The following is a 57671-nucleotide window of genomic DNA, read 5'->3' as shown; positions in this document are numbered from 1 at the left end:
TTTTTATTATCGCAGGCACGATTGCACTAGGTACTTTGGTAATATTTATCTATATGTAGGGAATCGTTCTTAATTCTTTTTGCTAAGAATATGTTAAGGTTAGGAATTCTTACCTCAGAATGTATCATGGAGGTGGCTTAGCAAATGAATTTTGATTTATCACAAGAACAGATGATGATCAAAAAAACGATTCGTGAATTTGCACAAGAAGAAGTTGCTCCCGGTGCTGTCGAGCGGGATCGGGACAAAAAGTTTCCACTAGATATCTTTAATCAACTTGCTAACTTAGGAGTAATGGGCTTGCCTTTTCCTGAGCAATATGGAGGGGCGGGTGCAGATACGATAAGCTTCGCGATTGTTACGGAAGAACTAAGCAGGGCATGTGGATCAACTGGAATTACATATTCCGCTCATATTTCCCTTGGGGCTGCTCCAATATATTTGTTTGGAAATGATACACAAAGGATTAAATATTTAATTCCTCTTTGTACGGGAAAATCATTAGGAGCTTTTGGTCTGACCGAACCAAATGCAGGATCAGATGCAGGTGGAACAAATACTTCAGCTTATAAGAAAAAGAATGAATATATCATTAATGGTAATAAATGTTTCATTACGAATGCAAGTTTTGCAAAATTTCTTGCCTTAACAGCAGTAACAGGAAAGAAAAAGGAAAAAAAGGAAATCAGCGCCATTATAGTCCCGACAGATGCAAAAGGATTTACGATCGTCAATCAATATGAAAAAATGGGCCTTAATGCATCAAATACTACTGAACTTATATTAGAAGATGTTGAAGTTCCTCAAGAGAACTTGCTTGGGAAAGAAGGAGAGGGCTTTAAACAGTTCTTACAAACACTGGATGGTGGTAGAATTGGAATAGGCGCCATGGCCGTTGGGATCGCTCAAGCGGCTTTTGAAAAAGCACTTGCATATTCCAAAGAAAGAAAGCAGTTTGGAAAACAACTGGCCAAGTTTCAAATAACACAATTCAAAATCGCCGATATGGCAATGAAAATTGAACTAGCAAGAAATATGGTATATAAAGCAGCTTGGCTTAAAGACCAGGGTAAACCATTTTCTAAAGAAGCATCCATGTGTAAATTATATGCATCGGAAATTTGTATGGAAATCACAAGTCAAGCTATTCAAATTCTCGGTGGATATGGATATATGAGAGAATATGAAGTAGAACGAATGATGAGAGATGCAAAGCTTCTAGAAATTGGTGAAGGTACATCCGAGATACAAAGAATGGTTATTGCACGAGAAGTAGGTTGCATATAAGCAAATGTTTGTCTAAAATTCGAAAAAAGAATGAAACTTAAGCGCTAAGGCTTTCCCTTCTGACTTATTTCGAGTAAAATATAGATGTTTGTTGCATAATTGATATTATACGTAGCTCATACATAAGGAGGGTAAGTCATGAAACGTAATCCGATCGTTCCATATATTTTAATTATGGTTATGGGACTTGTTCTCGTCTTTTTCCTTGGAATTAAGGGACTTGGGGACGCAAAAGAAATCGCAAAAGAAGCTGAAGGCGGAGAAGAAGTAGCTGTAGAATTTGATGCTGAGGCAGCTAGCAAAACATGTATTTCATGTCATGGTGAAAACCTTGAAGGAGCAGGAGGAGCACCTGCACTACGTGGAGCAGGCCTAACGAAAGAACATATTGCAGATGTATTGCAAAATGGTCAAGGTACAATGCCAGCAGGATTAGTTCCAGCAGAAAATATTGATGAAATGGCAGAATGGGTAGCGAATTTAAAGTAATGATATGTTACTTATACTAAATTAGGCATTAATAAAAAGAGTTCTTTGCAATTTGCAAAGAACTCTTTTATCGTAATATAAGAGGTGAAATCGTAATGAATATAGAAAAGCTATCAAAAAGGTTGGAAACAGTAACTTCTTTCATACATAAAGGAATGAGAATTGCCGATATCGGCTCCGATCATGCGTACTTACCGTGCTATTCTATAAACAAAGGAATTGCCTCCTTCGCAATAGCAGGTGAGGTGGTAGAAGGACCATATCAATCTGCTTTACATCAAGTTGCTTCATCAGGTTTAACTGATAGAATTCATGTAAGAAAGGGAGATGGCCTTGAGGTCATCGATCCAAATGAAGTTGACTGCATTATTATAGCGGGTATGGGCGGAACGTTAATATCCGATATTTTAGAAAGAGGCAAAGAAAAGCTTGAAGGTGTGAAGAGATTAATTCTTCAACCTAATATTGGTACCGAAAATGTCCGTAAATGGCTATACGATCATGAGTGGCAGCTTGTGGATGAACAATTGGTTGAAGAAGATGGGAAATTTTATGAGGTGTTGGTAGCGGATGTTGGGGATCCGGCTATTCCTTATAAAGAACTCAAAAAGGAATTACTACTAGGACCATTTTTATTACGGAATAAAAACGAAGCTTTTTTTAAAAAATGGAAGATGGAATTGAATCAGTGGAAAAGAATTTTGAATGAGCTCGATAAAGCAGAGGACAAGGATAAAACAAATGCTAGAAGGGCTGAAATAACTGAAAAAATAGAGATTGTAAAGGAGGTACTGGAATGAAAAAAATAAATGGATATGAATTGATCCAATTATTTGAGGAATTCGCTCCAAAGGAATATGCAATGGAAGGTGATCCGATTGGGCTGCAAATCGGAACTTTAAATAAAACCATTCATAACGTAATGATAGCACTTGATGTATTGGAAGATGTAGTACAAGAAGCGATTGAAAAAAAAGTTGATTTGATAATTGCTCATCACCCACTTATTTATCGTCCATTAAAAAATATAAAGACGGATAATGCCAGTGGGAAAATAATTGAAATGCTTATTAAACACGATATTACGGTTTATGCAGCCCATACAAATCTAGATGTTGCCGAGGACGGCGTTAATGACATGCTTGCAAAAGCATTGGGTCTTAAAAATACATCGGTATTAGTACCAACATATCATGAGACATTGAAAAAGCTTGCAGTATATGTACCAAAGAAAAATGAATCTGAGCTTCTTACTGCATTAGGCGATGCCGGAGCGGGAGCAATCGGGGCATATAGTCATTGTTCTTTTTCTTCAGAAGGGACCGGTAGATTTTTACCAGGAGAAAACACGAATCCTTACATTGGAGAAAAGGGAAAATTGGAAAACGTTCATGAAGTGAAAATAGAAACTATTTTTCCTGCAAATAAGGAGAAAAAGATTGTTTCATCCATGCTAAAAGCACATCCATATGAAGAACCCGCTTATGATATCTTTGAATTAACACTAAAAGGAAAAGTATATGGTTTAGGAAGAATCGGGGAATTAGAAAATCCAATGGATCTGAAGGAATTTGCCGCATTTGTGAAAGAAGCGCTCGACTCACCAGGTGTGCGAGTAGTGGGCAGCCTCAATAATAAAATCAAAAGGGTAGCTGTCCTTGGGGGCGACGGTAATAAATACTATTCTAGCGCGAAATTCAGTGGTGCCGACGTATATGTGACAGGGGATATGTATTATCATACTGCTCACGATGCAATGAATATCGGGCTCAATATCGTCGATCCAGGGCATAATGTCGAAAAAATCATGAAAAAGGGCACCGTCGAAATTCTTAAGAAGCTAAGTGAAAAACGACATTTTGAGGTAAGTATTTTTCCCTCTGAAGTAGATACAAACCCATTTACTTTTTTATAAAAGAAAAAGGAGCATTTCGCTCCTTCTTGTTATTTTATGTGGTTATTTCACAGCTAGTTTTGGATTTCTAACCTTAGGTAAAATTTTGCTTAGTGGGACATTGTTTTCTCTTACCCAAGTGGATTCATCAAACGGATTAAATTGTTCAATAAATGCAATTACTTCTCTTACGATTGGAGTTGGTGTTGAAGCGCCTGCAGTAACTGCTACCGTTTCTGCATGTCTTATCCAATCAATATCAATTTCTGTGACATCGCCGATACGGTACGCTTTAGTACCGGCAATTTCCTGCGAAACTTGAGCAAGGCGATTAGAGTTATTACTCATAGGGTCACCTACAACTATGAGTACATCCGCTTCACCTGCTTGTTCTGCCACAGCTTCTTGGCGAACTTGAGTAGCAAGGCAAATCTCTTTATGTTTTTCAGCATGAGGATATTTTTCCTTCACTCTATCCATGATTGCCTGAACATCCCATTGGCTCATCGTCGTTTGATTTGTTACAATAATCTTGTCGTTATTAACTTGCAATTCCTCAACATCATCCAAAGTTTCAACTAGATGGACAATGTTAGGAGCAACTCCAACTGCACCTTCTGGCTCGGGATGTCCTTTCTTGCCGATGTAAATAACATCATAGCCTTCTTTTTCTTTTTCTCTTATTAGATCATGGGTTCTCGTTACATCTGGACAAGTTGCATCAAGAGTGACAAGCCCTTTTTTCTTAGCTAGTTCACGAACCTCAGGAGATACTCCATGTGCTGTAAAAATAACTGTTCCACTTTTTACCTTTTCCAATATCTCTTTTCGATTCGGGCCATCTAATGTAATAATGCCATCTTCTTCAAAGGCATCTGTAACATGTTTATTATGAACTATCATGCCCAATATATATATCGGGCGCGGCAATGTTTTATCTAAAGCAGCATTGCGGGCAATAACCATTGCGTCAACTACTCCGTAACAATAACCTCTTGGTGATATTTTAATAAGTTTCATCTATAATCCTCCTAATTAGAGGCAACTGCCTTCATCTATTGAACTTACAACCTTATTATATAGGACATCTGTAAAAAAGCCAATGAATGGAGGATTTAACCAAGATTACGGAATATATAATTTTGGAACAGATTCACCTTTTTTTCTAGTTGTTACAGACCCATTTACACTTTTCTTTTGTTCATCAACTACTTTTGATGCATTTATGGTTGTTTTTTTCGCTGATTGATTTTTAGTTTTTACCGATTCAGTTTTTGTTTCCTCAGACTTTGCTTTAGAATCATCGTCTGAATCTCCAGCTGGTAAATCTTTAAATCCTTTATAGAGACGCCACATAGCTGGTAGATTCCTAACCATAGGACCGTATTGTTGTACTAATGGACCAATTTGCCTAGCTGTATTTAGAACATTTTGTGTATTACTTAAAAAGTTATTGATTGTTCCGGGATTGGTTAAGCCTTGAAGCATTGAAGTTTGGCCGACTCCACGAGAAAACATGTTTGCTGCTTGTGGGGCTCTTGCGGCTATTGATCCAGCGCCTTGCCTTTGAAAAAGTCTTGCCAACATATTTCCTCCTCCTGCATTAGGACCAAACTGCTGTGCCCCTCCGGCTGCTCTGCCAAAAGCACGTGCTCCCATTGAAGGACCTCCGAACATAGGCGGCATGCCTCCTGGCATTCGATTACCGAACATAATTAATCTCACTCCCTTCCTCTATTGATATATTATGCAGGAAAAAAGTAAAAGTTTGGTTATTAGCCGTTATTGATGTGGATTTAACAGGCTTTTATCACTATTAGCTTACTTAAATTGTGCATGCACTCTTTATAGTTTATAATTGTTCGGAGGGATTTCCCTTAATGAAGGAGTTGAAGTAATGAATAAGAATAATTTTACTCAATATAATTTTAAATCATTTATAAATAATGCCATTGAAGAACTAAGATTTAGTGAACCGACGGAAATACAGAAAAAAATCATTCCTTTAGTTTTAAAAGGTGAAAATGCAATTGGCCAATCCCAGACAGGTACTGGAAAAACCCATTCCTATTTATTTCCGTTACTTGAATCAATCAACCCGAATATTCAACAAGTACAGGCTGTAATTACAGCTCCTACTCGTGAACTAGCCAACCAGATATATCAAGAAATATTAAAGATAGTAAAGCATGATGAAGAAAACAAAATATCAGCTAAGTGTTATATTGGGGGAACAGACAAGCAAAGAGATATAGATAAGTTGAAACAACAACCACATGTCGTCGTTGGCACCCCAGGGAGAATAAACGATCTAATTAATGAGCAAGCCTTGTTTGTCCATACTGCTTCACTATTAGTTGTGGATGAAGCGGATTTAATGCTTGATATGGGGTTTTTACATGATGTAGATCAAATTGCAGGGAAAATGCCCAAGAATTTGCAAATGCTCGTCTTTTCTGCAACAATTCCCGAGAAATTAAAACCTTTCCTTAAAAAATATATGGAAAACCCTGTATTTGAACAAGTACAACCACAACAACGCTCAGCAGAAAACATAGAACATATATTGGTACCTTTAAAAAGTAGGGTGAAAATAGATTTATTAACTAATATTTTGAATTCTTATAACCCGTATTTGGCGATCGTATTTACGAATACGAAACAAATGGCTGACCAAGTGACTGATCAACTACTTGAACGTGGTCTAAAGGTAGGAAGACTACACGGAGATATTAGTCCTCGCGAACGTAAAAAAGTAATGAAGCAGATTAGAAATTTAGATTTCCAATATATTGTTGCCACTGATCTTGCAGCAAGAGGGATTGATATTGAAGGAGTCAGTCATATCATTAATTATGAGCTGCCTCGCGACCTTGACTTTTATATTCACCGAACTGGACGGACAGCGAGAGCCGGTAATAAGGGACTAGCTGTTACCATTTATGAGCCATCGGATGAAGATGCATTAATACGATTAGACAAAATGGGTATTGAGTTTTCCTATTTGGATCTTCAACATGGCAACTGGGTTGAAACAACTGAACGTAATCGTAGGAAAAATCGGACTAAAACAGCGACCGATGAAGAAGTGAAAGCAAGGCAACTAGTAAGAAAGCCTCAAAAGGTAAAACCTGGTTATAAAAAGAAGATGGAAGTTCAAAGAGAACAAATTAAAAGACGGGAAAGAAAAATGAAAAACAGAAAAAAATAAGAGAAGTGGAGAGGGAAACATGTTAAAAATAGGTTCGCACGTATCTATGAGTGGAAAAAAAATGCTGCTTGCTGCAAGTGAAGAAGCAATATCTTACGGAGCTAATACCTTCATGGTTTATACAGGTGCTCCGCAAAATACGAGAAGAAAGAAAATAGAGGATTTAAATATTGAAGCAGGACAGCTTCATATGAAGGAAAATGGGATTGATGAAATCATTGTTCATGCCCCGTATATTATTAATATTGGGAATGCGGTTAACCCAGCGACATTTCAACTAGGAGTCGATTTCCTTCGCTCTGAAATTGAAAGAACGGCTGCCATCGGATCTAGGCAAATTGTGCTTCATCCCGGCGCGCATGTAGGGGAAGGTGCAGAAAAGGGCATTCGAAAAATCATTGAGGGATTAAACGAGGTATTAACAGAAGAACAGGAAGTACAAATTGCCCTCGAGACTATGGCTGGAAAAGGATCGGAATGTGGAAGAACCTTCGAGGAACTAGCTGAAATCATTAACGGAGTTCATCATAATGATAAACTATCAATTTGTTTTGATACTTGTCATACACATGATTCAGGGTATGATATCGTAAATGATTTTGATGGAGTTCTTGGGCAATTTGATAAGATCATTGGAATTGACCGCATCAAAGTCCTTCATATTAATGACAGTAAAAATGAATGTGGAGCGAAAAAAGACAGGCATGAAAATATTGGTTTTGGCCATATCGGTTTTCCTGCTTTAAGCTATATTATCAATCACCCTCAATTAATGCATGTACCAAAAATATTGGAAACACCATATGTTGGCGAGGACAAAAATAATAAAAAAGCCCCATATAAACATGAGATTGATATGATTAAGAGCGGTTTTTTTAATGAGCAGTTACGTGAAGAAATCATGGAGACATTAGTAAAGTAATAATTAAATGAAAAGGCTGTCTATTGTATATTGTCTATATGTAAGTGTGAGAGACAATTAACCCTATAGACAGCCATTTCACTGTCTAGACCCAGCTCTGGCACATTTTTAGTTTATCTCGTTAGCTGTATAAAAAGTTTATTAATTTCCTTTGCTGTATTTGGTCCGGCTATTTTTGCAACTTCTCTAATAATTTGCGATCTCGATTTGTCATCAAAAACATCAAAATTTTTTCCTCTTAAAAATGCAGCAATTTTCTCTGCTTGCGGTCTTGAAAGTTTAATATTATACTGACCCGCGTATTTCATTAATTCATCCGTTGTCATCACATTTATCTTCATATTAACCATATTTTGTATAAATTTCATTTTGAATTCACCCCTATTCAAAAATGTATGTAGGATAGTTGTCATTCGTGACAGTATTGTGTATAATTTCATTGAACCAAATCGTAATGATTCTTATTTAAAAAGGAAGTTTTTCTATGAACAATGATTCTATTATTCAAATTACAGATTTGAATTTTCGATATGAAAGAGAAAACGTTCTTGAACATATTGATCTTAATGTTCCGAAGGGAGCTTTTTTAGGGCTTGTTGGACCAAATGGGTCTGGTAAATCCACCCTATTAAAAATAATTCTTGGACTTGCAAAACCTCAGAGCGGAAAGGTTTTATTATTTGGGCAGCCACAGGCTAAATTTAAAGAATGGGACCGCATTGGATACGTTTCGCAAAAAGCAAACTCATTTAATAGTGGATTTCCTGCAACGGTTTTTGAGGTAGTCGCGAGTGGCTTAACAGGTAAATTAGGGCTATTCCATTTTATTAGAAAAGATCAGCAAAAAGAAATTAAGGCAGCCATAGAGTCGGTAGGGATGAGCCGTTTTTCCAAAAAAAATATCGGAGAGCTTTCCGGAGGGCAGCAGCAAAGAGTGTTTATTGCTCGTGCCATCGTGTCAAAACCTGATGTATTGATATTAGATGAACCGACAGTAGGTGTAGATGAAGAAAACGTCAAATCGTTTTATAATATGCTGGAAAAGCTGAATAAAGAACGTGGGATTACATTAATACTTGTAACACATGATATCGGGACAATCACGAATAAGGTAACACATGTAGCATGCTTAAATAAGAAATTACACTTCCATGGTGCAGTGGAGGACTTTGAAAAGTTCAATACGGATGATTTATCTTCCATTTACCAACACGATGTCCACCTGATTTCTCATGACCATGCTCATTTAGAAGAAGGTGGTATAACTAGATGATTTCTGCGATTTTTCATTATGAATTTTTACAAAATACATTTTTGACAGGTATACTAATTGGTCTTATAGCTCCATTATTAGGAACATTTATTGTTGTAAGAAGATTATCCTTAATTGCTGACGCGTTAAGCCATGTTACATTAGCAGGTATTGCAGCAAGCCTATTCTTAAGTAAAAAAACAATCATGTTTGCCGGCATGAACCCGCTTTATTTTGGGATGGGATTCTCAGTCATTGGATCAATACTGATTGAAAGATTAAGGATGGTATATAAACATTATCAGGAATTGGCCATCCCCATTATTTTATCGGGCGGGATCGGAATAGGAGTAATTTTCATTTCCCTTGCAGATGGATTTAATACAGACTTATTAAATTATTTATTTGGGAGTGTAAGTGCTGTAAGCAGGATTGATTTGTATGTAATTTTGGGAATAAGCGTGTTTGTCGGTTTAATCATCTTATTCTTATATAAAGAACTTTTCCTCTTATCCTTTGATGAAGAACATGCTAAAGTTTCGGGTATACCCGCAAAAAGCATACATTTATTATTTATGGTTTTGATTGCGTTAGTAATAGCCGCATCCATGCGAATTGTAGGCATATTGCTCGTTTCCGCCCTTATGACATTACCCGTTGCGGCAAGTATGCGGATAGCAAGAGGATTTAAGCAAACGATCTTTTTATCGATACTATTTGGTGAGATTTCAGTTATAGGTGGACTAATCAGTGCCTACTATTTAGATCTTGCACCAGGAGGGACGATTGTTATAATATCAATTCTTATACTTTTAGGGATTATAATTTATAAACGTACTCAGGGGCAGAGGCCAATAAAGGTGAGGTGAGGTTATTGAATATTAATGAAGCAATTCATATAGTTAAAAATAAAGGTTATAAAGTAACGGGAAAGCGTGAAAGAATACTTGAAATATTTTCAAGAAGTGATAAGTATTTAACTGCAAAAGAATTACTTGAGATGATGAATGATGAATATCCTGGACTTAGTTTCGATACAATCTACCGTAATCTCTCTTTATTTAATAAACTAGGTATTCTTGAATCGACTGAACTCTCCGGTGAGAAGAATTTTCGATATAGGTGCTCGTTGCACAATCATCATCATCATTTCATCTGTATGGACTGCGGCAGCACTAAGGCAATTGGCGCTTGCCCTATGGACTTTGTAACGGAAGACTTAAAGGAATATGATGTAGCAGATCATAAATTTGAAATTTATGGGAAGTGTCCTTTGTGTAAGAAAAGCGAAAGTGCATAGGTTTTGAAACTGTGAAGGTACTGGAAAAAGTTCTTATAAATATAGATGCCTAAAACAAGGCTGTTGATATCCGCTCCAGGCGGCTTCGCTTTCCGCGGGCGAGCTGGGGAGCCTCCTCGGCGCTAAAGCGCCTGCGGGGTCTCCCCTACCACGTACTCCCGCAGGAGTCTTCGCCGTCTTCCACTCCAATCAACAGGTTCTTATATTAGTCTACATTTATTAAAAAAGGTATAACTCCTCTTAAATAATCGGATTATACTTTTTTGCTATTATAATAGGTTTTAATATCCAGTGGGTGGGTACCAAAAATCAACAGTCAATGATTTTTAGTCCATATATGGCTATTTACTATTTAGTTGCACCATGGAATAATTTTGTTTCTGGCATTTAAATGATGTGCAAGAAACAACAACAGAGCTGTCACTATGATAGCTTTTCTTTTTTCACTATCGGGTGCCATGACCCAAAAGGATTAACCACACTTTTTGTCGAAATCCTTATTAAACAAACTGGCAGGGAAGTAAAGAGGGGGATTGAATTATATAAAAAGGAGGGGATTTTATGTTAAAATCAAAATTTTTTATTATAACAATATTAATAGTTAGCATATTATCTATCTTTGTATTTCAAAAAAAGGATGTGATTTTCCAAGAAGGAAACCCTATACCGTTAGCTGTAGCTATGTCTAAAATTATGTTTCAAGATAAAGAAATAGCTAAAGTAAAGGGTACAGTAGATGAAGTAGATGGGATTTACGGATATTTGGTGAAACGAGGGAAAATGGAGCCTTTCATTAAAATGATGGAAGAGGATGGGTGGCTGTTTTTGGAAAGTAGAGAGCTGTCAAATGCTTTAGTATTTGAAAAAGGGAATGTGACACAAAGTGTTAGTTATCAATATTTCACAAGGTGATATACAATAATTTATTCTCCTTCAACCTAGTGGAACTAGTGTTCAACGAATTTGTCCAGTTCGCTGAACGAGGTACAATACCTTTTTTATACTGGATGGGTTGAAGGTTGTTTGTAAATTTTTAAACACTGTAGATTGGAGCGGAAGGTGCTGAGACTCCTGCGGGAGTACGGAACAGGGGAGACCCCACAGGCGCTAGCGCCGAAGAGGCTTCCCGTACCCGCCCGCGGAAAGCGAAGCACCTGGAGCGCAAATCAACAACCACGTTTAAGGTAGGACCTTTTTTAGTGCCCTCACCGGCTTAGGCTTCTTTTTTCATTTCCTTTTCCACTTTGATCCAATTTCCCACCCAATTTTCTGCTTCCTCCCAGCTATGGACACGAATGACATTCTCTGGGGAAGGCTTTCTGTTGTATGGAGTATCGAACAAAATGACTGGGATATTTAGTTCTTCAGAAATATCAACAGCATTATCATGCTTGTCTTCAAAAAATAAATCAATATTGTGTTTCTTTGCTGTTCCAACTTTATCGTGTGAACCTATTAATTCAATATGGTGGTATTGGATGTCATGTGTATGAAACCATTTTGTAGTAACATCAAAAAGTGTTTGGCTTCTCGCACTTATAAAAAACAATTCATGTTCTTTTATCCATTTTGATAAAATGGGCTTGGCACCATCTGCAAGAGGGGACTCAGCATAGATAACCGGTTCCGTCTTTATAAACCATTTATAGAACGATTCCTTTTCAATTTGTAAACAATCAGTCAGCTCATATTCGGTTAGATCATCTAATGTAATATTTAACTGGAACTCTTTATTGATATGAGGAATGAGGGACGTAGGACAAGTCACAGTTCCATCAATATCAATTCCAAATCTTTTTTGCATGTAAAAAATCATTCTCCTTTAGTTGTAATAAAGGAGCCGTCCATGGACAGCCCCTTGTAAATTAATTTAATAATTGTTGTTTTTCTTCTTCTTGTTTTTTAAAATATTCCGCAGCCATTAAGTCAATTTCTTTCTTCAATTCTTCGACCATTGTAGCTTCGGGAACCTTTCTTACTGTTTTTCCTTTTTTAAATAGCAACCCTTCACCGCGTGCACCAGCAATACCGATATCTGCTTCACGTGCTTCCCCAGGACCATTTACTGCACAGCCTAATACGGATACCTTAATAGGGGCCTTAATATTTTGGATATATTCTTCTACTTCATTCGCAATACTGATTAAGTCAATTTCAATTCTTCCGCAAGTCGGGCAAGAAACAAGTGTGGCCGCGTTTGAAATCAGTCCGAAAGACTTTAACAGTTCACGTGCTACTTTTACCTCTTCAACTGGGTCCGCACTAAGCGAAATTCTTAAAGTGTTGCCAATTCCCATACTTAGTATCGCACCTAGTCCCGCAGCACTTTTTACTGTACCGGCAAATAATGTACCACTTTCCGTAATCCCTAGATGAAGTGGATAATCAAACGCTCTTGCAGCTTTTTCGTATGCTTCAATTGCTAGGGGTACATCTGATGCCTTCATGGAAACGATAATATCGTGAAAATCCAAGTCTTCTAAGATTTTAATATGATGTAAGGCGCTCTCAACCATACCATCAGCAGTCGGATAACCATACTTTTGAAGAATATGTCTTTCGAGACTTCCCGCATTGACGCCAATCCGGATAGGAATCCCTTTTGCCTTTGCAGCTTTTACGACTTCTTCAACTTTTTCACGTTTACCAATGTTTCCCGGATTAATTCTGATCTTATCTGCTCCGCCTTCGATCGCCTTTAAAGCAAGGCGATAGTCGAAATGTATATCAACCACGAGTGGAATATTGATTCTCTTTTTGATTTCTGAGATCGCATTTGCGGCTCTTTCATCAGGACAGGCAACCCTGACAATTTGACAGCCTGCTTCTTCCAAACGTTCTATTTCACGTACAGTCGCATCGACATCATGCGTCTTTGTTGTTGTCATACTTTGGATAATAACTTGGTCGCTTCCCCCGATTGTTAAGTTACCGACTTTCACCGGGCGCGTTTTGGAACGATGTATAATTTCACCCAACGGTAATTCTCTCCTTTAAAAAGATAAAGATTTACTATCTCTATTGATAATAAACTACATCTATATTGTATCAATCTTTTTGTTAAATTGACAACAGATTGGCTATAATTAACGATTTTGTTGGTTATATGCAGGAAATTTGTAAGTTTTCCCAATTTGAATTTGCTCAGGCTTAGCTCCATTGTTTAATTCTTCAAAATCTGAGACTATTTGAGCGATTGGAACTGGCAATGGGCCTTGCTGCAACCCTTCAATAATAGAAATGACCGTATCTCCTGGTTTAATCTCTACTTCCATAAAAGGATCCTGCTGAACAGGAATGGTTTGGATGTCAACTATTTGTACTGATGATTCGGCAGAACTTCTAGGAATGACTCCAGTCGTTAAATCATAATAAACACTGTATATTAGAATGAGTGTTGCGATTAATGCTGCGATTTTTTTCATCATTACCCCGCCTCTTCATAAGATGTATCAAATATATGAAGAGAATTAGGATATTATGAGATTTTTTTTGGACGAGGTATTTTTTTAATGCTAAACAATATATAAATGATGCTTATCAAAATATCTAAAAATGTACCATATGGGATTGGTTTGCTTAATAATGGCTCTAAACCAAAAAGCAATGTAGGTAATGTAATGCTAAAGGCCGTCAATCTCCAGCTTTGCCGATACGGTAATTTCCTTTTTAAAATTCTTGCAACTATTAAAGCGGCCCCGGCAAAAATAGATATCTTTAAAAAAAGAATTCCAGTATTGAATATGAACATAAAGATGATAAAAATTGGGAGCATGATTGCGATACTGCCAGTATCAAGTTCGGGCAACAAGCTGGATGAATTCCCTTTTAACACTAAAGTGTTATAAAGACTAGGTAAAAAGTACAGTAATACAAGAAAAAAGGTATAGTTAATGGATTTTCCTATACCGAGGAATCTAAATTTGGCAATGTCCTTAAACGAAAACAAGCTTTTATAAAAAATAATAAAAATTGATTTTTTTTGCACCTTGTCACTTCCTTCATAATCTATCATTATCAGTTTAGATGTGAATGGGCATTTGTTTCAAGTGACAAATTAGTTGAAATCGCAAACTTTGTGTATGTTTCCTGAGCAAATTATTTGTATGCGGTTACTGATTTTGGTAATCTATTAGTGTAACCGTCGAATCGTTACGATTCAAAATAATTACATAGGAGGAATTATAAATGGCATTTGAATTACCACAATTACCTTATGGCTATGACGCTCTTGAGCCGCATATCGATAAGGAAACAATGAACATTCACCACACAAAGCATCACAACACATATGTGACAAATTTAAATAACGCTCTTGAGGGGAATGCTGATCTTGCAAGCAAGTCTGTAGAAGATTTAATTGCGGATTTAGATTCTGTTCCTGAAGCGATTCGTACTGCTGTAAGAAATAATGGTGGAGGTCATGCTAACCATTCATTATTCTGGAAGCTTCTTTCTCCTAATGGTGGGGGAGAACCAACAGGTTCTGTTGGCGAAGCAATCAACAGCAAATTTGGAAGCTTTGATAAATTTAAAGAACAATTCCAAGCTGCTGGAGCTGGACGCTTCGGTTCAGGTTGGGCTTGGCTCGTAGTGAATAATGGTGAACTTGAAATTACTAGCACACCTAACCAAGATAGCCCGCTTATGGAAGGTAAAACTCCTTTACTAGGACTTGATGTATGGGAGCATGCATACTATTTGAAATATCAAAACCGTCGTCCTGAATATATGAGTGCATTCTGGAATGTAGTAAATTGGGACGAAGTTCAAAAATTATACGACGCTGCAAAATAAGCAGTTAAACAAAAACGAATTGCGGAATATGCAATTCGTTTTTTTATTTTCCCTTCTAGGGAAAAAGCCCGTTTGTTGCAACTGAACACTGATAGACAAAGCTAGATAACGTTCGAGAGTTTCTCCAAGGCACTTAAGCAGTTATTGAAACTTTAAGCACCGCAATAATTCATGAAGAACAACCTTAATTAGCTTATTAAGACCTTAAACTCCAAAAATCGAGACTGAACTCAGAAAAGGTGAGTGTTTCAGTCTCGATTCCTGCCCAATCGAGACTGAAATCGGAAAAGATGAGTGTTTCAGTCCCGATTCACGCCCAATCGGGACTGAAATCGGAAAAGGTGAGTGTTTCCGTCTCGATTCCTGCCCAATCGAGACTGAAATCGGAAAAGATGAGTGTTTCAGTCCCGATTCACACCCAATCGAGACTGAAGTCGGAAAAGATGAGTGTTTCCGTCTCGATTCACACTTAATCAGAACGAAAACCAAAAAAATTCACGATGAACGACCTCAATCCGGCTTTTCCCCACCTGTTACCTTTTCTTCCTTCAAGAGTTTCGCCTTTCACTCCATAACAAAATATGATTAATACTACACATTTTTAAGATCCAGTATTAAAAGCGCTTAATTATTTAAGTATAAAACTTCCTTGTTCACTAATGATAAAGAAGAGGAAAAAGGGGAGTTTTTATTATGTTGAAATTAAAAAGACTTTTTAAAGATATTGATGTGACACGGGATTTATTGCTGCTTTTGTTAATAGGCGGGCTATATTCATTAAGCATTTCTTTATCAAATACATTTGTAAATGTTTATTTATGGAAGCAGTCCAAAAGTTTTATTGATCTTGCTTTATATAATCTAACCATTGTCATCGTCCAACCAATCATTTTTATCATTGCTGGAAGATGGGCTAAAAAAGTGGATCGGGTTATTGTCCTTAGGTTAGGTGTTATTTTTCTCGCCATTTTTTTTATTGTCGTCCTTCTCTTTGGAGAAAAATCCTCCCAACATTTAGTCCTGCTTGGTGCATTACTTGGAGTCGGATATGGTTTTTATTGGCTTGCATTTAATGTATTAACCTTTGAAATTACAGAACCTGATACAAGGGACTTTTTTAACGGGTTTATGGGAGCCCTCAATTCAACTGGAGGATTAATTGGACCGATATCAGCAGGTTTTATCATTACACGGTTTGTTTCTAATATTGGATATACAATCATTTTTGCTATATCTTTAGGCTTATTTTCCGCTGCGGTCTTAACAAGTTTTTATTTAAACCGGAGGCCCTCATCCGGGCAATATTTATTTGCAAGGATCTATAAGGAAAGAAAGTTAAATCGCAATTGGCGATTAATCACAAATGCGCATCTTCTTCAAGGTTTAAGGGAAGGGACGTTTGTTTTTGTTATTTCCGTCTTTGTTTTTATTGCGACAAACAGCGAGCTGGCACTTGGTACCTTCGGATTAATTCATGCAGGAATCTCCTTTCTAATCTACACCTTTGCAACGAAGCTCATTAAAAAAGATATGAGAAAGAAAATTATGGTTGTGGGCGGTTTGCTTTTATATGGAGCCATTTTTATAATCGTTTTTGACCCTACATATACAAGGCTTCTTATATACGCCGCTTTCATTGGAATTGCATATCCACTTATGCTTGTACCGTATTCTTCCATGACCTACGATGCGATCGGCAAAAGCTGGAAAGCCGCAGATATGAGAATTGAATATATCGTGGTAAGAGAATTGTTTCTAAATATTGGAAGAGTGCTCTCTATCCTTGCATTTATTGCATCCATCTACTATTTTACTCCAACAAAAAGCATTCCAATTTTGCTAATTTTTCTTGGAGCAGGCAATACATTAGCTGCTTTTTTGTTGCTAAAATTAAAAACAGAATAAGTTCAATGCGCAGTCTCTATTTTAAGGTGGAATTGTCCTGTCTTTTCTTTTACAATAAGAATAAGTTGCTAAAAAAGGGGACGGGGTAATTGGAAAAAAGTAAAAAGAAAAAAACTCATGTTCCTTTAAGAATGAACATGTTGTTTTTTGTTGTCTTTGTCATGTTTTCGATGCTTATTCTTCGTTTAGGATATGTTCAGATTGTAAGTGGAGAAGATGCCAAAAGAGAAATTGACCGTACGGAAGATGTAACAGTAAAAACATCTGTTCCTAGAGGATTAATTTATGACCGGAATTTTAATCCTGTTGTCGATAATGAGCCGCAGAAAGCTATTACTTATACAGCTCCAAAACAATTTGATTCGGAAAAGACGTTGGAAACCGCACGAACCCTTGCTAAAATTATACATCAAGATACAGATAAAATTACGCATAGGGATATGGTGGACTTTTGGCTATTGCTCAATCCAGAAGAAGCGAATGCTAAAGTTTCAAAAGAAGAAATAAAAAAATATAAAGGAAAAGAAAGTGAATTATATAAACTTCAAAGGGAACGTGTGACAGATGAAGAACTTGGGACTCTAACAGATGAAGACTTGGAAGTTCTCGCTATTTATCGCGAATTTACAGGCGGCTATGCGCTTGATCCGCAATTTGTTAAAAATAAAGATGTAAGTTTGAAAGAATATGCTGAAGTAAACGAGCATCTAGGCATCTTGCCGGGCGTCGATACAACGACAGACTGGGAAAGGGTTTATTTATATGGGGATACATTAAGATCGATTTTGGGCAATGTTACTCCAGGGCTGCCAGTAGAAAAATTGGATTACTATGAATCCAGAGGTTACAGCAGAAATGACAGGGTTGGAAAAAGTTATATCGAATTACAATACGAAGATGTCCTTCGCGGTCAAAAAGAAAAAGTAAAAAATGTAACAAAGTCAGGCGAAGTTCTTGAAACTGTCCCTATTCATGAAGGAGAACGCGGCAAGGATCTAGTCCTTACAATTGACATGGATTTACAGAAAGCAATAGATAAAATTCTTGAGGAAGAAATTTTAAAAACAAAAGGAAAATCGAGTACTCAGCTTTTGGATCGAGCTTTCGTAACGATGATGGATCCGTACACTGGGGAAATATTAGCATTATCAGGAAAGCAATATTCCTATGATGAGGAAGAAGGGAAATATACGTTTAAAGATTTTGCTTCAGGTAATTTTACGACAGCGTATGAACCGGGGTCCGCAGTAAAAGGAGCTTCAGTGCTGACAGGATATATGTCAGGGGTTATTGGACAAGGCAGTCAGCTTAAGGATGAGGTTATTAAACTTGCAGATACACCGGCCAAAAAATCGTGGGATTATTATAAAGGAGCTAGATGGCTAACAGATGAACAAGCACTTATTCAATCATCAAATGCCTATATGTTTAAACTGGCCATGTTAATGGGAGGAATGACATATACTCATCCCGAGCAAAAGTTATCAATCAATAAATATGAAGTTATCAATGATCAACGAAATTATTTTAGTCAATTTGGTCTAGGTGTTCGGACAGGGCTTGACTTGCCGGGAGAACAAACAGGGTTTAAGGGAGATATTAGTGCTCCTGATGCGGCCGGTAAAACGTTGGACTTTATGATTGGACAATTTGATACTTTTACTCCACTTCAGCTTGCTCAATATGTATCTACGATTGTAAATGGCGGATATCGAATGCAAGCACATATTGTAAAAGAAATTCGTGACCCTATTGATGAAAATGGCAATTTTGGTCCAATTGTACAAGAAATCAAGCCGAAAGTGTTAAATCGGATCAATGCAAGTGATTCTGAAATCGCTAGGGTTCGTAGAGCATTTTGGGGGGTGTTTCATAGTCCAAGTGGTACTGGAACCGCGTTTAACGCCCCTGATTTTCGTCCGTATAATGCTGCAGGGAAAACGGGTACAGCAGAGGCTTTTGATCAGGGAAAGGGTGTATGGAATGTATCACTAGTAGCATATGCCCCTTACGAAAATCCTGAAATTGCCTTTTCCATCCTCGTGCCATCTGCATATTTAAAAGGCGGCACCCAAAACAATATAAATATTGACATTGGAACAAGGGTACTAAAAGCTTATTTTGACTTAAAAGAAAAAAGGGCTAAGCAGGATACATCCGAAGAAGAAAACAATGAAGAAGAAAATGTTGAAGAATAAATAAAAACAAAGCAGGCGTCTCTGTAGACTTGCCTGCTTTGTTTTTATGATTCTTTTGCAATGATACTACTTATATCTTCATATGACATAGAATCATTTAAATCATACGTTCCAATTTGAATATATCGCTGTAAATTTTGATTTGCTAAAAAGTCGTTAAAGTCTTCTGCATTATCAATTAATCCGGCTTCCTCAAGACGGGCACATATTTCTTTTGATGACATCCCTTCAGAAATAACTAATCGATAGTGTTTTTCGCTAGGTTCCGCCTTTTTCTCTATCACTTCTGAATTCTTTTTGGCATTTGTTTCGTATTTTTTCTGCCATTCTTCAGATTCTTGTTTTAACTGTTCATATTCATTTCTTTCAATTTCTATATAGCCTTCTTTAATTGCTCGTACGGGCTCCGGTTTTTTTTCAAAAAAATGAACAAATACGTAAAGAATCAAAGTTGATACTAATATACCTGAAGCAAAGGCTCTAGTTGTTTGTTTGCTCATGCCTTATATTCCTCCAAAAGAGTCCTGTCGCCTTTTGATGATATTTTTCACGGTATCAATAGACAAGGAGGACTGTTTGGAAATTTGTTGAATTTCCAGTCCTTGATTATATAAAGCTAATACGTGATTTTTTAATATTTCATTTGGTTCCTTGTCACGCTTTGGCAATTCATCTATAAAGTTTTGCCCCATCAGTAATTCTTCTTCAAGGACTTTAAGTCTTTTTTTTATAAGGTAATGGTCTTGCAAGACATTCATTGACAATTGCTCTACTTCTTTTTCCAATACTTTTACCTTATCTGTTTGGAAAAATGATAAGACGAATAGTAAGACTGATAAACATAATAATATAATGATGATAGTATCCATTAGCCACCCCAGATCTTGCAGTTCTTACTTTATTTATACCATAATATGCATTTATACTCTATTGATATAAAATTAATTGGTACAATAAATACATACTAGCATTTCTGAAAAAATAGTGCTATTATAAAAAAGTCGTATGTACAGTGAAGAATGCATTGAAGTTTGGAGGGAAAGACATGCGCGTAAACATTACATTAGCTTGCACGGAATGCAGTGAGCGTAATTATATTTCAACAAAAAATAAACGTAATAATACTGACCGTCTTGAGCTTAAAAAATATTGCCCTAGAGAAAAACGAGTTACTTTGCACCGCGAAACAAAGTAACATTACACATTGCTTGATCGAAAAAGCCAGAAACACTTTAATTACAGTGTTTCTGGCTTTTTTGATATTATTTATTAAAGGAGTTGTTTTATTATGGATAAGAAAGCGATTCGTAAAAAATATAAAGATACATTAAAGTCAATCGACCGGATTACGTATGAACATGATTCATACTTGATAGCCAACAACCTCTTTGAATCCAATGAATGGAAAGATGCCGATATTATTGGAATCACGATCTCGCATTTTCCGGAGGTCGATACGTGGCAACTTATTAGAAAAGCATGGAAGGAAGGAAAAAAGATTGTCATACCGAAATGCTATCCTACCGAGAAAAAAATGGAATTTAGACAAATCACATCATTTAAACAGCTGGAAACAGTTTTCTTTGGGTTATTTGAACCAATTGAAGCTGAAACAACTAAGTTTAATCATCGCGATATTGAATTATTAATTGTTCCGGGTTTAGTTTTTAATCGAAAAGGATATCGCATTGGGTTTGGCGGGGGATATTATGATCGTTTTTTAACTGATTTTAGCGGAGCTACCGTCTCACTTTGTTTTTCTATACAACTCCTTGACAACATCCCGATGGAAAATCATGATATTCCCGTTAAGAAAATCATAACAGAGAATGAGATAATTACGTGTAATGCATAAAAAAATGCAGATAAGTAAATATAAGACTAGGAGGGATACTACATGATCAAATTAATGGTAAAAATGCTATCAGCCCTTGCTGTCTTAGGAACTGCTTATCGCTATCGCTACAAACTTTTAAATATTTTGCTCGGCATTGGTTTTCTTCGGAAAGTAAGTGTTAATACAATGATGAACATACCTGGTATCCGCGCAAAATTGATGAGTACAGCTTTTCGAAAATAAATGATTAAAGAAAAAATTGCTGGATCATTAGCCAGCTTTTTTTATTTTTGCCATAGTCAGTATTCTTCGATATAGTAAAACGTATGGAGAAGGTAAGGTTGGGGGTATTATGAATTGTGGAAAGAGAACATTTTTTGTTTTGGCGTCTTGCGTATTTTTTAATGGAAGAATGCGGATATCGATTAATGAATTTAAATGATGCACAAAGTGGAATGTGGCTCGAGAATAGAAAAAATAAAAATGCCACAATCATTCGCATGATTAGGGCTGATTTGGCATGGGCAAATCCGGTTATAAGGGATCAACAAAATGCTGCTAATCAGGCCGAAGAATTAAGAAAACATTTATTTTATCGATCATTGAACGTTTTAAACATTTACGTCTCGCCAAACACTCCGATTGATGAAGATCATATTTTACGTGAAATTAAAGTGGGTAAAACGAACATTTCCACCGTCATCTTAACGAGTGAAAATTATAAAAGTATTGGTGAAGCCCTTAATACTCATATTGATTTTATGCTAAAAGAAGAGTATGAAGATGCGGAAGTTTTTATAGTTCGTCAAGGTGTTTTAAAAAAAGCAGCAGCCTCGGATGGAGAAGAAGAACGTAAGCTGTTCGAATTCACTAAACCCCGTTTGACCTATTTTTTTATGATTTTTCAAGTGCTTATTTTTTTGATGATGGAAGCGAACGGAGGCACCACCAATTCGGAAACACTTATTAAATATGGTGCGAAATTTAATCCGCTTATATTAAATGGAGAATGGTGGCGTTTTTTCACACCGATTTTCATCCATATTGGTATACTCCATATTGCAATGAATACGCTTGCCCTATATTATTTAGGTACAGCTGTAGAAAAAATGTTTGGTCATTTTCGTTTTATTTGGATATATCTTTTTTCGGGATTTATGGGAACACTTGCAAGCTTTGTATTTAGCCCTTCAATATCTGCAGGTGCGAGCGGTGCTATTTTTGGTTGTTTCGGAGCTCTTTTATATCTTGGCTTTGCTTATCCTCAATTGTTTTTTCGAACGATTGGTATGAATGTGATTGTTGTCATAATCATTAATTTAATTTTTGGCTTTACCATATCTGGGATAGATAATGCTGGACATATCGGTGGATTGATCGGTGGATTTTTGGCTACTGGAGCAGTTCATTTCCCTAAAAAACGAAACAATATGACACAGGCGTTTTTCTTGCTGTCTGCAATCATTATAGTAAGTGGATTATTGTACTTTGGCTTTCATAATATTTAGTCTTGCTCTATAGTAAGGAAGAAGATATTCTTATATTTAGAGAGTATTTGACATGCAAATCGAACGTTAATGTGGTGAAGTTATGAACAATGTATATGATGTTCAACAATTACTAAAAAAATTTGGGATTTTTGTATATATCGGAGAAAGAATCTTGGATTTGGAATTAATGGAATCCGAAATCAAAGACCTATATCATTCAAATCTTCTTAGTAAGGACGATTTGCATAAAGCGCTCTCAATATTAAGAAATGAAATATTAATAGAAAAAAATAGGAAGAAAAGTGGGGAAAAGCATGGAAAATGAAAAATGGTTACTAGGCATTGATATTGGTGGAACATCAGTAAAGTTAGCATTTCTATCTGAAGAAGGCGACATCATACATAAGTGGGAAATCCCAACGAATATTGCGAACAATGGAAGCAGTATCATTTCTGATATTGGTAAATCTGTTCATCAAAAATTAGCTGAGTTAAATGTGCCTCACGAAAAATTAAAAGCAGCAGGCGTTGGCGCTCCGGGACCAATTGATCAGGAAAAGGGTGTAATGTTTGAAGCGGTTAATCTCGGCTGGCCAGATAATTATCAGCTTAGAAACTTAATGCAAGAAGCTGTAGGTGTACCAGTAGCTATTGAAAATGATGCCAATTCAGCAGCACTTGGTGAAATGTGGAAAGGCGCAGGTAAAGGAGCAAAAGATTTAATTGCCATTACACTTGGAACTGGTGTCGGTGGTGGTGTAATCGTTAATGGAGACATCGTACATGGTGCAAAAGGTGCAGCTGGTGAGGTCGGCCATATTACTGCGGTTCCCGAAGGCGGATATATGTGTAATTGTGGCAAAACGGGATGCTTGGAGACTGTAGCATCTGCAACTGGTATCGTTCGCACTGCGAAAGCTTTGCTTGCGGAATACGAGGGAGACACAAAGTTAAATAAAAATGGTGATTTCACAGCAAAAGATATTTTTGACGCAGCCCAGGCTGATGATGAACTTGCCTTAATTACCGTCGATTCATTAGCGAACCACTTAGGATTAGCACTTGCCAATATTGGCAGTACGTTTAACCCTGAAAAAATTGTTATAGGCGGCGGAGTGTCAAAAGCTGGTGATTTTTTAATAGGTAAAATTGGGCAATACTTTAAGAAATATGCATTTAAACCTGTTGGCGAATCAACTGATATTGTGTTGGCGCAATTAGGCAATGATGCAGGTATTGCTGGAGCTGCATGGTTGGCTGCGAATAAAAACTAAATCGTAGAAAAGGTGAGAGCAAGCTTCTCACCTTTTTTCAATTCCCGTCTTGCGTAGGCACCCATCTACTTCTTGTCCTTTTTCTTGTCCTATTTTTTTATTTTTCCTCCTACATTTAATAGAGGAATATTTCACTTTTTATTAGTAAAGTTACCCGATCTATATTGAACGAGGTCATAATCTACATACAACGTAAGAGTTAGCCACCGTTGATTTCCGTTCCAGGCGGACGCTTTCCGGGGGGCGTGCGGTGATCCTACAGGAGTCGCCGCCCGGAACGTAGATCAACTAAGATGTTTTTTTGCTAATGGTAAGGCCATGATTATACCATGTTTCAAAATCTCTTCTTTAGAAGCAAGTGAACTTATAATTGCAGTGCTCAATGACTAACGAGATGAACCACTCGCGCAAGTATTCTCAGCCCGATATCAACTTGGGGTGGGACAGCTCACCGGAAAAGTACTTCAACGGATACCATCTATACATGGTATCCACTAGCGACAGTCGATACGATTTACCATAGTATTCAAGACTTCAACCCGCTCCCCAGCATGATTCTGTCATTCTTATTGCCGAATTGGCGGTGTCCTCTAAGCTTGCGGTACAAAAAATACTTGTGATAACCCTTGCTCTGCAGTCAAATATGGAAGAACGTTTCATACGTTTAGGAAGGAAAATCTTCGATTGTTTACCAGCACCCCCCAGAATGTCTGAAAAGTGGCAGCTTATTAATAACCATCGTACATCCGTAGAACATTCAAACAAAAGGGAAAAAGTAGATTATCACTTGGAATCTGTGAGGGATCGATCCACAAAAATGTGGTAGATAAGGACATATGCTATCATGATGTGCCAACACATTGACGCTTGGTATGCTCATCAAAAAGACAAACTATCGTTTTTCTAAGATATTGTTGTTTTAAAACAAAATCTGTTGAAGGTTGATTGGAGCGAAAGTGCGAGACTCCTGCGGGATCAGCGGGATAGGTGAGACCCCACAGGCGTTTACGCCGAGGAGGCTCCTGGAAATGCGTAAGCGCCTTGAGCAGCCCCGACAAGCATAACTCAGATTACGTAGTGGCTTGCCTTTTAGCCACGTAGTAATATGACTTATGACCTCGAAGGGCTAGGCGCTGCAGCTAGACAAACCGCCCGCCCCTAAGGTCCGCGAGCAACTGTAGCGGAAATCAACCAAGCACTATCTTGGTATTTTGAAAAGGTTTTGAAAACGAACACCAAATCTCCAATAAAGCGCAATTCCCAGTATGCTTTTGGAAATTCAGCAAACTTACGCATCGAGAGTATATATGTGTCTAAAGTATGAAATTTGTGTTTAAGGACAACTATTGAAACTTTTTCGGGTTTAACACGTCTATATAAAGGGAATAAAGAATAAGATTCTGTTGTGGCTAATCCATTATACTGAAAAGTCGTGCATTTGATTTTTTGCAAGAAACATATTATGATAGTCGTTAGTTGTTTAGGGCCTTTCCAATTAAATGGAAATACTAACGATTAAGAAGGATATGCAAGGAGGTTAATAATATGAATAGGCTAAAAAAAGCCAATATAGTTCTTCCAGTGATAGCGGTCGTGATGCTATGGATTAAAACGTATATTGTCTATAAAACAAGCTTTAACATCAAAATTGAAAACTTCATGCAAGAGCTTATTTTATTTATTAACCCATTGAGCTTTTTGCTGTTTATTTTCGGATTATCATTATTTTTTAAATCAAGAAAAACTAGAAACAGATATATCATGGTCACCGGATTAATTTTAAGCTTTGTATTATATGCTAATGTAGCATTTTACCGTTTTTTTACAGACTATTTGACTCTTCCCGTACTATTCCAAACAAATAATTTTGCAGATTTGGGAGATAGTGCGGCTACTGAAATCAAATGGTATGACTTCCTCTATTTTATTGATGTCATTCTATTATTCTTGTTAACTAAATTCAAACAAAAAGATGTTGAAATGCAACCGATTAATAAGGTGAATCGTCGCGCCTATTTCCTAGTTGCAGCAGCCATCCTCTTTTTAAATATTGGTCTCGCTGAAACTGAACGTCCGCAATTATTGACCCGTACATTTGATCGTGAAATGCTCGTAAAAAATATCGGAACATATAATTATCATTTATACGATATTTTTCTGCAATCTAAATCATCGGCCCAAAGAGCCATGGCTGATGGAAGTGAGCTAATCGATATTGATAACTATATAAAAGCTAATTATGTAAAACCAAATAAAGACATGTTTGGGATTGCCAAAAATAAGAATTTGATCGTCGTTTCCTTGGAGTCCATGCAAAATTTTGTTATTAATAATGATGTATATGGTCAAGAGGTTACACCGTTCCTTAATGACCTTATAAAAGATAGTTATTATTTCGATGAGTTTTACCACCAAACAGGACAAGGGAAAACATCTGATTCTGAGTTTATACTTGAAAATTCATTATATCCATTAAGTCGTGGAGCCGTATTTTTTACCCATTCTGGTAATGAATATGATGCAATGGCTGAAAAGCTTAATGAAAAGGGATATTTCACATCCACAATGCACGCAAATAATAAAAGTTTCTGGAATCGCGACATTATGTATCAAGCAATAGGATATGACTATTTTTATTCGGCTACTGATTATGAAATTACACCCGAAAATTCTGTTGGATGGGGAATGAAAGACATGCCATTCTTTGAACAATCGGTAGATTTAATGCAAACAATGAAACAGCCTTTTTATACAAAAATGATTACATTGACGAACCATCATCCTTTTAAGCTGGATGAAGAGGATAAATTTATTTCTGAGTACGATTCTAAAAGTGGGACATTAAACCGCTATTTCACTACCGTTAGATATATGGATGAAGCAGTTAAAGAGTTCTTTCAGAAACTGAAAGATGAAGGATTATATGAAAATTCGATTATCGTTATGTACGGCGATCACTACGGTATTTCGGAAAATCATAATGAAGCGATGGCCCAATACTTAGGGAAAGAAGTTACCCCGTTTGTAAGTACCAATCTTCAAAGGGTTCCTTTAATCATTCATATTCCTGGTGTTACTGACAAAGGAAAAGGAAAGACAATTTCAAAAGTTAGTGGCCAAATCGATTTAAAACCGACGATGCTTCACCTTCTAGGTGTAAATACTAAAAATGATATTCAATTTGGTGAAGACTTATTTTCACAGGATCATCATGACTTTGCCGTCTTTAGAGATGGAAGTTTTATAACTAAAGACTATATTTATACTGATAATGCTTGTTATTCAAAAGAAACTGAGGAGCCTGTAGAAGAGTCTTTATGTGAACCTTATAAAGAAAAAGCAAGAGTAGAACTCGATTATTCTGATAAAATAATTTACGGCGATTTACTCAGATTCTATGAAAATAGAGAGGATCAAATTCAATAAACAAAAAAACCCTACAACGAAAGTATTGTTGCAGGGTTTTTTTGAAAGCTGTATTACTTTCGCGTAATATTTTTTAGTATTTGTAAAATAATTGAAACGATATAATCTTTATACTCGTATGAATGTATAGGCAAGGAACTAGAAAGAGGGGTGTAAATGCGTAAAAATGTTTATTTTCGTATAATGATTGTGTTATTTCTATCTCTACTTATATCAGGCTGTTCCATATCTTCAACAGATGCACCCCCTTCCAAAATTCCGCCATTGGATAATCCGAAAGAAGAAATTGAAAAGAGTGAAGATGGATTCAATGATGTACTGAAGCCTCTTACTATCGAGAAAGGAACATTTGAAAAAGTATATGGTTGGCTAGACGATCAAACAATCCTTTATTCGTATGTACATGCGGGGAACTACTTTTTAGAATCATATAATCTTTATACAAAAGAGCAGGAAATAATATTTACTACAGAAGAACCTATCATGAATGTTTTAATCCACAAGCACACTGAAAATCTTTTTATTCACACCTCTCCGCGGGCTCATGCTGGCAAACTTTATTTTATTGATTTTACAGGGAATGTTTATTTTACTACTGAAATAGATTCATATGAACTCGCCTACGAATGGAATGAGACAGAACCTTCGTTAATGCTGGTGACGGCTTTCTTTGAAGACTGGTCATATAAAGTACATCTAATAAATAATGAAACAGGTAAGGTTGAAGAAGTAGAAGACACGCAGCCGTTTTTAAAATGGTATGGCGATAAGTACATTCTTGAACAGGATTGGCAAGAAGACGAACTAGCTTTTTTCGCACCAATAATAAAAAAGTCGCTTTTGAAAACAACGGAGCCAAAACAAGTCTTCGAAAAAGTATTTAGGTTCGATATTTTTGCGCATAACATTATGACAATAAAAGTTGAGGATAAAAATGAAGATGAGATAAAATATTCCTTTTATGACTTGAAACTTAAAGAAAACTTTAGTGTAGCATTCCCTAATCTAACCCAATATTCAGATTGGTTCATTCCTTATTATACATTTAATGAAAAGACAAAAACCTTTCTAACTTTTGCACCAAAGGAACATAATAGCGTAGATCACTACAATGAAGGATATGAATTAGTAGGTGTAGACTTAAATCATCATAAAACAACGGTGCTTTTTAAACATTTAGAGAATAAACCAATTTTATGTTCAAAAGAAGGGGATTTATGTTTGTATGGATACCAGTATGAGCAACTTCTTAATATAAAAACTGGCAAGCAATTTCGATTGGTGAATTCATCAATATAAAAGTAAAAGAGGTTATTCTAGAAAGCGAACTTCTAGAATAACCTCTTTTTCATATCATTTTTATTGAGGGAGCGACTCTGGGAGTTTTATGAGTGTCATAATGGCGAAAAAGCCAAATACTCCAATAGCACCAGCTCCGAATAAAATTCCGAGAATATTTTTGTTTTTTAATGCACTAAAAGTACCGAAAACAGCAAGTATAGCAACTAAAAGGAAAATAATAGCTGTACCCATATTTATAAAAGGCTCCCTTCTGAAAATAATTCAGTATTTCTATGTACCCAAATATTACATGCTCCTTCATATTTTATTACTTTTAATTGAGTTTGTCGAGTTTCAAAAGTGACACTTCTATGAATGTATATTTACTTTGTCCATTTATATGAATACAATACGCAGCTAATGTATAATGAAATTAAAAAGTAAAGTGAGGAAAGTGATATGAAGTGGCTTCAAATTCCGCTTGGGCCGATGCAAACAAACTGTTATCTTCTTTACAATCAGGGAAAGGATTGTATTATTTTCGATCCGGGCGAACAAGGCTTGGATTTAAATAAATTTTTAAAAAATGAAGGATTTAGTCCACTTGCCATTGTGATGACACATGCTCATTTCGATCATATAGGTGCAGTAGATTTGGTAAGGGATGAATGGGAAATTCCCGTATATATTCATACATTAGAATCGGAATGGCTAAAAAGTCCAGAATTGAACGGGTCAGCCCGTTATGGGGCAAATATTGCCGCAAGGACCGCGGATTATTTACTGTCTCAAGAAGAGCCTCTTAAAATCGGCACATTTAAATTACATGTTCTTCATACCCCAGGCCATTCCCCCGGCAGTATTTCATATTATTCAAAAGAGGCAAATGCTCTTTTCGGAGGGGATACACTTTTTGATGGTAGTATCGGAAGGACAGATCTCCCAGGTGGAAATCATGAACAATTGCTTTCAAGCATTAAAACAAAACTGTTTACTTTACCAGAATCGACAGAAGTACTGCCCGGTCATGGTCCCGCAACGACAATCAAAAAGGAAAAAGAAAGTAATCCATTCTTAATATAGGCTCCAAACACAACCATAATTTAATAATAAATGAAAAAAAGCTATACCTTTTATAGAAGGTACAGCTTTTTTAGCCATTATTATCCCAATCCACCGCCTGGAGGCATTAGGAACAATGTATAGTATGTAAATCCAGCAAAGAATACTGATAAATATGCGGCAAACACATACATATACATACGTTCAGTTAATCTTAAATAACTCAGAAGAACAAAGAATCCTGTTTGTCCGAGGAAAAGCAAAGCGGTTTTGTCCATGCCGCCAAGATAAAACATAATTGTAAAAATACCAGTCCAAAAACCTAAAACCCTGTACATACGATCCATATGTATCCCTCCTTTGCAGCCTTAACTCCATCAATACATTATTATATAGGAAGAAGCCGGATAATGTAAATATATGTGCCGCTCATGTTTGTGACGATTGCGTGATATTATCCTATTTCTTTACCCATTTATTATACCTCAAAAAGGGTAAAAATAATAATATGAAAAGTTTTATTTTTTTGCAGGAGAATGAAGATATATGTCGAATATATTGATTAACGAAAAAATAAAGGCGGTGTTATATGAAGAATGAATATAAAAAGAAAGGCAGATCTTCTTCTTACTGAGGCATTGCAGGATAATGCAACAGATGTCCACATCACACCCAACTCCGAAAATTATCTAGTTCAATTTCGGATGAATGGAAAATTAAGTACCATTAAAAACTTTTCATTAGAAGTTGGGGAGAGACTCATTTCACATTTTAAATTTATGGCCTCGATGGACATCGGCGAAACAAGAAAACCACAAAGCGGTTCCCTTCAAACAATTGTCACCAGATTGGAAACTTCCCTTAGAATTTCAACATTACCTTCTGCACATTCAAAAGAAAGCATTGCAATTCGAATTCTCCCCCAACAGTCGTTATTCCTTAATCATTTATCTTTATTTCCATCTAGTATTGATCTTTTAACTTCTAAGATGATCAAAGCATCTGGCATGATGATAGTCACTGGACCGACTGGCTCAGGAAAATCCACTACTATGTATGCTCTTGCCCAATATTGTTCTGGCTATTTAAATCGCCATGTCATTTCACTCGAAGATCCAGTGGAAAAAATTCACGATCATATCCTTCAAGTTCAGGTGAACGAAAAAGCTGGCATAAGCTTCAGTTCCGGATTGAAGGCCATTTTGCGACATGATCCGGACATCATTCTTGTAGGGGAAATACGTGATGCGGAAACAGCGAAGGTTGCAGTAAGAGCGGCGATGACTGGCCATCTAGTATTGACAAGTCTACATTCGAGGGATACGAAGGGAGCCATCACTCGGCTTTTGGAGTTGGGAGTAGGGAAGCATGAACTAGAACAAACGTTATTAGCAATTACAGCTCAAAGGCTTGTTTCGATCAAATGTCCTTATTGTGGAGCAAACTGCTCTAAATATTGCAAAAGTCAATATCGTGGCAAACGTACTGGATTATATGAAATTCTTCAAGGCAAAGCACTGTCTCTTGCTTTAAAGGAAACTAGAGAGGAGGTCGGAAAATATCGTTATGAAACCCTCCAATATTTAATTAGAAAGGGGATTGCGCTTGGCTATTTGGCATCTGAAGAATATGAGCGTTGGATTGTTGAGGAGCAGGCAGAAGCTAACACTTAAAGAGCAAGGTATATTTTTATCAAGGGCAAGTGAAATGCTCAAAAATGGGTTTACCTTATTAGAGGTATTACATTTTTTCGGTAAGTTAGAGGGGAAAAATCACCAATTAATGGACTCAATGATAAATGACTTGAAAAGTGGCCATAAAATACACGAAGTATTTCTTAAGCACCATTTCGATCAAGGTGCATGCGTCCAATTGTTTTTTTCCGAGAAACATGGATTTTTAGCGGACGCATTACTTGAATCTGGAGAATATTTACAAAGGATGGATGAGGAGCGCAAAAAATTATTAAAGCTTATGCAGTATCCACTAATTTTAATATTTATCCTCTTATTTGTAGGAATTCTTCTAAACACATTGTTACTGCCCCGATTTCAAAATCTTTATCAGTCCATGGGCTATGAGCCGACTATAGGGATAAAGCTAGTCCTTCACCTTATGCAAAACATCCCATATTACCTACTACTAATATTCATTGTTTGTTTCGTTCTTTTTTCAATCTTGAAATGGATATTTCAAAAGAAATCCGCATTGGAAATTGCCTCGGTTTTTTCATCTTTTCCACTTATCAATTCCATATACAAACTTTACCAAACCAATTTCATTGCAAGGGAATGGGGCTATTTGCTAAGGAGCGGTTTTTCCATCAATGAAATTATTACAATTATGGAAAGTCAAATGTACAGACCTCTATTGCAAGAATCTGCACAACAATTGAAAAAGATGCTTCTTGTTGGACATTCTTTTGGAGATGCCTTATCCAAATTAAGTTTTATTGAAAAAGAGATGATTTTAATTGTAAACCATGGTGATAAAAACGGGAGAGTCGATAAGGAGCTTCTTTATTACAGCCAACATTGTCTACAAAAACTTCAAGAAAAAACAGAAAATATTTTTTTAATCATCCAGCCCATTATTTTTTCATTCATTGGGTTGGTCGTTATAGCTATTTACATGTCAATTTTTTTCCCAATGTTTCAAATGTTGGATTCTATTTAATGAAGGCCCTTTCCAAAACATAAAAAATATAACAATTAGCCATAAAAAAGGAGATGTTTAGAATGAGAAAAATATTTAAGGAAAATGAAAAAGGCTTCACACTAATTGAAATGATGATCGTCCTATTAGTCATCACAATCATTCTGCTTGTAGCTTTGCCTAATGTTACGAAGCAAAGCTCAAGCATTAACGAAAAAGGGTGCGAAGCAATGGTGCAAATGGTGCAAGGGCAAGTTCAAGCTTATTATATGGAACACAAGGAATATCCCTCATTTGATGATTTAAAAGAAAAGGATTATGTAGGTAATCAGTTTACATTTGAATGTCCGAACGGGAACGCCCTTTTGATAGAAGATGGAAACGTTACACAAGAATAATAAAGGCTTTACACTGCTGGAAGTATTAATAGTCATTTCTGTTATGACCATCATTTTTTCCTTTAGTTTTTTCACTTTGAAATCTTTTTGGGTAATGATGCAAAAAAATATGTTCCTTAATCAGTTGCAGTCTGATATATATTTTGGACACTCTTACGCTCTAAATCAAAAAGAAACAATCATTTTTAGATTCTCTCGTATTAATCAACAATATGAAGCAGTTATGAGAGACACGAATAAAGTGATAATAAAAAGGAAGCTCCCTGCTTCTATTAGGATAGTAGAGACAAATCTTCCGAGTTTTGCTATTACACCTGAGGGGAACGTATCAAATTTTGGGACGATGGTGATAAGTGTCAATGATAAAAGAATGAAAATAACATTTTATATAGGAAGGGGGCGGTTTTTGATTGAGGAGCAATGAGAACGGATTTACACTTGTGGAAGGACTATTGTCACTCAGTATTGCCATTATTATTTGTGTATTATTATTTCCTTTACTCTTTAAGATGCTTCTTCATTTACATGAAGGAAAAAAGGATATGATCGCAAATAGATTATTATACGAACATATTGAACAACATTTGCCTTTAGTCTTTTCATCTGAAGAGATAAGAACAATACGGGAGACTCAATATGACTTATCAATAGCGATATATGGTGATAATCATTGGAGGGCTTGTGTTGAGTATGATGGGCGAAAAAAGTGTTTTGAATAACCAAAAGGGCTTTACATTGCTTGATTCGATTTTCTCTATGTTCATATTGACGATTATCATGTCTGTCATACCATTAATTATTCAATCATTTTCTGCAATAGATCAGGCGATAAGTGTGGAAGAAGATTTTGAATGGAATCTTTTCTTGATTGATTTCCGAAGTGAATTAGTAGAAGCTGAAAAAGTGCGTGTTTATAGTAATCGAATATTAATCGACAAGAATAACTTTTTGACTATTTATGAAACATACGGCGATAGCATTAGAAGAACGTTTAATAATAAAGGGCATGAAATTGTCCTTCAATATGTACCATCCGTAAAATTTTCTCAAATCGATCAGATGTTGCTATTACATGTGGTTTTTAGCAATGGAGTGAAAGAAGAAGCACGCTTTGTCATCCCACCAGAAAAGGAGGAAACGAATGATGAGGGATGAAAATGGAGCCGCTTACCCAGTCGTTTTGATTGTAGCAGTCCTTTCTTTATTTGTGATATTCGAAGTAACGCAAATATATATATCTGAAATAGGCTTTGTAACGGAAATGAAAGATTATTACGAGAAACGGATCATCCAATTGCTTAAAAACGCCATTATAGAAAATTAATATGGCCTAGGCGTCCTCCTATTATATAATGAAAGAAGAAATATATAGAGGTGGATGAATATGTTGAAAAAATCAATCTATCTAATCGGTTTTATGGGAGCTGGGAAAACGTCGATTGGACATGCTCTAGGTGAAAAAAGCGGGTTTCCGGTAATTGATACTGATGAACGTTTTGAAGTATATACCGGTATCCCAATAAAGGACTTTTTCGAACAATATGGGGAAGCGTGTTTTCGGAACAAGGAAACGGAAATATTATTGAGCCTTCCTGACAGCCCGTCCATCATCACTACTGGTGGTGGAATCATTTTAAAAGAAAAAAACCGACAATTCCTAAAGGAAAGCGGCAGAGTAGTATTTTTACAATGTAGTCCGAAAGTATTTTTGGAAAGACTGAAGGGAGATCAAACAAGACCGCTTATAAAGAATAAATCGGCTGAAGAGATCAGTGAGATGTATGAAAAAAGATTGCCTTTATATTTGGAGAGTGCATCTTTTACCATTAATACGTCAGATTTATCCATTGAAGAGGCCGCCGAAACCATTATAAGTCGAATGAATCTATAAAACTTGGCTATACTTCTAATAATATTGAAGTTTGTTGAGTAGAGAGAAGGAATAGATTCATGTCTACAAATGATTATTTTAAATATATAACTGAAACGTTCATAAAACATTTTGAACTGCCTAAAGAGGAAAGAAAGCAACTTAGACTCAATCGAAAAAATGCAAAGCGTCCAGCTTTAATACACTGGTTTGGCTTACTTCCGATTTCAATAAGTATGCTTTTAAAAAGAAGAGGCTGACCGAATCAAGGGCACTGAAAAGTGCAATAAATTTAGTAATGGGATAAAACTTAGCTGTTGATTTCGTTCCAGGCGACTTCGCTTTCCGCGGAGCCTCCTCGGCGCTTTGCGCCAGTGGGGTCTGAGTCTTGCCGCCTTCCACTACAATCAATGGATTCTTTACTTTTACTTAGGCTAAATATCAAAAGGTATAATTCCTTTTTATTAAAGGGACTATATCTTTTTTTGTGGCTCTGTTATAACGGAATGGTTAATTTCACTGTATTTTAAAAATAAACGGATAAATTCCGTTTAAATTGGAATATACCCATATTTCCGTGAAAATAAAGGAAGCTTTTCCGTTTATATCATCCAAATCTTGGATTTTATCTTATTTAAAGCAGTTAATCGGAATATCTCCGCTTATATCCCCTTCTAAAGCTGGTTTATATACATTAGCAGGAAATTCTCCGCCTATGAATTCTCATACCTACACGAAAATCAACAATTATTAATAACAGAGCTCTTTTTATAAAAATTATAGTAATAAATTTTTAACTGGTCCGTACCAAGATTCCAAACTAACAGTAAGTGATTTCCTGTCCATGCCATTTTACGATTTAATTGCTCCAAAGGATATATTGTTGAGTAAGATTAACAAATTAGTGAAATTCTCTTTGTTTTGATGAACTTAAAGATAAATATTGCTATTATCCAAACAGTAATTTTATTTTTTATCAAACAAAAAAAGTCGACAAAGGACTTTATATCGCGATGTGTATCTTATACAAAATAGCCAATATTTAATATTAGTTGTATGCAACAAGATTTATCTTTAATTTAAGCAGTTGCCTGTTGATTGGAGCAGAAGGCGGCGACTCCTGGTCGGCTAAAGACGGCCACGTCCTGTGGCCAACGCCGACACTAGGACGTCCTGTCAGTCGGGGGATGGTGAGATCACACAGGAGCGCAGCGACGAGGAAACTCACCGCACGCCCCCCTGAAAGCGTTCGCTGGAACGGGAATCAACAGTATTTTATGAAATACTTTATTGGAAGTACTTTTTAACTAACTTTGAGAAAAGTCAGCCTCTTTTAATAAGATGCGGTTGGGTTGCTAAATAGTAAAGTCCCCCGTTTATTATTTCCATATTTACGATTGGTTCATATTGATCCCGTAGAGCTTTTTTTTCAATCTCGTATGTTTCCGGTTTCTCGCTATGATCTTCGTAGAAATGATCTAAAAGTTGTAAATCCTCATTCCATCTAGTGATTGCATCCTTCGCCCATGGGTGCTCCTCTTTTGTCACTTCATTTATTAAATAATTTTCAATTCGTTTAATGCCGCTTTCTGGTCTGATAATTGGTGAAATCGTAAAACAGTAGTCAGGTATCGTTTGTTGTAGCTGTAAGGCTTCTGCTTGTTCGTAAAAATTTTCAAAAAGGGAGCCATTGATTAAGTTTAGTCCAATCGATTTTAATAAATCCATTTTCCTGTCACACTGGTAGGAAATTTTAATGTTTAACATGAGCCACGGATGGAGAGGGACCTGTTGATTACTATTTGCCTTGCTTGGCACTTCGTAAGTCCTTATATAAGCAGATATTTTTTTTGTTGCTTTAAAAATTTGATGAAGTCTTGGTGCTCCGAAATGAATGATCTCACCTTTAATATGATCAGGTATTTTTTCTTGGTCCGTAATAAATGTTATTTTCATTGGATTTGGGATGCCGCCCGTTTTCTCTAAATACGTCCAATAAAATGGGCGATTCATCAATTCTTTGTCCATATCAACTGTTAATTGTACAGTTAGGTGTCCAAGCCCAGCTTCTTCAATTAAACAATCATTTTCACTAAAAAATGTTTCAAGATATTGATGAATTTCCTTTTGTAGCATTCGTCGTATCCTCCGATCGTAGCGTATCAGCAAATTGAATCAATGAAGATAGATTACTCATTTTCACTTTCATTTCTCCTTCTGATTTCGATTGCTCAAAAATATCTTTTAAATATTCGTCGAATTCCTGGAATTCAAGTCTTGATAATATATCATCCAATTCTCCAACTACACGTTCGAATAGTTGGATTTTGTCATAAAGTAATTTTACGATATGCTCTTCAATAGTCCCCATAATGGTGAAATTGTATATATGAACATTATTTTCTTGACCTAGCCTGTGAATGCGTCCGATTCTTTGTTCAAGGCGCATCGGATTCCAAGGAAGGTCAAAGTTAATAATATGTGAGCAAAATTGTAGGTTAATTCCTTCACCGCCAGCTTCGGTTGCAATTAAGACTTGAGCGTGGTTTTTAAATAGCTCTCGCATCCAATCTTTTTTTCCTCTTTTAAATCCACCTCTAAAGGGAACGGAACGAATTCCGTTTTGTCCTAAAAACCATTGTAAATACAGTTGTGTAGCCCTATATTCCGTAAAAATGATAACTTTATCACCGATTGATTTAATTAATTCCAACACCTTAGTTGCTTTCGAATTTTGAGTGATGGCATCAATTTTTTGCTGCAAAAATTGAATGGACTCAATAAATAAAGGGGAAGGCTGTTCATATTTGGCCAGCATATTTTTCAATGTATAGAAAACAGCTTCCCTACTGCTGCATGCCTCTCGTTTCAATGTAATTAGGGAAAATCCGTGAACGGGCACATCCATTCCCTTCAACATTTCAATCGCATTATATAATTCACGTTCTTCATGCGTAAATTCAATCGGTATTGTTTCCACATGTCTTTCCGGCCATTCTATCCCGGTATCACCGCGCCTATTTCGAATCATTACTTTATTGACGAGTTCTTTCAAAAAAGCATCTTCTTGCACCGATAATTTTTTATCCTTATATTTGTCTGAAAAGCCACTCTCACTACCTAGATGACCAGGTTTAAGGAGAGATACAAGGTGAAATATTTCTTCAATTTTATTCTGGATTGGTGTTGCTGTTAATAATAAACAGAATTTCTTTTTAAGCGATTGAACAAATTCGTAGTTTTTTGTTTTAGGATTTTTAAGCTTATGTGCTTCATCTATGATAATAAGATCATAGTCTTGTTCTGCTATCAGTTCCTTATGTGGACTTCTTTTCGCCGTATCAATTGAGGAGACGACACAATCATATTGCTCCCATACATAGCTTTTTCTCTGTGCGACAGCAGGGATGTAAAATTTCGTATTGAGTTCAGACACCCATTGAGAGACGAGTGAAGCAGGAACGAGAATCAATATTTTTTTTACTAGTCCACGAATCATATATTCTTTTATAATCAATCCTGCCTCTATTGTTTTCCCGAGTCCTACTTCATCTGCCAAAATAGCTTTCCCGTTCATGTTTTCTACTACTTGGCGAGCGGTTTCTAGTTGATGCGGCAATGGAGTTAAATTTGGCAAAAATTTTGGAGCAATCAATCCTTCGAAGGACGGAACACTTAAATATTCTTCCGCTCGAATCGCTAATTTAAATAGCTCTCGATTTGCCCATGGCCCATCTTTATCTATTTTTTGTAAAAAACTTTTTTGCCAGTCTTGTTGAAAGACTACCCTTATTGACATAATGAACCTCCCCAAAATAACGAAAAGCATTGATGAATAGTTGAAATGGTGATACGATGTTGTTGAATGTCACAGTTTTTATTATTATGCCCAGGAAATGAACATAATATTGGCGGATGAGAACACGGGGAGAGACTGCATGCGCAGCGCCGAAGGAGCAAGCAACAATGTTGTGAATCTCTCAGGCAAAAGAACCCTTGTTTGACGCATCTCTGGAGAGTGTTCAATGATTTCAGAACCACCAAAGGGGTAAGCCGAAAGGTGAAACTCTCAGGTGCCAGGACAGAGAATCCCATTTAATCATCGGGATTTCTCTGTCCTTTTTTGTATTCTTGTACATATTAAGCTAATGAGAAGGAGGTTTTTACAAATGACGAATTTAAAAAGAACTCCATTGTATCCGCTTTATAAGGAATTGGGCGCAAAGACAATTGATTTTGGAGGATGGGATCTTCCAGTCCAATTTTCCAGCATTAAAGAAGAACATGAAGCAGTAAGAACAAAGGCGGGACTTTTCGATGTATCGCATATGGGTGAGGTATCCATAAAAGGTAAGGATAGCTTGGCATTTTTACAAAAGATGATGACGAATGATGTTTCGAAGCTCAAATCCGGAGGCGCACAGTATACCGCAATGTGCTATGAAAATGGTGGAGTTGTAGACGACCTTCTCATCTATAAATTTTCAGATGAAGATTACTTGCTTGTTGTCAATGCAGCGAATACGGTTAAGGATGTAAAATGGCTGATTGATCATTCTTTAGGAGATGTTGAAATACTAGATGTTTCAAATCATTACGGTTTACTCGCTATTCAAGGACCGAAAGCGGAAAGTATTCTTCAAAAATTAGTAAAAGAGACGGATTTAAAGGAAATTAAATTATTTAAATTTAAAGAACATGTCGATGTGAATGGTTCTCACGCATTAATATCTCGAACAGGATATACGGGTGAGGATGGATTTGAAATTTATTGCAATTCTTCTGAGGCTGCAAAAATTTGGAGTGAACTTCTGACAGCAGGTGTGGAAGAAGGATTATTGCCTTGTGGACTCGGCGCAAGAGATACACTTCGCTTCGAAGCAAACCTAGCCTTATATGGACAGGAACTTTCTGAACAAATTACTCCTTTAGAAGCCGGTATTGGCTTTGCAGTTAAACTAAATAAGGATGAAGATTTTATTGGGAAGACTGCTTTGCAAAACCAGAAAGAAACAGGTGTCCCACGGGCAATAGTAGGAATTGAAATGATCGATAGAGGAATTCCTAGACATGGGTATAAAGTGTTCTTGGAAGATGAGGAAATTGGTTTCGTTACTTCAGGAACACAATCTCCTACAATGAAAAAAAATATTGGACTCGCACTGATAAATTCCAAATATAAAGAAATTGGTAATGAGATTACGGTGGAGATTCGCGGAAAACGATTAAAAGCCGTAGTGATACCGACCCCTTTTTATAAAAGAGCTAAAATATAGGCTGGAGGAGACTGTTATGATTAAACATCGCTATTTGCCAATGACCGAGCAAGATCAAAAAGAAATGCTTGAAGCGATAGGCGTGGAGTCAATCGGTGACCTATTTTCAGATATACCTGAAAAAGTTCGTTTTAAAGGCGAGTACAACATTAAGAAAGCAAAGTCTGAACCAGCTTTATTAAAAGAACTCGCAAGTCTTGCAGGAAAAAACGCTGATTTAAGACAAAATGTTTCCTTCCTAGGTGCTGGTGTGTATGACCACTATATTCCTACGATCGTCGATCATGTTATTTCAAGATCTGAATTTTATACGGCGTATACCCCTTATCAGCCGGAAATCTCCCAAGGGGAGCTTCAAGCAATATTTCAATTTCAAACAATGATTTGTGAGTTAACTGGTATGGATGTGGCGAACTCTTCCATGTATGACGGAGGGACTTCCCTTGCGGAAGCTGCCATGCTAAGTGCCGGCCAAACAAAGCGTAAAAAGATTCTTGTTTCTAAAACAGTCAATCCTGAATCAAGAGATGTGTTAAAAACATATGCAAAAGGCCAATATATCGATGTAGTAGAAATTCCTTACGAAAACGGTGTGACTGATTTAGCTGCTCTTAAAAAGGAACTAAACGATGATGTTGCTGCAGTTATCGTTCAATATCCGAACTTTTTTGGTCAGATTGAACCTTTAAAAGAAATTGAACCACTGATCCATGAGCAAAAAAGTTTAATGATCGTTTCTAGCAACCCACTTGCACTTGGTGCACTAACTCCTCCTGGTGAATTTGGAGCGGACATCGTCGTTGGTGATGTGCAAGCGTTTGGAATTCCTGCTTCTTTCGGAGGACCACATTGTGGATACTTTGCTGTAACCTCAAAATTAATGAGAAAAGTTCCCGGTCGTTTAGTCGGTCAAACGACAGATGAAAACGGGAAGAGAGGATTCGTATTAACACTACAGGCTAGGGAACAGCATATACGCCGTGATAAAGCGACTTCGAATATTTGTTCTAACCAGGCATTAAATGCTTTAGCTTCCTCTGTTGCCATGACGGCTTTAGGAAAAAAAGGCGTTAAAGAAATGGCTATCCAAAATATTCAGAAAGCACAATATGCGAAAGGAATGTTTAAAGAAAATGGATTTACCATTCCATTCAATGGCTACCAATTTAACGAGTTTGTTATAAGTCTTGGTCAACCTGTCAGTGAAGTGAATGAAAAGTTGCTGAAAAAAGGAATTATTGGCGGCTACGATTTAGGTCGTGATTACCCTGAATTAGCCGGCTATATGCTCGTCGCTGTCACGGAACTAAGAACTAGGAATGAGATTGATAGCTTTGTGAAGGAAGTGGGGGAGAGCTGTGAGTAATCAAGATTTAAAGTTAATTTTCGAAATGTCCACCCCAGGAAGAATTGGCTATAGTTTGCCTGAGATGGATGTACCGGAATTAGATATAACCGAATGTTTGCCTGAAGGATATATAAGAGAAAATGAACCAGAGTTACCTGAAGTATCAGAGCTTGATATTATGCGTCATTTTACTGAACTATCTACTCATAACCACGGGGTTGATTCAGGATTTTATCCCCTTGGATCTTGTACGATGAAATATAATCCAAAAATAAATGAACAAGTTGCACGATTCCCAGGCTTCGCCCATATTCACCCACTACAGCCTGAATCATCTGTTCAAGGTGCTCTTGAATTAATGTACGATTTGCAGCAACATTTAATTGAAATTACGGGGATGGATGAAGTAACCTTGCAGCCTGCAGCTGGTGCTCACGGTGAATGGACTGGGCTTATGATGATTCGCGCTTTCCATGAAGCGAATGGTGATACTGAAAGAACGAAAGTCATCGTACCTGATTCTGCTCATGGAACAAATCCGGCATCTGCTACTGTTGCAGGACTTGAAACGGTAACAGTAAAATCTGGTGAGGACGGATTAGTAGATTTAGACCACTTAAGAGAACTGGTTGGTCAAGATACAGCAGCTTTAATGCTCACCAATCCAAACACACTTGGTTTATTTGAAGAACAAATACTCGAGATGGCTGAAATTGTCCACGGTGCTGGTGGTAAGCTTTACTACGACGGGGCGAATTTAAATGCGGTTATGTCAAAAGCACGTCCAGGGGATATGGGATTTGATGTCGTCCATTTAAATCTTCATAAAACATTCACAGGCCCGCACGGTGGCGGGGGACCAGGTTCTGGGCCAGTCGGTGTAAAAAACGATTTAATTCCATTTTTACCAAAGCCAGTGATCACGAAAAAAGATGACATATTCGTGATTGATTATGATCGCCCACAATCAATCGGACGAGTAAAACCGTTTTATGGGAACTTCGGAATTAACGTACGTGCGTATACGTATATTCGCTCAATGGGACCTGATGGATTAAAAGCTGTCACAGAATATGCAGTACTAAATGCTAACTATATGATGAGAAAGCTAGCTCCATATTTTGATCTTCCGTATGACCGCCATTGTAAACATGAATTTGTTTTAAGTGGAAAGCGTCAAAAGAAGCTTGGAGTCCGTACACTTGATATGGCGAAAAGATTGCTTGACTTTGGCTATCATCCACCAACCATCTACTTCCCGCTAAATGTGGAAGAGTGCATGATGTTTGAACCGACAGAAACAGAATCAAAAGAAACGCTTGATGCCTTTATCGATGCGATGATCCAAATTGCGAAGGAAGCGGAAGAAAATCCTGAACTCGTTCAAGAGGCTCCGCACACGACAATCGTCAAACGACTAGATGAAACGAAGGCGGCTAGAAAGCCGGTATTAAGGTATATAAAATAATAGTAATAAAGAGGCAGGCTCATAATTGTGGGTCTGCCTCTTTATATTAAATGTCTGATGAAAGATTGCGGTGAATCAAGAAAGATTTCGTAATTTGAACATGTTCCTTGAATTAGTTGCGGAGCTTGAAAAAAGTATATGAAATATTTCATAATAGGAAGTTAAAAGGGAATTGTTGATTCTTTTTATTTTGATTTAACCTTATTTCTTTTAAAATCATCATTCCACCCCTTCCTCGATTGAAAAAAATGCCGCGGAAACAACCCGCGGCATTTTTTTAGCTATTATACTTTTTTCTTTGATTTAATTCTTCCCGACCACTTTTTAAATCCACCTTGTAAATGATACAGTTCGCGGTATCCTTTACGATAGAGAGTTTGTGCTGCTCTACCGCTGCGCAAGCCGCTCTGGCAATATAAATAGACAGGTTTGTCCGGACGGATTTCTTTCATGCGGTTCTTTAATTGAGAAATAGGAATGTTACGCGCTCCAAGTATATGCCCGCCTTCAAATTCATTTGGTTCACGAACATCGATCAGCTGTGCTTTTCGATAGCCTGCACGAAATTCCTCTTCTGTTAATGTTTTTAAGATTTTTTTCTGACGGAAGTAATTGTATAGGGAAAAAGCAATGATTGCTCCCAGTAAAATTAATAAAGTGTATAATGCCTCCAATATTCTTCCTTCCCCTTTCTAGTAAATAGCCCTATCTTCTATTATATTCATCATCTGCATCTGAATCAAAAGCTTTTTCATTTATTTTTTTAAATCGTATATATTCTGTGAAAAAATATTTTTATTACTTTTTCTATAAAACCTTATCATATAAACGCTGAAAGAGAAAATAAAAAGAGCAAATGCAAATTTTGTTCAAAAACCGTGGTATTTGTAGGATTTTCGTATAATATCTTTGATTTTCTTTTTTTTACTGCTAATTTTGAATTTGACAAAACGATAGAGAGTTCACCTGAATTACTACATATAGTATGGGGCATAAAAAATAAAATACAATATATAGTGTTTAAGCGTTGATTTAGTGGTTAAATATATGGTAACGTAACTAATAGAATGATTTTTATAGGAGTTGACGCAATGTCTGTAGTATTTTCGAAAAAACAAACCCTCAACATAGAAAGGCTTAATCAAGACATTCGGTTGTTTAAACCAGTTCATCCGATTACGCCTGACATGAAGATTACTCATAAAGGGGTATCTAGGCTTGTCATGATTGACCGTTATGCCTTTAAGGATACGGAAAAGATTACTTTAACAGATGGCGATTTTGTTGTTTTAACGATTAAGGAAGATCCAAAATTCCCTGCAAGAGGGCTTGGATTTATCAAGGCAATTAACTGGGAAGAGAAAACGGCTGAAGTCATTGTCGAAGAAGAATTCCGCAGTGTACTTGATAGTGATAAGGAAAGAGAAACAGGATTAATCATTCGCCCTCTTGATATTATCGAAAAACCATTGGAAATATTTTATGAACAAATTGCTAAACGTAATGCAACAGGATTGGCATCCGTAGAAAAGACGGAAGAAAAAAGGCAAGAATGGTTTGAAAAGTTTTATAAAGAACTTTCAAGTCTAAACTTTATACCAGCCGGCCGTGTGTTATATGGGGCAGGCGCGGATACGGATGTAACGTATTTTAATTGTTACGTTATGCCATTTGTTGCCGATTCACGTGAAGGGATATCAGAGCATCGAAAGCAAGTAATGGAAATCATGAGCCGCGGTGGTGGAGTAGGAACGAACGGTTCTACATTACGCCCTCGTAATACTCTTGCTAGAGGAGTAAATGGTAAATCATCAGGTTCTGTGTCATGGCTAGATGACATTGCGAAACTAACACACCTTGTTGAGCAAGGCGGGTCAAGACGCGGAGCACAGATGATCATGTTAGCGGATTGGCATCCAGATATTATTGAATTTATTATTTCTAAAATGCAAAACCCAAGAATTTTAAGATTCTTAATTGAAAATACAACGGATCCTGTCATTAAGAAGCATGCGAAGGATAAGCTGAAATTTACTCCTCTTTCCCATACAGAAGAATCCATGTATCAAGGAGTACTCAACTATCGCAACATACCGGGCCTTGGTGGCTTTGACGAAAGTATTTTCCGTGAGGCTGAGGAAAAATTGACTGAAGGCGGTACATATTCAGTCCATAATCCTGAGTTTCTGACTGGGGCAAATATTTCAGTCTGTCTTACAAAAGAATTTATGGACGCAGTTGAAAACGATGAAGAGTATGAACTTCGTTTCCCAGATGTAGAAAATTACAGTCCAGAAGAAATGGAAGCATATAATACTGAATGGCAAGAAGTCGGAGATGTGCGCGAATGGGAAAAACTTGGTTACAAGGTACGCACATACCGTAAAATCAAAGCTAAGGAACTATGGAACTTAATTAATATATGTGCAACATATTCCGCGGAGCCAGGCATTTTCTTCATTGATAATGCAAATGAAATGACAAATGCAAAAGCCTACGGTCAAAAGGTTGTTGCAACAAATCCATGTGGTGAGCAGCCTCTTGCTCCATTCTCAGTATGTAACCTTGCGGCTGTTAACTTAGCTGAAATGGCTGATAAAGAAAACAAAACAGTTAATTACGATAAACTAAAAGAAACGGTTCGTATTGGGGTACGCATGCAAGATAACGTAATTGATGCAACTCCATACTTCCTTGAGGAAAATAAAAAGCAAGCACTTGGAGAGCGCCGTGTCGGTCTTGGTGTAATGGGCTTATCAGACTTATTAATTTATTGTGAAAAAGAATACGGTTCTACAGAGGGCAATGAATTAGTAGACAAAGTATTCGAGACAATCGCAACGACAGCTTATGAAGCTTCAGTAGAGCTTGCGAAAGAAAAAGGAAGTTTTCCTTTCCTTGATGGAGAGACTGCAGAAGATACAAATCGTCTTCGCAAAGCTTTCACAGAAACTGGCTTTATGAAGAAAATGCCAGAGGAAATTAACGAGTCCATCCTACAATATGGAATTCGTAATTCGCATCTCCTTACTGTTGCTCCAACTGGATCAACAGGAACAATGGTTGGCGTTTCTACAGGTTTAGAGCCATATTTCTCCTTTACGTATTATCGCAGTGGACGTTTAGGTAAATTTATTGAAGTGAAAGCAGATATTGTTGAAGAATATTTGAGTGCACATCCAGAAGCAGATCCAGATAACTTGCCAAATTGGTTTGTTACAGCTATGAGCCTATCTCCTGAAGCACATGCAGATGTTCAGTGTGTCATTCAGCGCTGGATTGACAGCTCCATCTCAAAAACAGTCAATGCACCTAAAGGCTATTCAGTTGAACAAGTTGAGCAAGTGTATGAGCGCTTATATAGAGGCGGTGCTAAAGGCGGAACTGTTTATGTTGATGGCAGCCGTGATTCTCAAGTTCTCACGTTAAAAGCTGAGGAAAATAATGTGGAATCGAGTGAACAATTAACATTTAATGAACCCGTTGTATTAGTAGAGACAATTCAAGATTTACGTTCAACAAGTGTGACCATTGGATCTGAAATTGGCAATACATGTCCTGTCTGCAGAAAAGGCCAAGTAAAAGAAATCGGCGGCTGTAATACATGTGACAACTGTAATGCCCAGCTAAAATGTGGTCTATAATAAATTAATTTTAAAAAACAGGTTATCCCATTATGCGGGAAGCCTGTTTTTTGTTCTAATTCCCGCTTCTTTTTCCTAAAGATAAATAAGGACCTTTTGGAGGAGTGGGTAGCATGAATATCGATGGCGTGTTTTCTGGAGGAGGAATTAAGGGTCTTGCCTTAATAGGGGCGTATGAAGTATTAGAGGAGCAAGGATTTACTTTTAAAAGATTGGCAGGAACAAGTGCGGGTGCCATCATGGCTGCATTTATCGCTGCGGGTTATTCGAGTAAGGAAATAGAAGTTCTTATGGATGAAACGGATATGAAAATATTTTTAGATCAACGTACGACTCTTTTACCTTTTGCAATCGCCAAATGGCTCTTGCTTTATTGGAGAATGGGCATGTATAAAGGAGATGAGTTAGAAGAATGGCTCGGAAAAAAAATGGCAGATAAAGGTGTTTATACATTTAAAGATTTGCCGCCGGGAAAACTGAGATTAATTGCGTCAGATCTCTCAACAGGGAGGCTGATTATCCTGCCCGATGATTTAGAAAGCTACGGTATCCCAAAGGAGACATTTCCTGTCGCAAGGGCCATTCGCATGAGTTGTGGAATTCCATTTTTTTTCGAGCCAATCAAATTACGTTCCTTATCAGGAGAAAATATTATCGTTGATGGTGGACTTCTTAGCAATTTTCCACTGTGGCTATTTGAAAATGAAAACAAAAAAAGGCCGCGTCCAGTACTAGGCATAAAGCTTAGCTACAATATGGAGGAGCAGCCAAAAAGGAAAATAAAAAACGGTCTATCATTATTTGAAGCATTATTTAGTACAATGAAAGATGCACATGATGCAAGATATATTTCCCGAAAACATGAAAAGGATATTGTTTTCATCCCAATCAATGAAAGCTTTTCATCTGAATTTTCTATATCCGAAGAAAAAAAACACGCCCTTATTGAAAAAGGACGTCTTAGGACAAAGCAATTTTTACAGAAGTGGACGTACTAAAGCCTAAAAAATAGCTCGGTCTTTTTTCTTGCTTTTTTTGCCATCAATCACAGTTAAATGTGCAGCAGATCTTTTGCGAAGCGGCTTTTTTCGAATCTGACTACTAGCTTGATGCGAGACGCGATTACGCTTTTTCGAAAGTTTTGCAGCCTTGGCAAATGATCTATTTTCACGTTGTTCAGGTTTTCTTCCTGCCCAAACTCGATAAATAAAATAGATAGCACAAGCGATGAGCCCCATAATAAAAATTTGTCGAAATAATCCTGTTGGATTGTTAAAAATATATGATCCCAGTCCAATTATTGCCATTAGAGCAATGATTCCTACCATCCAATTACGTACTTTCAAGAGCGCCACCTCCTCGGGAGTAATGTCCATTTTTCCCAAAAAGAACTAAGTATATACTCTATTAAACGATTTTCTCTATTTCTATATTGTCTTTACTTTGCTTTTCCACTTTTAATAATTCCTTAAACGAGGCGAGCGCAACTTCTACTTGTTCATCGTTCGGTTCTTTTGTTGTAAGAAGCTGCAGCCAGAGTCCCGGATATCCGAGCCACTTTAGAACAGGGATATTACGCATTTTATTAGTTAGCTGTAAAACTTCAAAAGATACACCTAACACAACAGGAATGAGAGCCAGTCGATTTAATATTCGTACCCACAGCGGATCGACTTCGAAAAACATGTAAATAATCACACCTACAACGACAGTAAAAAGAATAAAACTGCTTCCGCACCGATAATGAAGTCTTGACATCGATTGAACATTTTCAACCGTCAATTCAAGATTATTTTCATATGCGTTTATGACCTTATGCTCAGCTCCGTGATATTGAAATACGCGCTTAATAAGTGGAGTCATCGAGATAAAATAAATATAGGAAAGCAAAAGAATTAACTTAAAAAGTCCTTCAATTAATATTTGGGCTGTATCACCAGGGATGATAGGTTTAAATAAAGCCGCTAGAAAGACAGGCACCAGGGTGAAAATAAACTTTGAAAAAAGAAAGGATAGAACTCCTAGGACTGCAACACTCAATACTAATGTCGTTTTTGACATTTTTTCTTCATTTACTTTTTCATCATCAATCGGGTCTACATCGTAACGATCCGTCGAAAATGTTAAATGCTGGGCTCCGTTTGCACTTGCTTCAATGATGGCAACAATCCCACGGAGAAATGGAATTTTTTTCAATGTTTGAAGAACAGGCCTTGATTTTCTTGGTAAATAAAAATATTCAATCGTTTGATCTTTACGGCGGATAGCGGTCACGGTTTGATGTTTACCGCCGAACATGACTCCTTCGACTACAGCCTGCCCACCATAAGCAGGTTTACTTGTGTTTTTCATAGCTTGTCACCAACTTATTGGATTTTAAATATATATTCATCTTACTAAAATAATAGGAAATTCACCAGATAAAATAATTTATGCACAAATGATGCAATCCAGGGACATGATAAAGATGGAGGTGGAAATAATGGAAAAAGAAAAAGAAGCCGTCGAGAAATACCAAATGTCTGTTTTGCAATTAGCATGTATTACTGGTTTTATCGCGGGTCTATTTGGGACGCTATTTGGCTTTTTTGCACATTACTTTAACTTTACGGAAATAAGTCCTAAAGTTATTTTAACACCATTTACCGGGAAATGGATTGATGGCTGGCTTGGATTTGTTGTACCGGCATTATTTTATGGATTATTATCCATTGTAATTGCGCTCGTTTACTATATGGTATTAAGAAAACAAAAGTCACTTATATGGGGGGCGCTTTATGGTGTAGTGATTTTTGCCCTAATATATTTAGCGCTATACCCAATGATTCCCGGAGTGAAATGGATGTTCCATTATCCATTTATTACGATTGCAACGGAGCTTTGTTTTTTTCTTATATATGGTCTATTCATTGGCTACTCTATCTCGTATGAGTATGGAGAACAATTGTTATGGAGTAAAGTAGAACAAAAACATTGACAACTATACCTAGTTGAAAATCATATATTTATGGTAGAATGTTCTAGTAATCATTCTTGACTAGGGCGTGAGTCATTCGTGAAAATTCTCGTATTAAATGGTCCGAATTTAAACATGCTCGGGTTGCGTGAGCCAGGAATATATGGGAAAAATTCGCTTGCAGAACTCGAGAAAAGTATTAAAAATGCTGGTGGAAAATTAGGGATGGAAATAAAATGTTTCCAATCCAATTACGAAGGAGCATTACTGGATGAAATTCATCAAGCAGGTGAAAATGGCTTCCAGGGAATTATAATAAACCCAGGTGCCTTTACCCATTACAGTATAGCTCTTAGGGATGGGATAGCATCGATTGATCTTCCTGTCATTGAAGTTCATATTTCCAACGTACACGCAAGAGAGGAGTTTAGAAAACATTCTGTCACAGCTCCTGTCTCAATTGGACAAATTGCTGGATTTGGATTTTACGGCTATGAAATGGCGCTGCATGCAATGAAAGAATACGTAAAAGGGAGAGAGGTATAGTGGGGAAAATAGAGAAACTGCGTGAGAAATTTAAGAAATCTGATATTGATGGTTTTCTAATTACAAGTACATATAATCGCCGCTATATGACTAATTTCACTGGTACTGCGGGTGTAGCCCTTATTTCAGGGGAACGGGCTCTTTTTATTACAGATTTTCGTTATACGGAACAAGCCGCTAAGCAAGCGGAAGGATACGAGATTGTAAAACATGCAGGTCCAATTAGTAAAGAAGTAGCTGAAAAAGTAAAAGAGTTAGGAATTAAAAGGCTTGGTTTTGAGCAGGATCATATGCCTTTTTCTATATGGAAAGAGTATGAGGAAGTGCTTGAGGCTGAACTTATTCCTATTTCGAATGTCATCGAAGATCTAAGATTAATAAAAGATCCTCATGAAATTGGAATATTAAAGGAAGCTGCAGACATTGCGGATGCGGCATTTAAGCATATCCTTGATTTTATAAAACCAGGTAAAACGGAATTGGAAGTTGCGAATGAGTTAGAGTTTTTTATGCGTAAGTGTGGTGCAATTTCGTCCTCCTTTGATATTATTGTGGCATCTGGCTGGAGGGCTGCTTTACCACATGGGGTGGCGAGTGAAAAGGTTATAGAAAATGGTGATTTCGTAACGATGGATTACGGTGCCCTCCATAAAGGGTATATATCAGATATAACCCGAACCGTAGCGGTTGGAGAGCCATCTGAAAAATTAAAGGAAATATATAATATCACTCTTAATGCCCAATTAAAGGCAATGGAGCAAATAAAACCGGGCATGACTGGTATTGAAGCGGATGCTATTGCAAGAGACTATATTACGGAAAATGGTTATGGAGAGAACTTTGGCCATTCCTTAGGTCATGGAATTGGTCTTGAGGTTCATGAAGGACCTGGATTATCAATTCGTTCAGAAACGAAGCTTGTGCCAGGTATGGTTGTAACTGTGGAACCGGGCATTTATTTACCGGGCATTGGTGGAGTACGGATTGAGGATGATACGTTAATAACAGAAACAGGAAATGAAACGTTGACACACTCAACAAAAGAATTAATTATTTTATAAGGGAATTTTTAGGAGGAATACAAATGATTTCAGTAAACGAATTTCGAACAGGACTTACGATTGAAACAGACGGAGGGATTTGGCGTGTTATGGATTTCCAACATGTCAAACCGGGAAAAGGGGCTGCATTCGTCAGATCTAAATTAAGAAATCTGCGGACAGGAGCAATTCAAGAAAAAACATTTAGAGCTGGTGAAAAAGTAGAAAGAGCTCAAATCGATAATAAAACGATGCAATATTTATATGCTACCGGTAATACGCATGTATTTATGGACAGCAATTCGTATGAACAAATTGAGTTGCCCGCATCCCAAATTGAGTACGAATTGAAGTTTTTACAAGAAAATATGCAAGTTCATATCATAATGTATAATGGTGAAACGCTAGGTGTTGAATTGCCAAATACTGTGGAGCTTGAAGTCATTGAAACAGACCCGGGGATTAAAGGAGATACCGCATCAGGTGGATCCAAACCAGCAAAAATGGAAACGGGCTTAGTCGTACAAGTGCCATTTTTCGTCAATGCAGGCGATAAACTTGTCATTAATACGTCAGACGGATCATATGTGTCTAGAGCATAAATAATATAAGAAACCTACCGAGGAAGATCATTTTCCTCGGTTTTTTTTATTGCTTTCTCACCTTACTCTCATATTTGAAGACAAGCTGAATACATATTAGATAGAGAAGATGTTGGGAGGATAGCAAGATGAATGCGGTGATTCGAATGTTGCCAGCTCGTATTTGCGAATTGATAATGAAGCTTCCTCCTGACAAATTGGGTGAAGTAGAAGAAATTAGATTAAGGATAAACCGAAAAGTTGAAGTGGCATCAAATGGCATTCCTCTATTCCTCCCATACGTATTTACAAAAGAGGATGCTGAACAATTCATCAGTAAGCTGGCCAATCATTCTTTCTATACTCTAGATGAAGAATTAAAGAAAGGCTATATCACCATTGAAGGAGGGCACCGGGTTGGTCTGGCAGGGAAGGTCATACTTGAAAATGGCTCGGTGAAAGCTATAAGACATTTAGCATCATTCAATATCCGGATTGCAAGAGAAAAAATTGGGGCCGCGGAAAAATACATCCCATATTTGTTTCAGCATGTGTGGGAAAATACGATGATTATCGGGCCGCCCCAAACTGGAAAAACGACATTGTTAAGAGATATAGCGAGGGTCATTTCTAGTGGTTTATATGAGCAAAGCATTCCTGCATTAAAAACAGGTATTGTAGATGAGCGCTCCGAGATTGCAGGGTGTGTACATGGAGTGCCCCAGCTCTGTTTTGGTCCTAGAATCGACGTTTTGGATGCTTGTCCGAAAGCAGAAGGGATGATGATGATGATTAGGTCCATGAGCCCTAACGTCCTAATTGTAGACGAAATCGGAAGAGCGGAAGACACTATGGCCATCATGGAGGCCGTAAACGCAGGGATTACATTAATGATGACAACGCATGGGAATAATTTTGAAGAAATTAGTAAAAGGCCTTTATTAAAACCAATCATTGATCAAAAAGTTTTTGGAAGATTCATAGAGTTGTCTCGAAGTAATGGTCCAGGAACAACCGTTTCAATAAAAAATGCTGATGGTGATCCTGTGGTACTTAAGGGAAAGGCGAAAGTATTTCATGATTAAAATAATTGGAGCCATTTTTATTATTGGTGCAACATCGTGGGCAGGCTTTGAATTCTCAAAACAACTAAGCGAAAGGCCAAAGAATTTACGATTATTTAGACACTCTCTTGAAACATTAGAAGCGGAAATTATGTACGGTCACACCCCACTTGGGGAGGCGGCAAATAATATATCCGCACAAATACCGGAACCTATTGCGACCCATTATAGAACTTTTTCCGAAAAATTAATGCAAGAGGATGCCGTTGTGAAAACGGTATGGGAAGAAAGCCTTAGCGAAATCTGGGAATCTACTTCATTAAAACAAAGTGAATTTGAAATATTACTTCAGTTTGGAGAAAATTTAGGAAGACATGATCGAGACCTACAACAGAAACAAATTTTGCTAACCCTCACCAACTTGGAAAGGGAAGAAGAAAATGCTCGCGAAAAGCAAAAAAAGTATGAAAAAATGGTGAAAAGCCTCGGAGTTCTGACTGGCATGCTTATCATCATTTTGCTTTTGTAGTGATAGGAGGAAATGATATGGGCATTGATGTAGATATCATCTTCAAAATAGCCGGGGTAGGGATCGTTGTAGCATTTCTCCATACGATACTTGATCAAGTCGGTAAAAAAGAATATGCACAATGGGTTACGTTGTTCGGGTTCATATATATTTTATTTATGGTCGTGTCGATCGTAGATGGGTTATTTCAGAAAATCAAGTCTGTTTTTTTATTCCAATAGATAGGGGGAAACCGCTATTGCAATCTTACAAATTGCGGGGATTGCCCTAATAACGACATTTCTAGTACTGGCGATCAAGGAACAGACTCCGAATTTTGCCTTCTTGCTTGTGTTATTTGCGGGAACGGGCATCTTTCTATTTCTTGTGGATCAGGTGCATAAAATCATTTTAATGATTGAAAATCTAGCAGGCAGTGCAAATGTCAACACTTTATATGTTAAAACAATTCTCAAAATCATCGGCATCGCTTATATTGCTGAATTTACAGCACAAATAAGCAAGGATGCGGGTCTCGGCTCTATGGCGGCAAAAGTAGAGTTAGCTGGAAAAATTTTAATACTCGCAATAGCAGTGCCCATTATGACGGCTTTAGTAGAGACTATCATTAATATCATGCCAGTTAATTAGACTTAGCGATGGAACGGAGTGGGGGACATGCGACGAGGACTGCAGGTTCTATTAATATGTTTTTTTTCATTTTTTGGTGCCATGACAACTGCAGCTGAAGATATGGAAAATCAAATAAACGAAACGAACGACCAGCTTACAGATCGGTATATTGAAGACCTTGGTCTCGAAGAGTTATCTGAACATTGGGAGTCAATCGTCCATGAATACGGCGGCTATTTACCTGAGGGTAAAAGAGGCACGTTCATTGAGTTTGTAAAAGGGGACAAGTCCTTTTCATTTTCAGATTGGGTTAACGGGATCATTTCATTCATTATGCAAGAAATAATCCTCAATATTAAATTACTAGGATCACTTTTACTGCTTACGATCTTAAGTGTATTTCTACAATCACTCCATAGTGCTTTTGAAAAAGGTGCCGTAAGCCAAGTGGCTTATTCCATTATTTTCATGGTCCTGATTATTATCGCATTAAATAGTTTCCGAGTGGCAGCGGATTATGCGATTGAAGCGATTGATTCAATGAGTCAATTCATTCTCGCCCTATTGCCATTATTGCTTGCATTAATCGCTTCCTCTGGAGGTGTTGCAACATCTGCATTCTTCCATCCGATTCTCGTATTTTTAGTGAATATTAGTAGTATCGTCATAAAAAATGCTGTTTTACCATTATTATTTTTAGCTACATTATTAAGTATAGCCAATACATTAAGCAAACAATTTAAAGTGTCTCAGCTTGCAAATTTATTAAAGAAAATCAGCATTGGAATTCTCGGAGCATTTATCACTATTATCCTCGGTGTTATTTCTATTCAAGGGGCCGCCACTGCTGTTGCAGACGGGGTTGCGATAAGAACGGCAAAATTTGTAGCCGGAAATTTTGTACCGGTAGTAGGGCGTATGTTTACAGATGCAGCAGACACAGTTTTAAATGCATCCCTTCTGCTGAAAAACACAGTGGGTATTGCAGGTGTGGCTCTCATCTTATTAATCGCTGCTTTTCCGGCGTTAAAAATATTAGTTATTTCTCTTATATATAAGCTCTCAGCAGCACTCATGCAGCCTTTAGGTGATGGCCCTGTCATTGAATGTCTAGATGCCGTCAGTAAAAGTGTGATGTATATCTTCGCTTCCCTAGCTATTGTTTCATTTATGTTTTTTATTAGCATGACGATTATTATTACGTCAGGAAATATAACGATGATGGTGAGATAGATATACTCTTGGAATTTCGATACGAAAATTTACTAAATTTCCAATAAGCATACTGAGAATTGTACTTTATTGGCGATTTGGTTTTCATTTTCAAAACTTTTTCAAAAAAGGTTGTTTGTAATCATTGTTACATACCAAGATAGTGCTAGTTGATTTCCGCTACAGTTGCTCGCTTTCCGCGGGGCGGGTGGTGAGCCTCCTCGGCGTAAACGCCTGTGGGGTCTCACCTGTCCCGCTGATCCCGCAGGAGTCTCGCACTTTCGCTCCAATCAACCTTCAACAGATTCAAGCAGCATCCCCTTTAAAAAGATCCTTAAAAAGATGAAGTCAGTGAAGAAAAAATATGAATGATAAGAAACAACTGTTCATCTCTTTATTGAGCAAAACGAGCGTTAATGTGTTGACACATCATAGTGGCGTAAGACCGGATATACCATATTTTGGTATATCGATGCTGTCTTGATTCCAAGTATATCATTTTGTGTTATGACAAGTGGTTTCAACACTAAAATCTCTATTATAGTTAGTAAGAAAATAATTTCCTTCACCGGCGGTTATTGTGATATTTTCAAAAATACAAGTGTTTCCGGCAAAAACGGCAACAAAGTTCATTGTACCTAAGAATCTAAGAATTTAAGAAAAGTGATGTATTTTGGAACGGGGTATGGTCGGATGGCTTTCCATTTGAGCAAAAGAATATCCCAGTTGATTAGAGTGGAAAGCGTCCGCCTGGAACGGAAATCAACGGTTGCTGGCGGACGCGGCGTTTGTTTATGCCATCTGACTCGGTGAATGCCGATATTATTTAGAAGTAAAGGAGGTGGCTTTCTTGGATTATTTGAGCGAGTGGGTGTTCAATATCATTATTTTCCTCATCCTTGCCATGATTGTTGATATGCTTCTCCCTGAATCCAGTATGAAGAAGTATACGAAGCTAGCAACTGGCCTGCTTCTGATAGCTATCATCATTACTCCAGTTTTAAAATTCATTTCCACTGATTTTGAGAAGGTACTGGCTTCAATCAACGTTAATTTTGATACCGATGATCAAACCACTGAAAATTTAATGAAAACCAAAAAAAAAGAGATACAAGCTTCAAACCAAGCATATATATTAGAGCAAATGGCTGTCCAAATGAAAACAATGGTAGAAAAGGAGTTGATTGAAGAGTTCGGTTTGGAAATCAGTAATATCCAGATTTTCGCCACACCAAATAGTGATGGAGCAATCAATGAATTAGATAATGTGGTCGTTCATCTGTCACCTTCGGAAAAAGTGATTAAAGCCATTAATCCTGTAAGTATTAATGTACATGAAACAGACGTGAAAATGGATACAACCGACTACGAAACAATTAAATCAATGTTATCCTCCAGCTGGGAAATTCCATTATCATTGATTGAAATTGTTCCGAGGGAGGAACCAGTAAATGAAGAATAAAAACTCGGGCCCAATTGATTGGATAAAACAGAAGCTAGGAGATAGCAAGCAATCGTCTTCAGAAAGTAACAAAGCAAAACCATATTATCTACTCATTCTACTAATATTAGGAGCTCTTTTTATGATTATGGGCAGCATCTGGAAGGATAAAGTAGAACCTCCTGCAGAAGTATTTAACGAAAATAATGAGGAACAGAATAGTTCGGAAACTTTTGGTGTAAAAAAATCAGATAAAGACGATAGTATGAAGGTTTTTGAGGAGCAGTATGAAAACCAGCTTAAGGAAGCACTTGAAGAAATCGTTGGTGTATACAGTGTTACGGTCGTAATCAATGTTCAAGCAACGGAAAAAAAGGTATATGAAAAAAACTCCATTCTTAAAAATCAAACAACACATGAGGAAGATGAAAAAGGTGGCAAGCGCGAAATAGAGGACCAATCAAAAGAGGATCAGCTCGTTATTATACGAGAAGGAGAAAAGGATATTCCTCTCGTTTCCGAAACGAGGAAACCTGACATCAAAGGCGTTCTTGTCGTCGCTGGCGGTGCAGAAAATATTCAGGTGAAAAAATGGATTATTGAAGCTGTCACTAGGGTTCTAGATGTTCCAAGTCATAAAGTTGCAGTCATGCCTAAAAAATCAAAGGGGGATTCTTAATGCTTTTAAAAAAGCAAACAGTTTGGCTCTTAACAATGCTTAGTCTTGTGGTCGTATTGTCTGTTTATTACGTTACATCGGAACAGGATGTAAAAGACATCGCTTCGAATGGGGAAAACGCTCCTGAAACGAGCGGAAAGATGAGTGACGAAGACCTTAAAATCATTACCGAAGCTGCTGGTGATGAAGCGTATGAAACAGTTCGCATTAATTTAATGGAAAAAAGAAGCAAGGAGAAAGAAGCATTAACAACACAAGCAGCATCACCTGATCTCTCGGCAGATGAAGTAAATAAATTAGTTGACCAAATGCAAGAAATCGAAACAATGGGAGTAAAAGAAAAAACGCTTGAAAGTTACATTAAAGCTTTAGGCTATAGCGACTCACTTGTCACAATCGAAGATAACCAAGTGTATGTTACAGTAAAAGCGGAGGACCATACAAAAGCTGATGCAGTCGAAATATTACAGCTAGTCAGAGAAGAAATGGGCACACAATATATTCCGACAGTGGAATTTGATAAGAAATAATAAATTGACGGAGGGGAATATGCCCATCCGTCTTTCTTTTTCTTTAGACCAATATTAAAAAAATATAAAAAACATTACTTTCCGTCTTCATCATTGAATTTTTATAAGGTATTATATTATGATGTTAGGAGCTACTCATTATTTTGAAGGAGTGTCACTTATGTTAAAAATCCAAGAAATACGTGAAATCATAAAGC

66 protein-coding genes and 1 riboswitch (2 of these 67 cut by a window edge) are annotated in these 57671 nt (G+C 37.0%); of the genes, 50 read left to right on the top strand and 16 right to left on the bottom strand.

Going from position 1 to position 57671, the window contains the following annotated elements:
• The 5 genes from NQ185_RS01995 to NQ185_RS01975 form a co-directional block, all read left to right on the top strand.
• Positions 1-59, top strand: partial view of a hypothetical protein gene (locus tag NQ185_RS01995; RefSeq protein ID WP_257579838.1) — the end only. 478 nt of this gene lie to the left of the window's left edge; 59 of the gene's 537 nt are visible here — the last part of the coding sequence; its start codon lies off the left edge, out of view; it ends in the stop codon at positions 57-59.
• Between the two features lie 85 nt (positions 60-144).
• Complete coding sequence (locus NQ185_RS01990) at positions 145-1287, top strand: acyl-CoA dehydrogenase family protein (RefSeq protein ID WP_257579837.1); 1143 nt, start codon at positions 145-147, stop codon at positions 1285-1287.
• A gap of 138 nt (positions 1288-1425) precedes the next feature.
• On the top strand, positions 1426-1776 hold the full coding sequence (gene cccA / locus NQ185_RS01985) for a cytochrome c550 (RefSeq protein ID WP_257579836.1): 351 nt from the start codon (positions 1426-1428) through the stop codon (positions 1774-1776).
• 95 nt (positions 1777-1871) lie between these two features.
• Positions 1872-2576, top strand: coding sequence for a tRNA (adenine(22)-N(1))-methyltransferase (locus tag NQ185_RS01980; RefSeq protein ID WP_257579835.1), 705 nt, complete (start codon positions 1872-1874; stop codon positions 2574-2576).
• Positions 2573-3691 (top strand): Nif3-like dinuclear metal center hexameric protein, encoded by a 1119-nt coding sequence (locus tag NQ185_RS01975; protein ID WP_257579834.1) that lies wholly within the window; start codon positions 2573-2575, stop codon positions 3689-3691. Before NQ185_RS01980 ends, NQ185_RS01975 begins: the two co-directional genes overlap by 4 nt.
• A 42-nt stretch (positions 3692-3733) precedes the next feature.
• On the opposite strand, the gene NQ185_RS01970 is transcribed toward NQ185_RS01975, so the two are convergent.
• Positions 3734-4690, bottom strand: coding sequence for a 4-hydroxy-3-methylbut-2-enyl diphosphate reductase (locus NQ185_RS01970; protein WP_257579833.1), 957 nt, complete (start codon positions 4688-4690; stop codon positions 3734-3736).
• A gap of 105 nt (positions 4691-4795) precedes the next feature.
• Complete coding sequence (gene vrrA / locus NQ185_RS01965; RefSeq protein WP_257579832.1) at positions 4796-5383, bottom strand: VrrA/YqfQ family protein; 588 nt, start codon at positions 5381-5383, stop codon at positions 4796-4798.
• 184 nt (positions 5384-5567) lie between these two features.
• Between vrrA and NQ185_RS01960 the strand changes: the two genes are divergently transcribed.
• The gene (locus NQ185_RS01960) at positions 5568-6881 is read left to right on the top strand and encodes a DEAD/DEAH box helicase (protein ID WP_257579831.1); all 1314 of its coding nucleotides are present in this window, start codon (positions 5568-5570) and stop codon (positions 6879-6881) included.
• Between the two features lie 19 nt (positions 6882-6900).
• Complete coding sequence (locus NQ185_RS01955) at positions 6901-7803, top strand: deoxyribonuclease IV (RefSeq protein WP_257579830.1); 903 nt, start codon at positions 6901-6903, stop codon at positions 7801-7803.
• 113 nt (positions 7804-7916) lie between these two features.
• Here the strand turns inward: NQ185_RS01955 and NQ185_RS01950 are convergent, their stop codons facing one another.
• Positions 7917-8171: a DUF2624 domain-containing protein gene (locus tag NQ185_RS01950; RefSeq protein WP_257579829.1), complete on the bottom strand. Its 255-nt coding sequence runs from the start codon at positions 8169-8171 to the stop codon at positions 7917-7919.
• 116 nt (positions 8172-8287) lie between these two features.
• On the opposite strand from NQ185_RS01950, the gene NQ185_RS01945 reads away from it, so the two are divergent.
• The 4 genes from NQ185_RS01945 to NQ185_RS01930 all read left to right on the top strand — a co-directional run bounded on the left by NQ185_RS01945 (position 8288) and on the right by NQ185_RS01930 (position 11267).
• Positions 8288-9076: a metal ABC transporter ATP-binding protein gene (locus NQ185_RS01945; RefSeq protein WP_257579828.1), complete on the top strand. Its 789-nt coding sequence runs from the start codon at positions 8288-8290 to the stop codon at positions 9074-9076.
• Positions 9073-9924 (top strand): metal ABC transporter permease, encoded by an 852-nt coding sequence (locus NQ185_RS01940; protein WP_257579827.1) that lies wholly within the window; start codon positions 9073-9075, stop codon positions 9922-9924. Before NQ185_RS01945 ends, NQ185_RS01940 begins: the two co-directional genes overlap by 4 nt.
• A gap of 5 nt (positions 9925-9929) precedes the next feature.
• Entirely contained in the window at positions 9930-10355 is a 426-nt protein-coding gene (locus NQ185_RS01935) for a Fur family transcriptional regulator (protein ID WP_257579826.1), read from the top strand.
• A 561-nt stretch (positions 10356-10916) separates the two neighbouring features.
• A complete protein-coding gene (locus NQ185_RS01930; RefSeq protein ID WP_257579825.1) occupies positions 10917-11267 on the top strand; it encodes a hypothetical protein in 351 nt (116 codons plus the stop codon).
• 301 nt (positions 11268-11568) lie between these two features.
• Here the strand turns inward: NQ185_RS01930 and NQ185_RS01925 are convergent, their stop codons facing one another.
• The 4 genes from NQ185_RS01925 to NQ185_RS01910 all read right to left on the bottom strand — a co-directional run bounded on the left by NQ185_RS01925 (position 11569) and on the right by NQ185_RS01910 (position 14343).
• Positions 11569-12159: a 5' nucleotidase, NT5C type gene (locus tag NQ185_RS01925; protein ID WP_257579824.1), complete on the bottom strand. Its 591-nt coding sequence runs from the start codon at positions 12157-12159 to the stop codon at positions 11569-11571.
• 61 nt (positions 12160-12220) lie between these two features.
• Positions 12221-13324 carry a flavodoxin-dependent (E)-4-hydroxy-3-methylbut-2-enyl-diphosphate synthase gene (gene ispG / locus NQ185_RS01920; RefSeq protein WP_257580046.1) on the bottom strand — a complete coding sequence of 368 codons (1104 nt, stop codon included), beginning with the start codon at positions 13322-13324 and terminating at the stop codon, positions 12221-12223.
• Positions 13325-13441: 117 nt separating this feature from the next.
• Positions 13442-13783: a protein YqfZ gene (yqfZ, locus tag NQ185_RS01915; RefSeq protein WP_257579823.1), complete on the bottom strand. Its 342-nt coding sequence runs from the start codon at positions 13781-13783 to the stop codon at positions 13442-13444.
• Between the two features lie 50 nt (positions 13784-13833).
• Positions 13834-14343, bottom strand: a complete 510-nt coding sequence (locus NQ185_RS01910; protein ID WP_257579822.1) for a DUF1189 family protein — start codon at positions 14341-14343, stop codon at positions 13834-13836.
• A 200-nt stretch (positions 14344-14543) separates the two neighbouring features.
• Here NQ185_RS01910 and sodA point away from each other — a divergent pair, with 200 nt between their 5' ends.
• From sodA to NQ185_RS01895, 3 genes are all read left to right on the top strand, one after another.
• On the top strand, positions 14544-15152 hold the full coding sequence (gene sodA / locus NQ185_RS01905; protein ID WP_257579821.1) for a superoxide dismutase SodA: 609 nt from the start codon (positions 14544-14546) through the stop codon (positions 15150-15152).
• 693 nt (positions 15153-15845) lie between these two features.
• Positions 15846-17057, top strand: coding sequence for an MFS transporter (locus NQ185_RS01900; RefSeq protein ID WP_257579820.1), 1212 nt, complete (start codon positions 15846-15848; stop codon positions 17055-17057).
• An 89-nt stretch (positions 17058-17146) separates the two neighbouring features.
• Positions 17147-19255 (top strand): peptidoglycan D,D-transpeptidase FtsI family protein, encoded by a 2109-nt coding sequence (locus tag NQ185_RS01895; RefSeq protein WP_444546876.1) that lies wholly within the window; start codon positions 17147-17149, stop codon positions 19253-19255.
• A gap of 44 nt (positions 19256-19299) precedes the next feature.
• Here the strand turns inward: NQ185_RS01895 and NQ185_RS01890 are convergent, their stop codons facing one another.
• Positions 19300-19755, bottom strand: a complete 456-nt coding sequence (locus NQ185_RS01890) for an MltG/YceG/YrrL family protein (RefSeq protein ID WP_257579819.1) — start codon at positions 19753-19755, stop codon at positions 19300-19302.
• A 3-nt stretch (positions 19756-19758) separates the two neighbouring features.
• The gene (locus NQ185_RS01885) at positions 19759-20124 is read right to left on the bottom strand and encodes a hypothetical protein (RefSeq protein ID WP_257579818.1); all 366 of its coding nucleotides are present in this window, start codon (positions 20122-20124) and stop codon (positions 19759-19761) included.
• 176 nt (positions 20125-20300) lie between these two features.
• Here NQ185_RS01885 and rpmG point away from each other — a divergent pair, with 176 nt between their 5' ends.
• From rpmG to NQ185_RS01845, 8 genes are all read left to right on the top strand, one after another.
• A complete protein-coding gene (gene rpmG / locus NQ185_RS01880; RefSeq protein ID WP_213097383.1) occupies positions 20301-20450 on the top strand; it encodes a 50S ribosomal protein L33 in 150 nt (49 codons plus the stop codon).
• A gap of 93 nt (positions 20451-20543) precedes the next feature.
• Entirely contained in the window at positions 20544-21110 is a 567-nt protein-coding gene (locus NQ185_RS01875; RefSeq protein WP_257579817.1) for a 5-formyltetrahydrofolate cyclo-ligase, read from the top strand.
• A 42-nt stretch (positions 21111-21152) separates the two neighbouring features.
• On the top strand, positions 21153-21335 hold the full coding sequence (yqgO, locus tag NQ185_RS01870; protein WP_257579816.1) for a protein YqgO: 183 nt from the start codon (positions 21153-21155) through the stop codon (positions 21333-21335).
• A 116-nt stretch (positions 21336-21451) separates the two neighbouring features.
• A complete protein-coding gene (locus NQ185_RS01865) occupies positions 21452-22600 on the top strand; it encodes a rhomboid family intramembrane serine protease (protein WP_257579815.1) in 1149 nt (382 codons plus the stop codon).
• An 82-nt stretch (positions 22601-22682) separates the two neighbouring features.
• The gene (locus NQ185_RS01860) at positions 22683-22907 is read left to right on the top strand and encodes a YqgQ family protein (RefSeq protein WP_257579814.1); all 225 of its coding nucleotides are present in this window, start codon (positions 22683-22685) and stop codon (positions 22905-22907) included.
• Positions 22897-23856, top strand: a complete 960-nt coding sequence (locus tag NQ185_RS01855; protein WP_257579813.1) for an ROK family glucokinase — start codon at positions 22897-22899, stop codon at positions 23854-23856. The genes NQ185_RS01860 and NQ185_RS01855 overlap by 11 nt, the downstream gene beginning before the upstream one ends.
• 1545 nt (positions 23857-25401) lie before the next feature.
• Entirely contained in the window at positions 25402-27282 is a 1881-nt protein-coding gene (locus NQ185_RS01850; protein ID WP_257579812.1) for an LTA synthase family protein, read from the top strand.
• Positions 27283-27438: 156 nt separating this feature from the next.
• Positions 27439-28581: a YqgU-like beta propeller domain-containing protein gene (locus NQ185_RS01845; RefSeq protein WP_257579811.1), complete on the top strand. Its 1143-nt coding sequence runs from the start codon at positions 27439-27441 to the stop codon at positions 28579-28581.
• A 60-nt stretch (positions 28582-28641) separates the two neighbouring features.
• On the opposite strand, the gene NQ185_RS01840 is transcribed toward NQ185_RS01845, so the two are convergent.
• The gene (locus tag NQ185_RS01840; protein WP_257579810.1) at positions 28642-28815 is read right to left on the bottom strand and encodes a DUF2759 domain-containing protein; all 174 of its coding nucleotides are present in this window, start codon (positions 28813-28815) and stop codon (positions 28642-28644) included.
• A gap of 207 nt (positions 28816-29022) precedes the next feature.
• Here NQ185_RS01840 and NQ185_RS01835 point away from each other — a divergent pair, with 207 nt between their 5' ends.
• Positions 29023-29646, top strand: a complete 624-nt coding sequence (locus NQ185_RS01835) for an MBL fold metallo-hydrolase (RefSeq protein ID WP_257579809.1) — start codon at positions 29023-29025, stop codon at positions 29644-29646.
• Positions 29647-29726: 80 nt separating this feature from the next.
• Here NQ185_RS01835 and NQ185_RS01830 read toward each other — a convergent pair whose 3' ends face one another.
• The gene (locus NQ185_RS01830) at positions 29727-29972 is read right to left on the bottom strand and encodes a DUF2626 domain-containing protein (protein WP_257579808.1); all 246 of its coding nucleotides are present in this window, start codon (positions 29970-29972) and stop codon (positions 29727-29729) included.
• Positions 29973-30221: 249 nt separating this feature from the next.
• Here NQ185_RS01830 and comGA point away from each other — a divergent pair, with 249 nt between their 5' ends.
• From comGA to NQ185_RS01790, 9 genes are all read left to right on the top strand, one after another.
• Positions 30222-31298, top strand: coding sequence for a competence type IV pilus ATPase ComGA (gene comGA / locus NQ185_RS01825; protein WP_257579807.1), 1077 nt, complete (start codon positions 30222-30224; stop codon positions 31296-31298).
• Complete coding sequence (gene comGB / locus NQ185_RS01820) at positions 31231-32301, top strand: competence type IV pilus assembly protein ComGB (protein ID WP_257579806.1); 1071 nt, start codon at positions 31231-31233, stop codon at positions 32299-32301. The genes comGA and comGB overlap by 68 nt, the downstream gene beginning before the upstream one ends.
• Before the next feature lie 62 nt (positions 32302-32363).
• Positions 32364-32678 carry a competence type IV pilus major pilin ComGC gene (gene comGC, locus NQ185_RS01815; RefSeq protein WP_257579805.1) on the top strand — a complete coding sequence of 105 codons (315 nt, stop codon included), beginning with the start codon at positions 32364-32366 and terminating at the stop codon, positions 32676-32678.
• Complete coding sequence (comGD, locus tag NQ185_RS20305; RefSeq protein WP_373370762.1) at positions 32656-33102, top strand: competence type IV pilus minor pilin ComGD; 447 nt, start codon at positions 32656-32658, stop codon at positions 33100-33102. The genes comGC and comGD overlap by 23 nt, the downstream gene beginning before the upstream one ends.
• A complete protein-coding gene (locus tag NQ185_RS01810; RefSeq protein ID WP_257579804.1) occupies positions 33089-33397 on the top strand; it encodes a type II secretion system protein in 309 nt (102 codons plus the stop codon). Before comGD ends, NQ185_RS01810 begins: the two co-directional genes overlap by 14 nt.
• The gene (gene comGF / locus NQ185_RS01805) at positions 33369-33833 is read left to right on the top strand and encodes a competence type IV pilus minor pilin ComGF (RefSeq protein WP_257580043.1); all 465 of its coding nucleotides are present in this window, start codon (positions 33369-33371) and stop codon (positions 33831-33833) included. The genes NQ185_RS01810 and comGF overlap by 29 nt, the downstream gene beginning before the upstream one ends.
• Complete coding sequence (locus NQ185_RS01800) at positions 33820-34002, top strand: hypothetical protein (RefSeq protein WP_257579803.1); 183 nt, start codon at positions 33820-33822, stop codon at positions 34000-34002. The genes comGF and NQ185_RS01800 overlap by 14 nt, the downstream gene beginning before the upstream one ends.
• 60 nt (positions 34003-34062) lie before the next feature.
• Entirely contained in the window at positions 34063-34569 is a 507-nt protein-coding gene (locus tag NQ185_RS01795; RefSeq protein ID WP_257579802.1) for a shikimate kinase, read from the top strand.
• A 59-nt stretch (positions 34570-34628) separates the two neighbouring features.
• Positions 34629-34808 carry a YqzE family protein gene (locus tag NQ185_RS01790; protein ID WP_257579801.1) on the top strand — a complete coding sequence of 60 codons (180 nt, stop codon included), beginning with the start codon at positions 34629-34631 and terminating at the stop codon, positions 34806-34808.
• Between the two features lie 1063 nt (positions 34809-35871).
• Here NQ185_RS01790 and NQ185_RS01785 read toward each other — a convergent pair.
• Positions 35872-36684, bottom strand: coding sequence for a YqhG family protein (locus NQ185_RS01785; protein ID WP_257579800.1), 813 nt, complete (start codon positions 36682-36684; stop codon positions 35872-35874).
• Entirely contained in the window at positions 36653-38347 is a 1695-nt protein-coding gene (locus NQ185_RS01780; protein ID WP_257579799.1) for a DEAD/DEAH box helicase, read from the bottom strand. Before NQ185_RS01780 ends, NQ185_RS01785 begins: the two co-directional genes overlap by 32 nt.
• Positions 38348-38463: 116 nt before the next feature.
• A riboswitch (glycine riboswitch) is annotated at positions 38464-38554 on the top strand.
• Positions 38555-38717: 163 nt separating this feature from the next.
• Between NQ185_RS01780 and gcvT the strand changes: the two genes are divergently transcribed.
• Genes gcvT through gcvPB form a run of 3 tightly spaced genes read left to right on the top strand, consistent with a single transcriptional unit; the run spans position 38718 to position 42640 of the window.
• A complete protein-coding gene (gene gcvT / locus NQ185_RS01775) occupies positions 38718-39824 on the top strand; it encodes a glycine cleavage system aminomethyltransferase GcvT (protein ID WP_257579798.1) in 1107 nt (368 codons plus the stop codon).
• A 19-nt stretch (positions 39825-39843) separates the two neighbouring features.
• Entirely contained in the window at positions 39844-41190 is a 1347-nt protein-coding gene (gene gcvPA, locus NQ185_RS01770; RefSeq protein WP_257580042.1) for an aminomethyl-transferring glycine dehydrogenase subunit GcvPA, read from the top strand.
• Entirely contained in the window at positions 41183-42640 is a 1458-nt protein-coding gene (gene gcvPB / locus NQ185_RS01765; protein ID WP_257579797.1) for an aminomethyl-transferring glycine dehydrogenase subunit GcvPB, read from the top strand. The genes gcvPA and gcvPB overlap by 8 nt, the downstream gene beginning before the upstream one ends.
• Positions 42641-42924: 284 nt before the next feature.
• Here gcvPB and NQ185_RS01760 read toward each other — a convergent pair whose 3' ends face one another.
• A complete protein-coding gene (locus NQ185_RS01760; RefSeq protein WP_257579796.1) occupies positions 42925-43314 on the bottom strand; it encodes a rhodanese-like domain-containing protein in 390 nt (129 codons plus the stop codon).
• A 417-nt stretch (positions 43315-43731) separates the two neighbouring features.
• On the opposite strand from NQ185_RS01760, the gene NQ185_RS01755 reads away from it, so the two are divergent.
• Positions 43732-46284 carry a vitamin B12-dependent ribonucleotide reductase gene (locus tag NQ185_RS01755; protein ID WP_257579795.1) on the top strand — a complete coding sequence of 851 codons (2553 nt, stop codon included), beginning with the start codon at positions 43732-43734 and terminating at the stop codon, positions 46282-46284.
• A gap of 113 nt (positions 46285-46397) precedes the next feature.
• Positions 46398-47282, top strand: a complete 885-nt coding sequence (locus NQ185_RS01750) for a patatin-like phospholipase family protein (protein ID WP_257579794.1) — start codon at positions 46398-46400, stop codon at positions 47280-47282.
• 3 nt (positions 47283-47285) lie between these two features.
• Here NQ185_RS01750 and NQ185_RS01745 read toward each other — a convergent pair whose 3' ends face one another.
• Both NQ185_RS01745 and NQ185_RS01740 read right to left on the bottom strand, forming a co-directional pair.
• The gene (locus NQ185_RS01745; RefSeq protein ID WP_257579793.1) at positions 47286-47630 is read right to left on the bottom strand and encodes an SA1362 family protein; all 345 of its coding nucleotides are present in this window, start codon (positions 47628-47630) and stop codon (positions 47286-47288) included.
• Positions 47631-47691: 61 nt separating this feature from the next.
• Entirely contained in the window at positions 47692-48636 is a 945-nt protein-coding gene (locus tag NQ185_RS01740) for a DUF1385 domain-containing protein (protein ID WP_257579792.1), read from the bottom strand.
• A gap of 130 nt (positions 48637-48766) precedes the next feature.
• Between NQ185_RS01740 and NQ185_RS01735 the strand changes: the two genes are divergently transcribed.
• The 13 genes from NQ185_RS01735 to accB form a co-directional block, all read left to right on the top strand.
• Entirely contained in the window at positions 48767-49261 is a 495-nt protein-coding gene (locus NQ185_RS01735; RefSeq protein WP_257579791.1) for a YqhR family membrane protein, read from the top strand.
• 78 nt (positions 49262-49339) lie between these two features.
• On the top strand, positions 49340-49786 hold the full coding sequence (gene aroQ, locus NQ185_RS01730; RefSeq protein WP_257579790.1) for a type II 3-dehydroquinate dehydratase: 447 nt from the start codon (positions 49340-49342) through the stop codon (positions 49784-49786).
• Positions 49786-50847 (top strand): M24 family metallopeptidase, encoded by a 1062-nt coding sequence (locus NQ185_RS01725; protein ID WP_257579789.1) that lies wholly within the window; start codon positions 49786-49788, stop codon positions 50845-50847. Before aroQ ends, NQ185_RS01725 begins: the two co-directional genes overlap by 1 nt.
• A gap of 23 nt (positions 50848-50870) precedes the next feature.
• A complete protein-coding gene (gene efp, locus NQ185_RS01720; RefSeq protein ID WP_257579788.1) occupies positions 50871-51428 on the top strand; it encodes an elongation factor P in 558 nt (185 codons plus the stop codon).
• Positions 51429-51556: 128 nt separating this feature from the next.
• On the top strand, positions 51557-52492 hold the full coding sequence (gene spoIIIAA, locus NQ185_RS01715) for a stage III sporulation protein AA (protein ID WP_257579787.1): 936 nt from the start codon (positions 51557-51559) through the stop codon (positions 52490-52492).
• Positions 52485-53000: a stage III sporulation protein SpoIIIAB gene (spoIIIAB, locus tag NQ185_RS01710; RefSeq protein WP_257579786.1), complete on the top strand. Its 516-nt coding sequence runs from the start codon at positions 52485-52487 to the stop codon at positions 52998-53000. Before spoIIIAA ends, spoIIIAB begins: the two co-directional genes overlap by 8 nt.
• Before the next feature lie 17 nt (positions 53001-53017).
• Positions 53018-53221: a stage III sporulation protein AC gene (gene spoIIIAC / locus NQ185_RS01705; protein ID WP_213127714.1), complete on the top strand. Its 204-nt coding sequence runs from the start codon at positions 53018-53020 to the stop codon at positions 53219-53221.
• 22 nt (positions 53222-53243) lie between these two features.
• Complete coding sequence (gene spoIIIAD, locus NQ185_RS01700; RefSeq protein ID WP_257580041.1) at positions 53244-53630, top strand: stage III sporulation protein AD; 387 nt, start codon at positions 53244-53246, stop codon at positions 53628-53630.
• Positions 53631-53657: 27 nt separating this feature from the next.
• Positions 53658-54845 (top strand): stage III sporulation protein AE, encoded by a 1188-nt coding sequence (spoIIIAE, locus tag NQ185_RS01695; RefSeq protein ID WP_257579785.1) that lies wholly within the window; start codon positions 53658-53660, stop codon positions 54843-54845.
• A gap of 829 nt (positions 54846-55674) precedes the next feature.
• Positions 55675-56286, top strand: coding sequence for a stage III sporulation protein AF (gene spoIIIAF, locus NQ185_RS01690; protein WP_257579784.1), 612 nt, complete (start codon positions 55675-55677; stop codon positions 56284-56286).
• Complete coding sequence (spoIIIAG, locus tag NQ185_RS01685) at positions 56276-56944, top strand: stage III sporulation protein AG (RefSeq protein ID WP_257579783.1); 669 nt, start codon at positions 56276-56278, stop codon at positions 56942-56944. The genes spoIIIAF and spoIIIAG overlap by 11 nt, the downstream gene beginning before the upstream one ends.
• Entirely contained in the window at positions 56944-57474 is a 531-nt protein-coding gene (locus NQ185_RS01680) for a SpoIIIAH-like family protein (protein ID WP_257579782.1), read from the top strand. The genes spoIIIAG and NQ185_RS01680 overlap by 1 nt, the downstream gene beginning before the upstream one ends.
• Before the next feature lie 160 nt (positions 57475-57634).
• Positions 57635-57671, top strand: the 5' end (the start) of a protein-coding gene (accB, locus tag NQ185_RS01675) for an acetyl-CoA carboxylase biotin carboxyl carrier protein (RefSeq protein WP_257579781.1). It continues 458 nt past the right edge of the window; the window shows 37 of its 495 coding nt (coding positions 1-37); the start codon lies at positions 57635-57637; its stop codon lies beyond the right edge, outside the window.

It is taken from the genome of Lederbergia panacisoli, assembly GCF_024626525.1.
GTDB classification, from domain to species: domain Bacteria; phylum Bacillota; class Bacilli; order Bacillales; family Bacillaceae_C; genus Lederbergia; species Lederbergia panacisoli.
This window is presented reverse-complemented; position numbering and strand designations above follow the sequence as displayed.

Coding starts and splice junctions, on each gene's coding strand:
- NQ185_RS01990 (WP_257579837.1), top strand. CDS start 145: ATGAATTTTGATTTATCACAAGAACAGATGATGATCAAAAAAACGATT.
- cccA (WP_257579836.1), top strand. CDS start 1,426: ATGAAACGTAATCCGATCGTTCCATATATTTTAATTATGGTTATGGGA.
- NQ185_RS01980 (WP_257579835.1), top strand. CDS start 1,872: ATGAATATAGAAAAGCTATCAAAAAGGTTGGAAACAGTAACTTCTTTC.
- NQ185_RS01975 (WP_257579834.1), top strand. CDS start 2,573: ATGAAAAAAATAAATGGATATGAATTGATCCAATTATTTGAGGAATTC.
- NQ185_RS01970 (WP_257579833.1), bottom strand. CDS start 4,690: ATGAAACTTATTAAAATATCACCAAGAGGTTATTGTTACGGAGTAGTT.
- vrrA (WP_257579832.1), bottom strand. CDS start 5,383: ATGTTCGGTAATCGAATGCCAGGAGGCATGCCGCCTATGTTCGGAGGT.
- NQ185_RS01960 (WP_257579831.1), top strand. CDS start 5,568: ATGAATAAGAATAATTTTACTCAATATAATTTTAAATCATTTATAAAT.
- NQ185_RS01955 (WP_257579830.1), top strand. CDS start 6,901: ATGTTAAAAATAGGTTCGCACGTATCTATGAGTGGAAAAAAAATGCTG.
- NQ185_RS01950 (WP_257579829.1), bottom strand. CDS start 8,171: ATGAAATTTATACAAAATATGGTTAATATGAAGATAAATGTGATGACA.
- NQ185_RS01945 (WP_257579828.1), top strand. CDS start 8,288: ATGAACAATGATTCTATTATTCAAATTACAGATTTGAATTTTCGATAT.
- NQ185_RS01940 (WP_257579827.1), top strand. CDS start 9,073: ATGATTTCTGCGATTTTTCATTATGAATTTTTACAAAATACATTTTTG.
- NQ185_RS01930 (WP_257579825.1), top strand. CDS start 10,917: ATGTTAAAATCAAAATTTTTTATTATAACAATATTAATAGTTAGCATA.
- NQ185_RS01925 (WP_257579824.1), bottom strand. CDS start 12,159: ATGCAAAAAAGATTTGGAATTGATATTGATGGAACTGTGACTTGTCCT.
- yqfZ (WP_257579823.1), bottom strand. CDS start 13,783: ATGATGAAAAAAATCGCAGCATTAATCGCAACACTCATTCTAATATAC.
- sodA (WP_257579821.1), top strand. CDS start 14,544: ATGGCATTTGAATTACCACAATTACCTTATGGCTATGACGCTCTTGAG.
- NQ185_RS01900 (WP_257579820.1), top strand. CDS start 15,846: ATGTTGAAATTAAAAAGACTTTTTAAAGATATTGATGTGACACGGGAT.
- NQ185_RS01890 (WP_257579819.1), bottom strand. CDS start 19,755: ATGAGCAAACAAACAACTAGAGCCTTTGCTTCAGGTATATTAGTATCA.
- NQ185_RS01885 (WP_257579818.1), bottom strand. CDS start 20,124: ATGGATACTATCATCATTATATTATTATGTTTATCAGTCTTACTATTC.
- rpmG (WP_213097383.1), top strand. CDS start 20,301: ATGCGCGTAAACATTACATTAGCTTGCACGGAATGCAGTGAGCGTAAT.
- NQ185_RS01875 (WP_257579817.1), top strand. CDS start 20,544: ATGGATAAGAAAGCGATTCGTAAAAAATATAAAGATACATTAAAGTCA.
- yqgO (WP_257579816.1), top strand. CDS start 21,153: ATGATCAAATTAATGGTAAAAATGCTATCAGCCCTTGCTGTCTTAGGA.
- NQ185_RS01860 (WP_257579814.1), top strand. CDS start 22,683: ATGAACAATGTATATGATGTTCAACAATTACTAAAAAAATTTGGGATT.
- NQ185_RS01855 (WP_257579813.1), top strand. CDS start 22,897: ATGGAAAATGAAAAATGGTTACTAGGCATTGATATTGGTGGAACATCA.
- NQ185_RS01850 (WP_257579812.1), top strand. CDS start 25,402: ATGAATAGGCTAAAAAAAGCCAATATAGTTCTTCCAGTGATAGCGGTC.
- NQ185_RS01845 (WP_257579811.1), top strand. CDS start 27,439: ATGCGTAAAAATGTTTATTTTCGTATAATGATTGTGTTATTTCTATCT.
- NQ185_RS01840 (WP_257579810.1), bottom strand. CDS start 28,815: ATGGGTACAGCTATTATTTTCCTTTTAGTTGCTATACTTGCTGTTTTC.
- NQ185_RS01835 (WP_257579809.1), top strand. CDS start 29,023: ATGAAGTGGCTTCAAATTCCGCTTGGGCCGATGCAAACAAACTGTTAT.
- NQ185_RS01830 (WP_257579808.1), bottom strand. CDS start 29,972: ATGGATCGTATGTACAGGGTTTTAGGTTTTTGGACTGGTATTTTTACA.
- comGA (WP_257579807.1), top strand. CDS start 30,222: ATGAATATAAAAAGAAAGGCAGATCTTCTTCTTACTGAGGCATTGCAG.
- comGC (WP_257579805.1), top strand. CDS start 32,364: ATGAGAAAAATATTTAAGGAAAATGAAAAAGGCTTCACACTAATTGAA.
- comGD (WP_373370762.1), top strand. CDS start 32,656: ATGGAAACGTTACACAAGAATAATAAAGGCTTTACACTGCTGGAAGTA.
- comGF (WP_257580043.1), top strand. CDS start 33,369: ATGATGGGCGAAAAAAGTGTTTTGAATAACCAAAAGGGCTTTACATTG.
- NQ185_RS01800 (WP_257579803.1), top strand. CDS start 33,820: ATGATGAGGGATGAAAATGGAGCCGCTTACCCAGTCGTTTTGATTGTA.
- NQ185_RS01795 (WP_257579802.1), top strand. CDS start 34,063: ATGTTGAAAAAATCAATCTATCTAATCGGTTTTATGGGAGCTGGGAAA.
- NQ185_RS01790 (WP_257579801.1), top strand. CDS start 34,629: ATGTCTACAAATGATTATTTTAAATATATAACTGAAACGTTCATAAAA.
- NQ185_RS01785 (WP_257579800.1), bottom strand. CDS start 36,684: ATGCTACAAAAGGAAATTCATCAATATCTTGAAACATTTTTTAGTGAA.
- NQ185_RS01780 (WP_257579799.1), bottom strand. CDS start 38,347: ATGTCAATAAGGGTAGTCTTTCAACAAGACTGGCAAAAAAGTTTTTTA.
- gcvT (WP_257579798.1), top strand. CDS start 38,718: ATGACGAATTTAAAAAGAACTCCATTGTATCCGCTTTATAAGGAATTG.
- NQ185_RS01755 (WP_257579795.1), top strand. CDS start 43,732: ATGTCTGTAGTATTTTCGAAAAAACAAACCCTCAACATAGAAAGGCTT.
- NQ185_RS01750 (WP_257579794.1), top strand. CDS start 46,398: ATGAATATCGATGGCGTGTTTTCTGGAGGAGGAATTAAGGGTCTTGCC.
- NQ185_RS01740 (WP_257579792.1), bottom strand. CDS start 48,636: ATGAAAAACACAAGTAAACCTGCTTATGGTGGGCAGGCTGTAGTCGAA.
- NQ185_RS01735 (WP_257579791.1), top strand. CDS start 48,767: ATGGAAAAAGAAAAAGAAGCCGTCGAGAAATACCAAATGTCTGTTTTG.
- efp (WP_257579788.1), top strand. CDS start 50,871: ATGATTTCAGTAAACGAATTTCGAACAGGACTTACGATTGAAACAGAC.
- spoIIIAA (WP_257579787.1), top strand. CDS start 51,557: ATGAATGCGGTGATTCGAATGTTGCCAGCTCGTATTTGCGAATTGATA.
- spoIIIAB (WP_257579786.1), top strand. CDS start 52,485: ATGATTAAAATAATTGGAGCCATTTTTATTATTGGTGCAACATCGTGG.
- spoIIIAC (WP_213127714.1), top strand. CDS start 53,018: ATGGGCATTGATGTAGATATCATCTTCAAAATAGCCGGGGTAGGGATC.
- spoIIIAE (WP_257579785.1), top strand. CDS start 53,658: ATGCGACGAGGACTGCAGGTTCTATTAATATGTTTTTTTTCATTTTTT.
- spoIIIAG (WP_257579783.1), top strand. CDS start 56,276: ATGAAGAATAAAAACTCGGGCCCAATTGATTGGATAAAACAGAAGCTA.
- NQ185_RS01680 (WP_257579782.1), top strand. CDS start 56,944: ATGCTTTTAAAAAAGCAAACAGTTTGGCTCTTAACAATGCTTAGTCTT.